Raw genomic sequence first — 56808 nt, forward strand, 5'->3', positions numbered from 1 at the left:
TCAACTGGATAGCGATAGCATTGAGCACCCCGAAGACCTGAGGCAGATTCCCCTATTCACGGACAATAACCGTCCCGTGCGCCTAGGGGAGGTTGCCCGCATTGAGGCCAGCCAAGCCCCCGGCGAAATCCGCCGCATTAACCAGCAGCAGGTCTTTATGATTGCCGGTAACTTGGTGGAAGGGGCACGTTTAAGCGCGGCTCTAGCCCAGGTACAGGAGATTCTCAATAGCCTTGAGTTTCCGGCGGGGGTGTCTCTCATGCCCAGTACGGCGGCAGCGGCTAATCAACAACTGCAACAGGCGCTGGTGGTGCTGGGCAGCTTAGCGGCATTTCTTGTCTTTGTGGTGATGGCTGTCCAGTACAATTCCCTGTTGGATCCGCTGGTGATTATGTTGACGATTCCCTTAGCGTTGGCCGGGGGGATCTGGGGGCTATACCTGACCCAGACCGCCATTGGTGCAACGGTGATTGTGGGTGCCATTTTGTTGGTGGGGATTGTGGTCAATAACGCCATCATCATGGTGGAATTAGCCAATGAGATTTATGTGCAAGAGGGCGGCAGCCGCACCCAAGCCATCCTCAAGGCAGCCCCTGCGCGCCTCCGACCCATTATGATGACCACCATTACCACCGTGGTAGGGATGTTTCCCTTGGCTTTGGGGTTAGGGGAAGGTTCAGAATTCCTACAACCCCTTGGCATTGTTGTATTTTCAGGATTGGCAGTGGCCACCGTGCTAACGCTCTTTTTAATTCCCTGCTTTTACGTGATTTTGCATAGCTTTGAGCGATCGCCAAGGGTTCCGGTACCGATTGACGGGATTCCCCCCGAAGAGCTGCGGGAACGATGATCGTGCTGGGGGCAGCAACAAACGCTAAGGTGGGTAGTAGCTCTCGCCAGGCAGCGCAAGGACTCTATGCGCTTTGATTATGATCTTGTCATGGTTGCGGCCAGCCCCGTCGCCCTCGAGGTTGCCTATCGGTATGCCCCTGTTGGCCGCATTGGCCTAGTACTGCCGCCCCCAGAGGCTCAGTGGCAGTGGCAATGGCAACGCTGGTGGTTGTCTGTGGCTCCACCCTCTCGTTTAGATGCGGCCAGTTGGCAACGATTTCAGGGCATGGTTCAGCAGGGACAGCGCCTCTATGCGCCAACGGTCTTGAACCTATCAGGGATAGATGTCCTCAGCGGCACCGGTAAGTTTGTCTGGCAGCCCCAGTGTCATTTCCAAATTGAACAGGATAGGCTGTACGCACGGGGCTATCTTTTGGTGGATGCGCCACCTGCTATGCTGCCCACCACGCCGGTTATGCAGGGCACGGGGGTCGAGATTGCTGAGGCTCTGGCTTGGCAATCGTGGTCTGGGGACTGTTCCCATCAAGCGTGGCACGTCGGTGGCGATCGCCTCGTTCCCACCGAAGACCCGTGGTTTAACGATCGCCTGCAGGCGGCCTTAGAAGCCCTAGGGATCACGGTTCAGCTGCAGTGTGGCAGATCTACACCACGGCTCCCCCCCGCCCTCGCTCCCCTCAACCTTGAGCCCCTCAACACCGATCGCCATGGCTGGTTGCTGCTAAATCGTTACGGGCGCACCAGTCACCCACAAATTTACGCCTGTGGTGCGTGGCACAAGGGGTACACCTTACCGTCGTTGACGGCCGCCGAAGCGGGGGCGATCGCCGCCAACCTGCTGTTGGGGCACCCGTCTCCCCTTGAGTACCGCTGTCAGCCGTGGTGGCTGCCGATTCCGACCCCCCTAGCACGGGTGGGATGGAACCACCGCCAAGCGCAGCGACAATGGGGGCCAACCGTACAGGTACAGACCATTCACTACCCCGCTGACGACCCCAATTGGGGAGAGATGATCCTAGGGAGCAACGGCAAACTTCTGGGGGTGACCCTCCAAGGCACCGCAGCGATTGCCGCCAGTCGCGTTTTTGGCCTGTGCCTCCAGCAGGGGTTAAGCGCCATGGCCAGCTTGGAGTATGCTGGCTGGAGTATCCCGTAAAATAGCCGCCAGCCCTTCGCGGTACGAGGGGTAGCGCAACCTGACGCCCAGCACTTGCTTGATTTTGTCATTGCGCACCCGCCGCGACTCCTGCCAAAAGGAGAGCGCCATCGGGCTAAGATCGGCTTGGTCGAGGGGAATTGCCGCAGGCGCAGGACGACCCAACAGACGGTAGGCCTCTAGCAGCACCGGCAGGGATTCCGACGGCTGATCATCGCTGAGGTTATAGATTGCGTGGGGAGTGGGGGACTCTAGCGATCGCTCTAGGGTTTGGACAATATCATCCACATGAATACGGCAAAAGTAGTGGCCGGGCTTATCAATGAGCTGCACCTTCCCCTCAAGGATGCGACTAATGGCATTACGGCCGGCGCCTGGGCCATAAATTCCGGGGAGCCGGAAAATATGCGTCGGCAGATCCGCGTTGAGAAATGCCTGCTCAATGGCGACCCGCTGGCGCGATCGCGGGTTCTGGGGGTTCACCGGCGTCGTTTCATCCACCCACTTCCCTTGGCGATCGCCATAGACCCCCGTTGTTGAGAGATAACCAAACCACACCAATCCCTGACGTTCTAAGCGTGGTAGCAGGCTCTTGACGACTGCATCCTCTCCTTGGCGATCGGGGGGAATACTAGACAGAACATGGGTCACCCCCTCTAACGCTGCCGGATCAAGGGGAGTTCGCTCACCATCGAAGGGGTAGCAGGGCACATCCGCCAGTTCCGGTGGCCTTACCCCAGTACGATTGGTCACAACCACCTCAACCCCCCTAGAGCGGAGCGATCGCCCCAGCCGCGCTCCCGTATAGCCACAGCCGAGAATCAGCAGCCGCATCCTTGCTTACTCCTGCGAGGGAGTCGCTGGTGCCTCCACCAAACGAACCTTGGTTGCCAAGCCCAACGCCTGCAATAGACGAATAGTTAACCACGTCAGATCAATTTCCCACCACTGCAAGCCATGGCGAGCAGAGTACTGGTAAGCGTGGTGATTATTGTGCCAGCCTTCGCCAAAGGTGAGCAAGGCAACCCACCAGCAGTTTGTGGAGTAATCAGAGGTCTCAAACGTGCGGTAACCAAAGGTATGGGTGGCACTATTCACCAACCATGTTGTGTGATACACCGTAACCAAACGCACAAAAATCCCCCACACCACAAACGGCCAGCCGCCCCATAGGTAGAGTACCACAGCCAGAACCAATTGAATTGGCAGGAAATATTTATCTAAGAACTGATACACTGGGTCGTCGGCAATATCCTTGGTGAAGCGAGGAATTTCTGCTTCTGCTGGCACTTGGTGAAACATCCACTCAATGTGGCTCCACCAAAAGCCTTTACGGGAATCGTGGTGATCGTTAGGCTGATCGGAGTAGAGGTGATGATGGCGGTGTAAGCCCACCCACCAGATGGGTCCCCCTTCCATTGAGAGCGTTCCGCAAAATACCAAGACGTACTCGAGCCATTTGGGAACTTGAAAGCTGCGGTGGGTTACCAACCGATGCCAACCAAGGGTAATACCAATCCCAGCGGTTAGCCAATGCAAAACAAAGGCCAGCAGCACCGCCGACCAACTAAACATCCCGGGCACAAAGGCCAGCAACGCACCCAGATGGACAAAAATGATAAAAGAGGCTGTAGGCCATGCAAAAGGCGGTTTAGCAACGGTTGCTTGGGTCATGAATTTTTCCGTAAACACTGTAGCCATTACACGTGTCACCCCCATCCAGCCCTAGGCACCAGAGAGGACACGACTACCATCAGACTTTAACATAGGCGGTTCCCACTAAGTATCTTTGCTTAGGAGGCGATGCGGACAGCTTGGGCAGGCGTTGCTAAATAGTTGCCAAATAGTTGCTAAATAGCCGTATAACTTTCGGGTTTGAGTCTTTTGCCGCCCTCACCCTAGCCCTCTCCCAACGGAGAGGGAACAAGACTCTTAGCTCCCTTCTCCCTGGGGAGAAGGGTTGGGGATGAGGGCAATTCATAGCCACATTCAGCAACACCCTTGGGCACTTGCTAACTCGACAAAATTAATTCCCATTCCTCAAGAAGCGTATCAATACTACTATCGGAGTGGCTGGCTGGCTCTGGCGGCGTGGAGTTGGTCTCTAGTTGCTCTGTAGTGTCTGGAAAGAGGGCGTCGCTCTCCTGTGCTGGCACAGATGAAGGTGGGGTCAAGTAAATCTCACGGACATCGCTGGGGAGGCGATCGCCCAGCATATCTAACCCCTGCTCTAGGTGCTGCTGAAGTTCTGCGAGGCTAACCGTTTCCCCTTGGACTTCCAGATACGCCCGTACTCGCTCTAAACTCCAATGGAAGGTTTGGGTAGTCACCAACACCAAGCGGGTGAGAGCAGGCAAATACGCAAGGCTGGCCTCAAGATAGCACCAGAGGGGGGGAGGGGCATCCTTCAGAGTATAGGTAATGTACTCGATACCCGGCAGATCTTCTTGAATCAGTGTGGCAGTACGATTGACAATCCAGTTGCGCAGCGATGCAGCTTCTTCGTCACCAACCCTAATTCCCGTCGGCGTGAATTCTACGAGATCAAGACTAAAAAAGAGGGTATGCCACATTTTGGCAAAGAGGTAATCAACCTGTACAGGCGATTTCCCATGGTGTTGCAAGACACTGTAAACCAAGGGAGCGTAGCGACAGTAGAGCGCAATGAAGTAGCAGCCGCGATCGCGCTCATCCTGAAACCCATGAATCAATGCCTCATCTGACCACTCTAAAAGAGGTTGAATGAGGGGGTGTTGCCGCTCCGTCATCATCGGGAAGGAAAGTACCTTGATCATCTCACTGCCCTTGAACCAGATAGTTCGCTCTACGGCGTTGGCAACTGTCCTATGCAGGTTCTCGCTAGCTGGTAGGGGGAGTGCCGACCTTAGTATTCTAGGTATTCTAGTCATTGACCGCCTGTGGTGAAACCCAGGGATTGGAACCCATGATATGACTGGCGATCGCCCCCGTTTTTCCCTCAACCCAACCCTCAAGTATGCGGGTGTGCTGCGGCAGGTGGCACCGGAAATGGCGCAGTTTTGGCTCTCACAACAGGAACCAACAATTATGGGGCGCGATCCGGAGACCTGTCACATTGTCCTTGACTCCCAACTCTACACATCGGTCTCTCGCCACCATGCTCAGTTTAACTGTGCTACGCCTGCCCCCAACAGAATTCCCCAATGGTCAATTGTGGATCTAGGCAGCGTGAACGGCACCTACGTCAACCAACAACGGATCGAGCAGGAGACGCTCCTGAAGGCGGGCGATCGCATTCAGTTAGGTCGCCAAGGCCCTGAATTTGTGTTGGAATACTTGCCCCTCACCGATGTGGTCAGCACCACCCCCGATCAGCAACTGACCCTCACCCAACTGCTACCCATTTTCGCCATTCATCCCGACTGGGTGCGCAAGGCCTACCTTGTCCCCGGAATTGTTACGGTCATTGCCGTCATCCTGCTCTTTGCAGCTGCGGGTAACCCCAATGCCTTTAAGGTGATTTTGGCGCTGTACCTAGGTAGTGCCGCCTATTACTTCATCTATCAACTATGTGGCAAACGCAAGCCGTGGTGGGTACTCTTAGCCAGTCTGACCCTTGAGATTCTGATCCTGCAAAGTCCAATCTTGCCCGCCATGATCTATGTGTTTCGCACCGTGCTGCCCGGCCAACTTCGCCCCCCTGATCCCTCCTTTTGGGTGTTGCTGGGGCATAATTTTATTGGTGCAGGACTCATGGAAGAATTGCTCAAAGCGATGCCCATTGCTGTGGCCTATGGCTTGGGGCGCTGGTTACCCAGTCCGTGGCAACAAAAGATTGGGGTCTGGGAGCCATTGGATGGCATTCTTTTGGGAGCCGCCTCAGGGCTGGGCTTTACCTGGATGGAAACCCTCGGACACTATGTGCCCGGGATTGCAGGGCAGTTTGGGGATCTAGCAGGCTTACAAGTCCTTATTCCGCGGGTGTTGGGATCCCTGACCGGCCACATGGCCTACACCGGCTACTTGGGCTACTGCATTGGCTTGAGTGTACTGCGCCCTCGCTATGCGCTGCTCATTGTGATCGTGGGGCTGGGGCTATCTGCGTTTTTGCACGCTCTCTGGAATGCCTCTGCGGCTAGTTTTGGCCCCATGGGGTTAGCCGTGGTTGGAATTTTGGCCTATCTATTTTTAACCGCAGCCATTCTCAAGGCACGACAACTCTCGCCGACGCGATCGCAAAACTTTGCTACCCGCTTCTACGGCCATCGCTGACCCAGCCTTGAGCCTAGATTGAGATATTCTAGACATATTCAGTGGTTGGCGTGCCAACTGCAGGGCTACCAAAAGCCCGCTCCGTACCGCTTAGCAGTCGGAGTCGGATAGTTTACACTAATTGCTGCCATCCCAACCCTGCGAGAGCTTGATTGCGCCGCAGGGGGCGGGTCACCAGCTCCAGAATATCGCGGGCATTGCCAAAGCCGTGGATCTGGGCAAAGGTAAACTCCACTGACCACTTGGTACTCATCCCCCGCGCTTCGAGGGGGTTAGCGTGCGCCATCCCCGTAATCACTAAATCCGGTTGCAGAGCCTTAATGCGTTGCAGTTGGTTATAGTTATCGGGCTTTTCAACGATGGTGGGCAGAGGATGATCCATCGCAGCACAGGTTTGGCTGAGCAGGTTCAACTCTGCCGCTTGGTAGCGCTTATCCATGTAGGGAATGCCAATTTCGTGCACCCGCATCCCACAGCGAATCAAAAACCGTGCTAGGGAAATTTCTAAGAGATTATCCCCCATGAAAAAGACTGACTTGCCGCGCACAAGTTCGAGATAATCTGCCAGTTTTTCCCAAGTTTGGGCTTCGCGCTCCGCCAGTCCTTGGGGTTCAATGCCAAAGGTGGTACAGAGGGCTTCCACCCATGCCCGCGTGCCATCGGGACCAATGGGGAAGGGGGCATTAATAAGGTTGCACTTGCGGCGGCGCATCAAGGTTGTGGCCGTACGGCTTAAAAAGGGATTCACCCCGGCCACGTAGTAGCCCTCATCCACCACAGGCAGCTCGGTGTAGCGTTTACTGGGGAGCCAGCCCGACACCTGAATCCCCTGTTTTTTTAGCTCTAGGGTCAGTTGGGTCACAACGGGATCCGGCAGCGAGCCGAAGAGAACCAAGGGAGGGTGATCGTGATACTGGCTTGCCTCCGCTTGCACCTCTTCTTTTTTCTTGCCAAAGTTCAACAAGCGTTGAATGGGGTTGCGCTCTTCGGTATTGGTGACGGCGGTGGGCGTGGGGCAGCGGGCAGCCATGGCGGCTAAAACGGTGTCTTCCCCTTGGGTAAAGGCATAGTCTAAACCGTTGGCTCGGGCAACCACAATGGGAATGCCAATTTCTGCCTCTAGTTTGGGAGCCAGTCCCTCTAGATCCATCTTGATAATTTCGGTGGTGCAGGTGCCAATCCAGACAATGACGCTGGGGTTGCGATCGCGCTTAATTTGCAAGCACAGTCGCTTTAGCTCTTCGTAATCGTTGAGCTGTGCTGAAATATCCCCTTCTTCCAGTTCCGCCATAGCATAACGCGGCTCGGCAAAAATCATCACCCCCATGGCATTTTGCAAGAAGTAGCCACAGGTTTTAGTACCAATTACTAAAAAGAAGCTATCTTCAATTTTTTGGTACAGCCACGCCACACAACTAATGGGGCAAAAGGTGTGGTAGTTTCCGGTTTCGCACTCAACGTTCAGAGCATTGGGAGCAGTGGTGGTCATGGCAGGGGTCTCCAGCGAGGTAATTAGGGTTGACGATGTTGCAGGGCACCCTCAGCGTGTTCTTCAGCACGATTACTGACAAAGGGCTTAGGGGGCAGTAATCGCGGTTCGGGCGTCACTGGCACAGAGTTGTCGCCATTGGCTAGTGCTTCATCGGGATTGAAGTTCAGGCCAAGGGCAGAAATAATGCGGTCGGGATCATTACTCAGTTCGACAATCACAGGCAAGGCATCCGACAGGCGTGGCTCTAGGGCACTTAAGACCCCCAAAATAAAGCTGGAGGACGGCCGCCGCTGACCACGGTAGTTACTCCAAATCGCGAGACGGACAATCCAAGGTCGATTTTCTTGGTAGTAGGCCAGCCACTTGCTGCGCACCGTTTGCCGTAATTGCTCAGGATTCATGATCACTCCATTGAATCGGGTTCCGTGGAGTATTCTAGGGGAGTTTTACACCGTTAGGAGTTGGCGATCGCCTGCCGGTGTGGCCGTTGTCGGATTCAAATAGAAATCTGACAGCAGCGCAAAGAGATCGCGATCAGGGGCATCCTTAGGTACAACCCCTTCTGGCTGTGCCAATACCTGATCCGCAATATTCAAGTAGTAATCGCACACTGGGTTAAGGCTAGGATCTTGTTCGGCCATCTCAAACAGGGTTTTGCCCTTGACCCGCGATACCCGGATATCCTCAATCAATGGCAGCACTTCGAGGATCGGCATCGGCACCGCTTCCACATACTTTTCAATGAGATCCCGCTTGCTGGTGCGGTTGCCAATCAGCCCCGCTAGGCGCAAGGGATGAGTCCGGGCTTTTTCCCGGACTGAGGCCGCAATACGATTGGCCGCAAACAGAGCATCGAAGCCATTATCAGTGACAATCAGGCAGTAGTCCGCATAGTTCAGGGGGGCAGCAAACCCACCACAGACAACATCCCCTAGCACATCAAAGAGAATGACATCGTACTCGTCAAAGGCATTCAGTTCCTTGAGCAACTTTACCGTTTCACCCACCACATAACCGCCACAGCCTGCCCCAGCGGGCGGCCCACCCGCTTCGACGCAGTCCACACCGCCGTAGCCTTTGTAGATCACATCTTCGGGCCAGACATCTTCGTAGTGATAGTCCTTGGCTTGAAGGGTGTCAATGATCGTGGGAATCAAAAACCCCGTAAGGGTAAAGGTACTGTCGTGCTTAGGATCACAGCCGATTTGCAGGACTTTTTTGCCCCGCCGAGCTAATGCTACCGAGATGTTGCAACTGGTCGTGGATTTGCCAATGCCACCTTTACCGTAAACTGCGAGCTTCAAGGTTTACCTCCCTGTGATGATTGGAGTAACGCGATGACCTATTGCTATTCTCAGGGGCATTGCTCGACATCGGGAGGGGGAGCATAAAATATTTTTTTCTGTAATAAATTTTGATTAATGCTTATAAACCTCTAGAAACTGCTATTGTCTATTAAAATTTTATTAAAATAACAGAAAGTTTATAAAGCTTGAAAAAGCTATTTTTTTGTTTGTTTTATACATAAAAGGTTTAAAAATATAAAAAGCCGGTTGGCAAGCGCAAATGCTCACTTTCCACCTTAGGAGCAGTGTTCATTTCTTCCCTACGGGGCGATCGCCAAGGATGTCGTACCCAAAAAAATAGGGGGGCGATCGCCCCCAAGATCTGGATCGCCTAGAAACGGTCGTGAACCCCTAAAGGGCAGACGTATTGTAAAAAATAATTACAGTTACTGAAAGTAAAATTTTTGTTACGATTAGGGGTGACTGTAGTGGTTTCATTGGGGGAAGAATACCCATGGAAACGCTTGCCCGATAACAACTTGCTAGAATTTGAGGGCAGGCCATGATGCTAAGGTGGCCTTAGACTTACTGTTGACACTGCTCCAAGTGAATGGCCAATGGACAACTCCGCCATGAGTGACAACCCTTACGAAAAGCTCCAAGTTTCAGAAGATGCTTCCTTTGAGCAAATCAAGGAAGCACGGGATGCGTTAATCGCCACCCATCCGGGGGACGAGCGGCAGCGCACAGAAATTGAAGCTGCCTATGATGCCATTTTGATGGATCGCTTGCGCCAGCGACAGGAAGGCAAAATCAAAGTACCAGAGCGGATCCGCTATGCCGAGCGACTGGCTGAGTCAGCACCAGCCAAAATCAATCGTATTGGCACTCACCCTGCACTGAAGTGGTGGCAGCAACAGTTGGATATGCCATCCTTGCGCGGCATCGTAATTACATCGGCAGTCTACGCTGCTCTGATGGCGATCGGCATCTCTCAAGCGAATCCAGATACGATCGCCCTGGTGCTCTCCCTAGGCGTTGGCTTTAACCTTGTGTGGTTACAGCGCAAAGAACAGCGGCTGGGTCGCGCCTTTTTACTCACATTGATTGCCCTCATCCTTGGTGCCGTGGTAGCCGTTGCTATCTATCACCTCTTCCCAGGAATGCTCTTGAGCGTCGATCAAACCGTTGGGTTAGGCGTATTTATGACCTTTTGGCTCACCAGCAATTTTTTGCGCTAATTGCGAATTTGGATCGGCATGACAAGGTAAGTCATCTGGGTCTCGCCAAGGGGACGCAGAATGGCAGGTTGGGTGCTGCTGTTCAGTTGCAGTTGCACCTCGGTGCTGTCCATCACTTTTAGCCCATCAAGCAAGTACTTAACGTTGAAGGCAATATCAATGGAGTCCCCAGAAATTTGCGCAGGTAGATCCTCTTTGCCTTCTCCGAGCTGGGGGGCTTCGGCAGACAGATTCAGTTGTTGCTCGCTGGCATTAATACTGATTTTGACGACATTATTTTTTTGAGCCGCGAGAATGGCGATGCGCTCAAGGGCATTGCTCAGGGCGAGGCGATCCACTGTCACTTGTCGCTCAAAGGTTTTGGGGATGAGTTGGCGATAGTTGGGATATTGGCCTTCAAGGAGGCGACTGGTAATGCGGGCATCGGTACCAATATCAAAGACCACTTGGGTGGGGTCACAGCGGAGCATAATCTCGCTATCTTGCTTAGACATGAGTCTCTCTAGGTCTTTGAGAGATTTGGCAGGGATAGTGATGGGGGAAAGAGCGGTGGGGATGGGCTGCTCGGTGAGGGTAACCGCAAGACGATGACCATCGGTGGCGGCAAATTCAAGGCGATCGATTTCAAAGGTGACGTGCAACCCAGTGAGGATTTGTTTGCTTTCATCCGCACTGGCAGCAAAGAGGGTGCTGTGCAACCCTTCCCGGAGGGTGTTAGCAGGGAGAGTAATGGGGGGGATGTCGTCCAGATTGGGCAGAGCGGGAAATTCTTCGGCACTCATACCTTGAATTTCAAAGTGACCGGTGCCATAGTCGAGAATGACGCGGGTGTCTTCGGCGGTGATTTCAATATCCCGATTGGGCATCCGAGACACCATCTCGCTAAACAGTTTGGCGGAGACGGTGATAGCGCCACTCACTTTAACCTCAGCATCTAGCCAAATCTGCATACCAAGGCTAAGGTCAAAGACGGAAAGACCAAGACGACCACCTTCAGCTTGGAGCAGAATGTTGGCCAGTATGGGGTGGGAAGGATTGCTGGGGGCAACTCGACTCAGGGGAGCCAGTTTACTACTGAGGGCAGTCTGTGAACAAACAACTTTCATCTAAATCTCCAAGGTACCCCAAGATAGGGCGGGACAGGATTGGTACGGTAGCATGAGTCACTAATACATTTCAACATAGTCGCTGGATTCTATCCTTGGGAACGAGGGTGTTTGGGCAACGTTCACCACGGCCATTTGGGGTTAGTTCTCTGCCAGTAAACGCATAAGAACAAGTGGGTAGGCAGACAGTAAAACGACACTTGCGCCCCTATGCAGATAGCCCTTGTAGGATGCGAGGGCGATGACTAATGCGAACGCCCCCAGCATGACGATGAGCGGCACGTGCAATAGGCTAGCATCCACAATGTTTAAGGGTCGGGCGATCGCCGCTACCCCTAGCGTCATTGTTACGTTGTAAGTAAAAGACCCGACAACCCCGGCAACAGCGGCTTCTGTTACACCTCGCCGTGCGGTTGACCAAGCTAGAATCACCAATTCAAAGGCGGTTGCAAACCCAACGAGAGAGAGTGCTAATTTGATTTGGGTCGTTTCAATTTGGCTGATTTGGCGTACAGCCTCCACAATGAGGATCGAGCCTGCAACCATGGCAAGCACCCCAGCCACCACAACCCATACCTCTTGGCTGACTCGCTGCCGCATACCGTTTGCCTGCTCAGTTGCAAATTCCTCTAACGCTTCTTCTAGCTCTGCAGTTTCGCCCAACGCGGGTGGCCTACGTTCAACCCACCAGATGATGGCAACATAAAGAATGTACAGCCCAATTAAGAACAGCCCCTCAAGACGACTAATCTCTCCGTTCCAAATAAACCCAGTTGCAATGACAGCAATGGGTACCCCTACCAAGGCGTAGGCCATCACCCGCTTGCTAAATGGTAGCGGTGCAATCCACGCCCCGACTCCCAACGCTACTAAACAGATAGCGATATTCGCCCCTACTACATCGCCAAATGCGATCGCCGGCACCTCCTTGAGGGAGGCCGCAACTGCCGTAGCAAGCTCTTCAGGTTCTGCACCAGCTAACAGTAACGCCAAGGCAAAGGAACTCACGCGCAATCGCACAGCAGCAGCACCCAAGTGTTCAGCGAAAGCTTCGGCTCCCCAAACAATTAAAGCAACACCAAGGATGATCAGCAGTCCCCAGAGGATAGTCACAGAAAACCTCCGAGAAGCCCCGCACCTTCAGGTCGGGGAGGGACAGGAGCGGCAATTGAGAGAGGTTCAATACCCCCGAAATTGCCAGGTTTAGTACGCTTGTTTTTCATAGTCACGGGTGAGAATATAAGAGGATGAAACAAACTCTGACACTAGTTTGCAAACTTGCAACCACACCCGAACAAAATGCCAAGATTGAGGCAGTGCTTCAGGCGTTTGCTGCTGCTTGCAACTATGCCAATGAGCGAGTCAAACCCAAAACAACCAGCAAAACAACGATTCAGTCGTTGGTCTATAACGACCTGCGAGAACAGTTTGGGTTGAGTGCTAATCAGGCAGTCAGGGTTTGTGCCAGGGTTGGGGCGAATCGAAAAACAGCCAAAGTGAAGGGCAAACCTGTCAAAGCGTTTCGTCCAACTTCGGCAGACTACGATGCCCGAATCTTCTCTTTTCGGGAGAAGGATTGGACAGTCAGCCTGACCCTGCTGGGATGTAGAGAACACATCAAACTGGAAATAGGACACTACCAGCGCGGCCAGCTGAAGGGGTGTAAACCCACTTCGGCTCAACTGTGCAAGCACAGAGATGGAAGATACTACATCCACATTCAACTGAGCGACGAAGCTCCTGAACCCATTCAGTCGGACAAGGGGATTGGCGTTGATTTCGGTCGGCGTGAAATCGCTAAAACTAGTACCGATCAAGGTTGGGATGCTAAGCAGTTGAATCAAGTCCGAGATCATTTCGCCAAAGTGAGAGCATCGCTCCAGCAAAAAGCCTCGAAGGGCACACGGTCGAGTCGGCGTAGATGCCGACAAGTCCTGCAACGGCTGTCGGGGAGGGAGAGACGTTTTCAGCGATGGCTCAATCATTCCATCAGTGCATCCATCATTCGTGAAGCAAAACAACTCCATGCCATTGTTGCTATCGAGGATTTGACAGGCATTCGAGATAGAATCAACCAGCAACCGAGAAACGCGACCGAGCGGAGACGGTCTAACAGTTGGGCGTTCTATCAGTTGCGACAATTCCTAGAATACAAGGGTATCAAGGAAGGAGTTGAGGTGGTTGCTGTACCACCTGCCTATACCAGTCAAACCTGCCATTGTTGCTTGCATATTGGGCTGAGGACTGAAAAAAAGTTCAAGTGTGGGCATTGCGGATGGATTGGTGATGCAGACCTAAATGGAGCAATCAATATTGCGCTTTTGGGGCAGTCCGTAACGCTGCCTGGAGGCTCCTGGCTAGCTTGCGAGATAGCCGGAGGGCTACAGAAAGCCTCGCCCTTCTAGGGCGGGGAAGTTTACAAGCACCCCTAAATTCACCACGTCTTGCCTCAAGCCTATCTATTGTTTTGCGCTAAATCCCCAAGCCATGGCTGCTGCCACGACTGCAGCGCCGGGAACCGTCAAGACCCATGCCACTAGAATATGCCGCCACGTTTGCCAGTTCACCCCTCGCTCAGGATGGTGTTGATAGCCTGCGCCTGTAATGGCACCGACGACAACTTGGGTGGTACTGACGGGAAACCCTACAAGACTTGCGGCTGTAACCGTCAGGGCAGCACTGAGGTTGGCCATGCATCCACTAAGGGGGTCAAGGGTGGTAATTTTTTCGCCGGTAGTACGAATAATTCGCTCCCCACCGCCGTAGGTACCTATGGCGATCGCCACGGCACAGAGCGCAATGACCCACAGGGGAATACCGGCCTCTGGAGACAACTGACCAACACTCACTAAGGCTAGCGTAATCACCCCCATGGTTTTCTGGGCATCATTGGCACCGTGGGCAAAGGCCATTAGGGTACCGCTGAGAATTTGGAGGTGTTGCCAGCGCGGCTCAGGTACCTCTCCCACCCATTGCAGGAGATGCTCTACCAGTGCCATCAGGGTCATTCCCACCGCCACTGCTAGCAACGGCGAGAGCACCATGGGTATCACGACTGCCTGCACAATTCCCTGCCAGCGCACAGCGTTTGCCGCCCCTTGAGCCACTGCCGCCCCCACCAACCCCCCAATGAGTGCGTGGGAGGAACTGCTGGGCAGTCCCCAATACCACGTCAGCAGGTTCCAAAGCACTGCCCCCACCAAGGCAGCAGCAATGACCCCGAGCCAATGACCGCCCAGTTGGCTGCGCTCGAGAATCCCCTGCTCAATGGTCAGTGCCACGCGAGTACTTAAAAAGGCTCCCGCAAAGTTGGCGATCGCCGCCACAATCAGAGCTGAACGCAACGAGAGGGCGCGGGTGGCCACCACCGTTGCAATAGCATTGGCTGCATCATGAAAGCCGTTGGTGACATCAAAAAGGAGGGCGATCGCCACCAAGAGGATCACCCCCCATCAACCCCGAGCAGGGAGATCATGACTGACGCCCGCAGTCCCTTAAACGCTGACGGTATCTTTATCTTTGGCCAAGAACTGCTCCAGCTCCGCTAGTGCCTCAGCATCCACTTTGGTTTGCATGGGGCAGAACTTCGGCCCACACATCGAGCAAAACTCAGCGGTCTTGTAAATATCGGCGGGGAGGGTTTCATCGTGGTACTCCCGCGCCCGGTCTGGGTCTAAGGCCAACTCAAACTGCTTATTCCAGTCAAAGTTATAGCGAGCATGGGAGAGTTGATCATCGCGATCGCGTGCTCCCGGACGGTGGCGAGCAATATCCGCCGCATGGGCTGCAATCTTATAGGCAATTAAGCCATTGCGGACATCTTCAGCATTGGGTAAGCCTAGGTGTTCCTTAGGCGTGACGTAGCACAGCATTGCGGTGCCGTACCATCCAGCCATCGCCGCGCCAATGGCACTGGTAATGTGGTCATAGCCGGGGGCAATATCCGTCACCAACGGCCCAAGCACATAGAAGGGGGCTTCAGAGCACTCCTCCATTTGTTTACGCACATTGAATTCAATTTGATCCATCGGCACATGGCCGGGGCCTTCTACCATCACCTGCACATCGTGCTCCCACGCCTTGCGGGTGAGTTCCCCAAGGGTTTTTAGCTCCGCCAATTGCGCTTCGTCAGAGGCATCATGAAGACAGCCCGGGCGGAGGGAATCCCCCAGCGAGAACGAGACATCGTATTTTTTAAAAATCTCGATAATGTCGCGGAAGTGGGTATAAAGGGGGTTTTGTTTATGGTGGTGCAGCATCCACTTCGCCAAAATACCGCCCCCCCGAGAGACAATACCCGTAATGCGGTTTTTCACCAAGGGCAAGTATTCAATGAGAATACCCGCATGGATGGTCATGTAGTCCACCCCTTGTTGGGCGTGCTTTTCAATGACGTGAAGGAAATCGTCCGCCGTGAGCCGATCCATATTGCCATGGACACTTTCAAGGGCTTGATAAATCGGTACGGTGCCAATGGGCACCGGCGAGGCATTAATAATGGCGGTGCGAATGGCATCGAGATCACCGCCGCCCGTCGAGAGATCCATCACCGTATCTGCACCGTACTTCACCGCCAGATGCAGTTTGGCCAGTTCTTCCTCCAAGTTAGAGGAGTTGGGAGAGGCACCAATGTTGGCATTAACCTTGCATTTGGAGGCAATGCCAATGGCCATCGGTTCAAGATTGGGGTGATTAATATTGGCGGGGATAATCATCCGCCCCCGCGCCACTTCATCGCGGATGAGTTCTGGGGGTAGGTTCTCGCGCCGCGCCACATAGTGCATTTCCTCGGTGATGATCCCTTGGCGGGCATAATGCATCTGAGTAACATTATCCTGCCCCTTACGAGCAGCAATCCATTCGCTACGCACCATTGATAGAATCCTCTCTAGACAGCTTCCCTGCGCCAGCATGATCCGGTTCAGGTTCTAAGGGTTTACTCTCAGCCTGCTGTGATCACAGACACCCCTAGCATGTGGTTCATTCTATCATTTTGCCCTTGGAGGATGGCGATGTACCGCAGCACCCCTTCCCCCTAGGATTACTGCAATACTACTGCAATACGTCAATGCGTACTGGCCCGACCCCAGCCCCAATGAGGCCAATGGCAGCAGCCGCACCGCGAGAGAGGTCAATTTCCCGTCCCGGCGTAAATGGGCCACGGTCGTTAATCCGCACAATCACCGATCGCCCATTATGGAGGTTGGTAACCCGTACCCGGGTGCCAAAGGGCAGTGTTTTGTGGGCGGCGGTCATGGCATCTTGGTTAAACCGCTCACCATTGGCGGTGCGCGCACCGTGGAAGCCGGGGCCATACCATGAGGCCATACCAGTAACCTGCATACGAATCGGGCCGACGGCCACTACAGTATTGTCAGAGCCGTCAACACTGGTGAGGGCAGGTGCATTCCCTAACTGCCGCCGAATGAGGTTGGCAATGCGCAGGGCATGTTCATCGCTGCGCTGCTGGTTTTGGGGTAGCAAAATCTGGTTATTGAGGGTGAGGAGGTGCTCTTTGTCGGCGTAGATGCGATAGCGCTGTTGCTGCCCATCCCAGCGTACCCGTATTAAGTTGGCATCAAAACCTTGCTCGTGGAGTTGGTTGAGGCGGGCAGTTAAAATCGTTGCCTGCTGCGCGGCATCCGAAAGGGTGGTTTGCTCAGGGGAGGCCCCACCACTGGCGGTGGCAACTTTCACCCCTGCTGGCTGGGCGGCATTGGTGCCCATGAAGGTGAGAATGGGAATCCCTCGCAAATAGACCGTAATGGCTTCCCGACCCTGCTTTTCGTAGCGATGCAGGGTGGCGATCGCCCGGGTGGCAATGGGCGCAGTGGCTTGGCGTTCCCCCACTTTGCTGGCAACAACCGCGGCCTCAGGAGCAGGAGCCGAGGCGGTTGCGGGTGTGGGCGTATTTGCACGGCTGTCGGAGAAAACTCCGAACACCGCCAGCGCAGTTGTCGTCAAACCAATGTAAAGCGTTTTCTTCATAAGCGTCCGTTAAAAAGGGCATCCATACGGCAGGACAGCGGGGCACCAAGGTCACAGGCTAACCCGTACTGGTGCCGTGTTCGCTCTCATAGCGGAACTGTTTCAACCTACCACGAACCCCAAAACTCAAGCATCTGTACCCTTTTGTTCATGACGAACATTCGCAGAGAGAATAAAAAAAGTGAACACTGTTAAAACTCACACAGACTGGCACGTTGACGGAATTTGCAGTCGTCGATCAAAAATAAGTAAAAATTATAAAGATTTGCTAATTAATTTTTAATTTCTGAAGTTTTTTGTGATTTAGATCACGCAAAAGCTAGATTCTTTTTCTAGAGAAAATTTGCCTTTTACTCCCTTTTCTGGGTGGCATAGGACGATTTACGGGGAGCGTTGGGGATGGTATCCCAAGGTCATCAGACGGGGGTCAAGCCAGTTAAGAAAGTGTATTGCCAGTGTTTTGAGGTGGCACGGTAGTGCATAAAACAGAAGTATGTCTCGCAGATGAGTAATTTATGGCCAACATCGATGATCTGCGCCAGCGTTTAGAGGTACTCGAAGCAACGGTTGCGGGCTTGGCGCGATCGCTGCGGATCCTCCAAGAAGCAGTGTTACGCGAGGATCTGGCACCCGAGCCAGAACAACCTCCAATTTCACCTACTCCTGCCTCAGACCAGCCGACAACTGTCCCGGATCGCCCGTCACAGCAGCCTGCCCCTGTTTCTGCACCTGAAACACCCCCACCTCTACGGCCTGTGAGTGCACCTAAAACCGATTGGTTGCAAAACTGGGAATTGTGGCTCAACCGCCTAGGGATTGGGTTACTGTTGCTGGGGATTGCTTTCCTGTTTAAATACGCAATTGATCTTGGCTGGCTCACCGATGGGGTACTGGTGGCGATCGGGCTATTGATGGCAACGGGGCTGATTGCGCTGGGGTGGCGGTTGCAGCAGCGCGCGATCTTTAGTCAGTTTCTGCAAGGGGGAGGGCTGGCCACCTATTACATTACGGGGTTTGCCGCCTATCAGCTTTTAGAGATAGTCTCGATGGCGATCGCCTTTCCCTTGATGGTGGCGGTGACCTTGGCAGCCTTCTTCCTTGCCCTGCGGCAGAATCGGGCGATCTTTTCAGTGATTGGCACCCTTGGCGGCCTAGCAACGCCCTTCCTGCTGTACGAGGGATCCGGTAGCCCCCTTGCCTTAGCCGCCTATACCTTTGTGATTGTGGCGGGCAGTTGGGGGATCTACGCCTATAAAGGGTGGCGATCGCTCCTGTGGTCTAGCTTTTGGCTCGGCTGGCTGGTGCTCAGTATTGCCGTTAATGCCTTTAATGCAACCGGTCTAGCACCGTGGTTCCTGCAAGCCATTCTAGGGCTGACGTGGTTGGGCTTTACCGTCTTGCCACCGTGGTACCAGTGGGGCGATCGTGACCGTGCATCCCTTCCCCATGGTCAAGCCTTAGCACTCTTTAATCCACTCATTACTCTCAGTTTGTCGGCGGTTGTTTGGAACTGGTCTGCCACGACCGTTGGGGCTATCTTTATTGCCTTTGGTGCCCTGTACTTAGTCACGAGTCTGCTATGGCGGCGGATTCCCCCCTCTTGGCGCTGGGTTTATAGCCTAACAGGATTGTTGCTCATCTTGGCAGGCATTATCTATCGCTACCACAGCAACCCCTTAATTTTGGCACCCCTTGCCATTGAAGGGTTAATTTTGCACTACCTTGCCCAGTACTACCGCTCCGCCGCGTTGCAAACCATTGCCCATGTCTGGTGGGGGATCCTCACCGTAGTGATGGCCGCTCGCTTTTTAATTCTGGCGGCAGGCACCCCACCACTACTCAATCGCGAATTCATCACCGACCTAATTGTGATGGCCGCAGGGCTAGGGAGTACTCGCTTTTTGGCCGCCACAACCCGCCCCGTCTATTGGGTGTTTGGCTACGCCCTAACCTTGGGCTGGATTCAACACGAATTGGCAAGCTTCGGCACAGGAGCTGCCACCCTGCTGTGGGGACTGTTTGGGGTGGGGTTGCTCGTCTATGGGCTACGGCGGGATGTCTCAGGGGTGCGGATTGTTGCCCTTATTACCCTCGTTATTACAATTATCCGCCTCTTTATTATCGACCTCATCAACCTTGCCCCTGCTTGGCGGGTACTGCTGTTTATGGGGTTTGGCCTTATTTTCTTGGTTCTCAGCTACTTTTTCCGTGCGCTGTGGCGACATCCCCCCGCAGAATCCTCTAGGATTAGTGAAAACACTGCACCTGTTGAACCCGAAAAGGAATCATGACCCGCATTGCTGATCTACGCCGCGACTATCGTCGTCAACGCCTCCTCGAAACCGAAGTGGCGGCGAACCCCCTCCATCAATTTCAAGTGTGGTTTACAGACGCCGTTAATGCTGAGTTGCCTGAACCGAATGCCATGACTTTGGCCACCATTGGCTTAGATGGGATGCCTGCGGCTCGCGTAGTGCTGCTTAAAGAACTCGATGAACGGGGGTTTGTCTTTTTCACCAACTACCGCAGCCGCAAAGGCCAAGAGCTAGCGCACACTCCAAAGGCCGCCTTAGTCTTTTGGTGGGCAGAACTAGAGCGCCAAGTACGTATTGAGGGAACGGTGGAGCGCATTAGCGCGGCGGAGTCGGATCACTATTTTTGCGACGCGCCCCCTAGGGAGCCGTTGGGGAGCGTGGGCCTCACAGCAGAGTGAGGTCTTAGAGTCTTACGCAGAGTTAGAGGCAAAATTAGCGCAAATTGAGGCACGCTATGGGGAGGACGTTCCCCGCCCAGAGCATTGGGGGGGTACCGGGTACTACCCACCCTGATTGAATTTTGGCAAGGTCGCCCGAACCGCCTCCACGATCGCCTCTGCTATCGGCGCACGGAAGGCGGCTGGCAGATGGTACGGCTTTACCCCTAGTTGACATCTCGCATTCGGTAAAATGCGATGGCAGAACATTTTAGGGGTGTGCCACCAGTTGGGCTTGACGCAACTGACCACAGGCCGCTTCCCGATCCAGTCCCCGCGATCGCCGGATGCTGGCTGCCACGCCTAAGTCTTGGAGCTGCATTAAAAAGTCTTGCAGATGCCTGCTGCTGGGGCGTTGATAATGGGCTTCGGTGATTGGATTGTAGGGAATTAAGTTGACATGGCTCTGAAATCCGCGTAGGAGTGCAGCCAATTCGTGGGCATGGTGAGGGCGATCGTTGACCCCTGAGAGCACCGTATATTCAAAGGTGATGCGACGGCCGGTTTGCTGAACATAGGTACGACAGTCGGCAATCAGTTGAGGTAAAGGGTAATGCCGCGCACTAGGGATAAGCTGCTGCCGCAACTCTTGGTTCGGAGCATGGAGGCTGACGGCTAAGGTAATTTGCAGTTCATAGCTGGCTAGGCGCTGAAGTTGCTGGGGAATGCCAACGGTGGACAGGGTGATGTGCCGCTGCCCAATACCAATATCGCGATTGAGGCAGGTGATGGCTTTGAGGACGGCCTCTAGGTTCAAAAGGGGTTCCCCCATCCCCATAAACACCACATGGCTCACCCGCCGTTGCATTTCGCTTTGAATTGTGAGCACCTGATCTAGAATTTCGTGGGGTGCCAAGTTGCGTCGATACCCCCCTTTCCCCGTTGCGCAGAAATCGCAGGCCATGGGACAGCCTACTTGGGAGGATACACACACAGTGAGGCGATCGCCGGTGGGAATACCAACGGTTTCAATGGTTTCGCCATCGGCTAAACCAAGGAGCAGTTTCAAGGTGCCGTCGCTCGACCAATGGTGATGACGAATCTGAGAGCGACCTACCTCAACCCCTTCAAGGTGCTCCCGCCAGCGTTTGGGAAACACCGTAATCTCTGCGAGCGATCGCACCCCCTTTTGATACAGCCATTGATAGAGTTGTTGGCCACGATAGCTGGGCTGCCCTTGGGCGCTGACCCATGCCGTTAATTCATCGACCGACTGTCCTAGGAGTGCCATAATGCATAGGCTGAGGGGTGTTCTGCATGGATCCTAGCAGACCCCCACGTTGGTGGATGTCACCGTTGCCCCTCAATGCCGTAGGGCATCCTGCCGAAGAGGCTAAAATGGGTTAGAAAAATGGGCGTATGGGAGATAGCACCGTGGGACTTTTTGATCGCATCAGTCGGGTGATCCGAAGCTGGATGAACGCTATTGTTGGGGCGGCTGAGGATCCCGAAAAGATGCTTGAGCAAAGCATGATTGAAATGCAGGACAACCTTGTCTCCCTGCGACAAGCGGTGGCTCAGGCGATCGCCTCCCAAAAACGGCTCGAGCAGCAGTTTAACCAACATCAACAGCAGGCAACGGAGTGGGAGCGGCGCGCCAAAATTGCCCTACAACACGGCGATGAACCACTGGCCTTAGAAGCCCTGAATCGCAAAAAAGCAGCGACCAATGCAGCGATGGCGCTAAAGGCGCAACTCGAGCAGTCGATTAGCCAAGTCGATGTCCTCAAAAAACAAATGCAACAGCTTGAGAGCAAAATTGCTGAGGCCAAGACCCGCAAGGAAATGCTGGTGGCACGGGCGCGGGCAGCCAAGGCCTCGGAACAAATTCAGCAAACCTTTAGCAAGGTCAACACCAATGCGCCCATGGCCGCCTTTGAGCGCATGGAAGAGAAGGTGATGGAAATGGAAGCCCGCTCCCAAGCTGTAGCGGAGCTAAACACCGATACCCTTGAAGCGAAATTTGCTGCCCTTGAGTCCAGCAGTGTTAATGAGGATCTCGCCCGCCTCAAAGCAGAGTTGGCCAGTCCGCAGCAACTCCCCAGTGCCAGCGCTCCCGCTTACGATCCAGAACTAGAAGCCCTGCGGCGGCAACTAGAGCAGAGCTAGCGGTTATTCATGGATCTGTTGCGATCGCTCCCTCTGGGACTTTACCTAGAACACCCCATCACTTGGTTGCACCGCTTGGATCCACGGGTCAAACTGGGCTGGTTAATGACCTTTTTGCTGGCACCGGTGCTGGCGGATACCTCGTGGCGATTAGTGTTAGTCCTCTGCTTAATTGGCTTGACCTTTGTGGGTGGCATTCCCCGCCGGGTGTGGCAACGACAACTACTGTGGCTATTACTGCTGGGGGGTCTTATTTTTCTGATTACTGCCCTAATGCCCGATGGCATGGCGGTCAGCTACCAACCCCGCCGCCCCCTTGAGGCAACAGCACCAATCACCAGCTATCACTACATTCTCTGGCAGTGGCACGCTCAGATGGGGCAGTGGCCCATTCATCTGCAAATCTCCCAGCGCTCCTTTGATCTGGGCTTACGCTTGAGTACCCTTCTATTTACCTTGCTCTACAGCACGCATTTGTTTCTGCTCACCACCGCACCTGAGGAGGTAACTGCTGGCCTCGAATGCCTGATGCAACCCCTGAAACGCTTTAAGTTACCTGTTGCCGAACTTGCCCTGACCCTAACCCTCTCACTGCGCTTCATTCCCTTAGTGCTTGAAGAGGTGCAAAACCTCAGCCGTTCGGTGCGCACTCGTGCCATCAACTGGCGATTAGTGGGGATCAAAGGCAGTATTAAGCTGTGGCTGACCCTGGCAGTACGGCTGTTAGAGAACCTACTCCTGCGGGCGGAACAGGTGGCCTGTGCTATGCAGGTGCGGGGGTTCCAAGAGGCTGGAACCTACGATAACCCATGGCACCACTTGCGCTTGCAACGGCGAGATTGGCTGGCCTTAGCAGCCATGGGGCTGTTCTGGCTCCTGCGGATACAACTCCCAGCTTGGGGGGCGCTATTCCCATGATCTCACCCTGTGCGCCATGGGTCTGGGCGTGCCTACCCTTGGGGGACGCAGCGGCCGAGCCGTGTTTAGCCAGTTATTTTTAGCCGAGCCGGTGGCGGTACTCCTCGAAAGCCCTGCCAGCCATCTCACCCCCCAAGCTCGCTATTCCATTTGTGCCGGTAGGCCGCGCCGCCAGTGGGTACGCTCCTTGGGTCAGGTGCTCCCCACCTTGGGGCAGTTTCCCCAAGTGGCCACCGTGCCCCCTGAGGTTGCCCATCTACCCTTTACGGGGGGTGGCTCGGTTGGCTCGGCTATGAATTGGCATGGGAAATTGAGGTGCTGCCGCCCCTGCGTCCAGATCCACTGCCGTTTCCCCTAGCCTTTTGGTACGAACCCCAGAGCTTTGCGGTGTTAGATCACCAGAGCGATCGCCTCTATTTGGCGGCCTCTGCCGCCGCAGACCTTGCTGCCCTGCAAAAACAGCTAGAGGCATTACCGCCGCCCCCGAAGTTCCGATTTCCAATAGAGCAGGATCTGTGGAATTGGCTGCTGGCTGGCAACCCCAAACCTATCAGGCGGCGGTGGGTAAGATCCTAAATCATATTCGCGCTGGCGATATTTTTCAGGCCAACCTCTCGGCTCGGTTTAGCTATCACGGCACCGTGAACCCGTGGCAGCAATACCTACGACTGCAACAGATTAATCCCTCGCCCTTTGCCAGCTATTGGCAGACTCCCTGGGGATATATCGTGAGTTGTTCGCCGGAGCGGTTGGTGCACTTTCAGGGCGAGAGGGTGCAAACCCGCCCCATTGCGGGCACCCGCCCGCGAGGGCATACCGCCACTGACGATCGCGCCCAAGCAGCTGATCTGCTCAGCAACACGAAAGAACAGGCAGAGCACATTATGCTGGTGGATCTAGAGCGCAACGATCTGGGGCGCATCTGCCGCTGGGGAAGTGTTGTGGTTGATGAACTCCTGACGCTGGAATACTACAGCCACGTTATCCACCTCGTGAGTAATGTGCGGGGCACGGTCAAGCCCGGCACCACCCCGGTAGAGGTTATTCGCGCCCTATTTCCCGGTGGCACCATTACCGGCTGCCCAAAAGTGCGCTGTATGGAAATTTTGGCGGCGCTTGAACCCGTCCCACGGAATTTGTTTTACGGCTCCTGTGGCTACTGGGATCAGCGAGGGCACTTGGATCTCAATATCCTGATTCGAACCCTGCTGGTTGCTGGCGATCGCCAAACCACTTGGGGACAGGTGGGGGCGGGAATTGTCGCCGACAGCGATCCCGAGCGGGAGTGGCAGGAATCGCTTAATAAGGCGCAAGCGCTACTGTTGGCACTGGGAACCCCAGCAACGGTAGGGATGCTCTGCTAAGTAAGCGTTGCTATAGCGGTGATCGTTAGTGACCTCAGCACCAATCCACGGCGGTACGCTTAAGGGATAGTCGGCACGGGGCAGTTCGATCTCGGCGAGGATCAGCCCTGCCGATTCACCCTTGAATTCATCAATCTCCCAGCAGAGGTCTCCCCACGGAACGCGGTAGCGGTCTTTCTCAATGATGGGTTGGATACAGAGTGCTGTCAGCAACTCCATAGCCTCATCCACGGGAATCGGATACTCGTACTCCCGCCGGTGGGCACCACTGGCCTTGCCCTTAATTGTTAACCACGCCTGAGTCCCTGCACGGCGCACCCGCACAGTACGCTCTGGGGTAGTTGAAAGATACCCTTGGGCAATGTGGGTGACATGGATGGCCAGCGATCGCCACAACTCAGCCGTCACCAAAAACTTGCGTTCAATCTCGATTCCCATCCCAACCCCCTCCCCCACGGGACTGATCCGTATCACAACCTACCTTCAAGACACATCACTGCCACAGGCGTGTCAATTGCCGACAATACCCATTATCGAGAATAAGGTTGACCCAAGACTCGACCGTGTCATTTCTGAGGACTTCTGAGTTGCCCTATGGTGGTTACCCCAATTGAACCCGCCCCCCGACGCCCCTTGACCACCGATCTGGTGGGTCAGTATTTACGAGAAATTGGCCGCGTCCCGCTCCTCAGCCCCGCCCAAGAGGTGACGCTGGCACAGCAGGTGCAGCAATACCAGAGTCTTTTAGAGGTCTGCAAGCAGTCCTCAGATCCAGACCTTCAAGCTTATACCGCTGCTTTGGCCGAGCGCGATCGCCAACATCGTCAATTGGGGCACATGCCCAATCGTCAGCAGTGGGCTGCCGCCCTCAAGCTGAGCGTTGAGGAACTGCAAGTGGTAATTCAGCGCGGTTGCCAAGCCTGGGCGAAGGCCGCACAGATCTCCGTTGCTGAACTAGAACAGATCGAATACCATGGCACCCACGCCAAAGCCCAACTGCTGCAAGCCAACCTCCGCTTAGTGGTCAACATTGCCAAAAAATATCAACATCGCGGCGTTGAGTTCCTTGATCTGATCCAAGAAGGCACCCTAGGTTTGGAGCGTGCCGTTGAAAAATTTGACCCTGCCAAAGGCTTTCGCTTTAGCACCTACGCCTACTGGTGGATTCGCCAGAGTGTCACTCGTGCGGTTGCCAACCAAAGTCGCACAATCCGTCTGCCCATTCACATGGTTGAAAAACTCAATAAAATCAAGCGGGCGCAGCGCCGGTTAGCCATACAGCAGGGAGCTATGCCCAGTGTGGCTGAAATTGCCGCGGAACTGAATCTAGACGCAACCCAAGTGCGGGAGGTGTTACTAGCAATTCCCCGTGCCATTGCCCTTGAACAGCGGGTGGGGCCAGAGCAAGAGACCGAGTTGCAGGAGTTGATTGAGGCCACCACCCCTACCCCCAACGACGTGCTCATGCGGGACTCCTTGCGCATGACACTGCAGCAGATGCTCGGTGATCTGTCCCCCCGCGAACGGCAGGTGATCGAGCTACGCTATGGCCTAGGGGATCTTCCGCCACTGGAGATGTCGGAAATTGCTACCCTGCTCGGCCTTAGCCGTGAACGGATTCGCCAGATTGAGCACCGCGCCCTGCAGAAGCTGCGACAGCCACAACGACGACGGCAGATCCAAGACTACCTTGACGAGTTGGACTAGGATGACCAATTGTTCAGTATTTGGGGCTTGACCCGCTCTAAAAAATTTAACAGAGCAGCAGTAAACACGCCTTCGAGGAGGGCAAGGGGGACATGGCTTGCGATAATGACCCAAATGGCCGTAATTTCCCGTTGGCGATCCATGGTGGGTGGCAAGCCGAGAATGACAATGCCACTAAAGCAGCTAACGGCCAATAGCACACTGCCACAACCAAGGCTAAAGCCAAGGAGCGATCGCCCCCAGCCCCGACAGCGGTGCCAAAGGCCGTGAAATAGGCCAGCCGCCAGCAGCGCGGGCACACCCATAATCAGCGCATTTAGCCCTAAGGTGGTTAAGCCCCCATGGCCAAACATGACTGCCTGCAAAAACAAGCCCACCACCACCGCCATCATGGCACCATAGCCCAACAGGGCACCAAGGCTCCCCAACAGCAGTAAGTGAACACTGGCAAAGGGCAGGGGAATATACACCGCTGAAGCGGCAAAAAATCCTGCGGTTAATAGTGCTAAACGGGGTACCGTTGCCAGCGGATCCGGTTGCTGGCGTTGCAATTGTCGGAACGACCACCACAGCAGCCCGCCGGTGCCTGCATAGCCAACCCCGCACAACAATGGTGGCATTAAACCATCGGGAATGTGCATTACTCGACCTGTACGCGACGGCGTGACCACGCAAAGCAGGCGGTGCCGATCGCCCCCCAAAGAACTGCCAGCACCATAATACTCACCTGTAGGGGGGTGTACTGACTGAGGGACACAGGACTGGCAGCGGCTGTAACCTGTACCGCTGTGCTCACTGGGGTGGCATCGAGTCTTACGGGAACCGTAAGGTTACCACCATGCCCTGCCTGCCGTACCTGTACCTGCCAAGAACCGGCCTGATCCGGTGTAAATTGAAACTCCCCTGCGGCATTGGTGGCGCCTTGGATGACGGCCTGCTGCGGCTGATTGGGGGCAAACACCTTCACTGTGGCATTGGCCATGGGTTGGCCACTATCGTAGCGCGCCGTAATTTTCACCACCTGCTGTGCTTGATAGTTGAGGGCAACCCCGTGGGCGATCGCCTGCGGTGCGACCAAAAGGGCAGAACTCAGGGGTAAAAGAGACAGTAGCACCTTCATGAAGAGACCTCGCGACAATGACCTTCCCCAACGTGACCCACGCTTTTCAGCGCCTGCAATAAACGGTTATAGTCGGCTGGCGATAGCCGCTCTTGGAGGGTGGCCTGATCCACACTGAGACGGTTACCAGTACTGAGCGCCGCCAACGGATCAAAGCCAACCGCCGCTTGGTTAATCTCTGCGGTTGGAGGTTCTGCGCCATCCCCAAACAAATGGTCGAAATGCAGTGTAATTTCCAGCGCCGCTGTTTGGTCGGCTGCCACAATTCCTTTGCGCTCATCGCCAATATAGTCGCCGCAAACGTACTGCAACGGCTGATTCAAGGTAATTTCAAAGGGTAGGGTGACACTGCCGCGGCGAGCAGTGCCCACCAATTGCAACGTGGGATCCAAGGTCTGCCAAGCAATCGCATTGAAGTGACCGACCGGTGCAGGTGCGCTACCCACGAGGGGCGGCTGATCGGCCACCAAATCCACCGTCATCGCATCGGGAAACGCAACGGTGGCGATCGCCTGCGGTAATTCTCCAGATTCGGGATCAAAGGGTGGATTGGTTTGGTAAGCGGTAATGGCACCAAGGGTGAGATAGGCATGATCTAGGCGCAATTCCCAACCATCTTTGGTCGTCCACCCCTGAGTTAGGCGCTCTTCGCCATTGGCGTAAATCATCAGGGTACCGTTTTGTGCGGCTGGGCCACAGGCGGATAAAACCGCTATGACCACAGCACTCGCCAAATAACGTTGCAGCATACATTTCCTAGCACAAAGACGGAAAGCCACTGATACCAGACCATGATGGCTAGCGGCTAATGGTGAACAGGTTCAACACTTCCCCAGTGAACCGCAGCTGGCTTGGAAAAAACAATGCAGGGGAGGGGGATTCAGCGCACTTTGGCAAGAAGACCGTGCTTGGGGGCAAACAGCATCGCCACAATAAAAATCACCGTTTGCAGCACCACAATACACCCCCCCGTTGACGCATCGAGGTAATAACTAAGGTATGTGCCAAGGACACTGCCTAGCCCCCCACGGCAATAGCAATGGCGACCATCCATTCAAAGCGATCGCTCAGCAAATAGGCCGTTGCCCCCGGCGTAATCAGCATGGCCACCACCAGAATAATCCCCACGGTTTGCAGGGCAGCCACGGCAGTTAAGGACACGAGCGCCAGCAACACATAGTAGAGCAACGTTGTGTTCAGACCAATGGTGCGGGCGTGGGTGGGGTCAAAACAAAACAAAATGAGATCCCGGTGCCATAGGGCAATAGTGATGAGGGTAAGGGCACTAATCACGATCGTCTGCCAAAGGTCGCGATCGCTCATGCCAAGAACATTCCCAAACAAAATATGCATTAGATCAAGACTGCTAGTCGTTTTAGAGAGCAACACCAACCCCAAGGCAAAAAACCCCGTAAACACTAAGCCAATCACGGTATCTTCTTTAATGCGCGTTTGCTGCTGCACAAAGCCAATGAGAGTCACTGCGGCCAGACCAAACACAAACGCACCGATCGCCAAAGGAAGATGCAACCAATAGGCCAACACCACCCCGGGCAACACCGCATGGGACACCGCATCCCCCATTAACGCCCAACCCTTGAGGGTCATAAAGCAGGAGAGCACCGCACAGACACAACCGACTAAGGCACTTACGCCAAGGGCTTTGACCATAAAAGCGTGTTGCAGGGGGTCTAGTAACCAATCCCAGAGCATGGGGCAACTCCAGTGCTAGGTAACCAAATGTTTTTGTAGATACAGTTCTGCTTGGTTGGCACTCAGCGGTGGCGAAAAAAGATACCCTTGACCGTGGGGACAGCGCAGCGATCGCAGCTGTTGTAATTGATTGGTGGTTTCCACCCCTTCGGCAACGCAGTCGAGCCGCAGGTTTTGCGCCAACAGCAAGATAGTGTGCACGACCTCAAGATCCTCACGGCTGGAGTCCATGGTGGAAATAAAGGAGCGGTCAATTTTAATGCAGTCGAGGGGCAAACTGCGTAAATAGCTGAGGGAGGAATACCCCGTGCCAAAGTCATCAATGGCAACGCGAATCCCCATAGACTTTATACACAGCAGCAGTTCCCGTGCTGACTCCAGATGCTTCATGAGCGCACTTTCAGTAATTTCCAGCTTGAGAAATTGTCCCCAGAGGTGATAGCTATTTAGAGCCTGCTCAATGTCCGTGACCAAGGTTGGTAGCGAAAAGTGACTCCCCGATAGGTTAACGCTCAGGGTTAAACCAGCCGCCATCATTTTGGGATAGCGCTGTTGCCAGTCTCGCAGTTGCCTACAGGCCGCATGCAAAACCCAGCGGGAAATCTCAAAAATTAGCCCCGTTTCTTCTGCCACTGGGATAAATTCATCCGGTGGCAACATCTGGCCGTCTTTTTGCCAGCGAATCAGGGTTTCAAACCCCACCAGTGCCTGAGTGCGCAGGTTGACAATGGGTTGATAGTACAATTCAAAGTCACCGTGTTCAACCGCTTGTCGCAGTTCCACCTCTAGCCGCAGGCGATGGCGCACTTTTTGCAGCATTGGCTGGTCAAAAATGGCAATGCGATTCCTGCCTTTGGCCTTGGCATGGTACATAGCGGTATCGGCATCTCGCAGTAACTCTTCAGGATGGCTGTAGCTGCTGTTTCCCATCACCAAACCAATACTGACGGAACCGTGAAGGGTATAGTGGCTAATGGCAAAGGTTGAGGCAAGGCGATCGCGCAATTGACTGCTAATGGTGTAGGCATGATCGACATCCCGTAGATCATTGAGCAACACGCCAAATTCATCCCCCCCGAGCCGCGCCACAATATCTTGGGGGCTAAGGTGGCGGCTCAGCCGTTGTGCCACTTCCTGCAGGTATAGGTCCCCCACCGAGTGCCCTAAGCTATCGTTCACTGTCTTAAAGTGGTCTAAGTCAAGACACAACACCGCGTACTGATAGTTTGGCTGGCGCGCCGCTCGCTGCAGCGTGGTATGCAGATGCTCCTCAAAAAGCCAACGGTTGGGTAAATGGGTGAGGGGGTCGTGGCGGGCTTGGTAAAGCAGTTGAGCTTCCACCACTTTTCGTTCCTGTAGCTCAGTTTGGGCTTTTTGGTACAGTTCCGCCTGCAGGATGGCGATCGCCAATTGGGTGGAAATTTGCTTGAGCAACTCTACTTCGCTATCGTGCCACTCCCGTGGCTGGGCGCACTGATGACAAATCAGCAAGCCCCAGAGACGACCATCAACGGTGATGGGCACAACTAAGTTGGCTCTGACTTGATAGTGCTGCAACAATTCGCGGTAGCAAGTCTCGAGCGCCATGGTTTCAACATTGTTAACGATGTGAACCCGTCCCCGCCGGTAAGCCTCAATGTAGCGTTCTGTGAAGCAACTATCCCCGACAATATCCCCAAGAGCAGGCTGCCACGGCGGCACCACCGCTTCCACATCCATGATGCCGCGCCAATCGGGCAAAAAGCGATACACTAAAACGCGATCGCACCCTAAAAGCTGCCGCACATCTTGCACCGTACTTTCAAGGATGGCGGACAGATCAAGGGACTGGTGAATGTGCTGCGTTAGCTGCACCAAGAGGCGATCGTACTGCGCTTGGCGTACCAACCGCTGCTCAACATGGTGGCGATGAATGGCATTACGCAAACTCCGCGCCACTAAGTGCGGTGTTAACTCCGCCACACTCAGATAGTCTTGGGCGCCACTGTGAAGGGCTTGGGTGGCCACATCAGGGCAGTCGCTCTCGCCAATGACTACTAAAGGCACCTGCGGAAACCGCTGATGCAGTGTTTCTACTTGAGTGATCCCCTGCTCGTCATGGCACATCAGCACCAATACATCAGGACGGGCTTGGGCTACAAGACCAGGCGTTAACTGACCAAATAGGCAGGATTGAACGCGATAGGACACACATTCAATGGTCTGTAGATAAGGCTGTAAAATTTCACCCGATGGGGGGATGTTTTCGATGATTAATACCTGAATAGAAAACACTGGAATCCGACATTGAGCTAGCGATGATCCCCACTCCTTCAGTGAATTTTGGGAGCAGTCATCAACAGCGGGTAAAATGGCGGATTCATCAGTCATGAGGTCAGCTATTATTATCAGAAAACTTGTTAATCGTTGTTAGATCATTTTTAATAGTTTGCCTCTCTCACTCCATCATAGCCTTTAGGGGGGATCGCAGGGCAATGTTGCCAGGCTGCCTCAATCCGAAGCAAAACTGCTAGGTTAGGGGAAAGGTTTTTTCAAGGCATATGGCCATTGCAAAGGTTGCCATCACACAACAGTGCTGCCGTTGGGTCACCGCTATGGTCGTGGCGATCGCCACCGTCAGCACCCCAACCGCCAGTGTGGCGCAGCGAGATTTAATTCCCATTGATGGATCTGATGAAAAGATTCAGTTTCTTTTTGATATTGTTTATCACCCCCAGCGGGATCCGGCGCCGTTTCGCCTGCAAAATAGCGCTGAAGTAGAAGCTTATCAGCTTATCCGTACCATTCTACGCACCGGCACCACGATCTATGTGCGCCGCCAGCAGGATGGCAACTATGGCTCCTATAGCTTTAGCCAAGATCGCCTTGTGCTGCGCCCCCGTGCCCTTGCCCATTGGCCTATTTTTATAGAAACCCTGCGCCATGAAGGCTGGCACGTCGTACAAGCCTGCTTTGCCGCCAAGCAAGACCTCGACTCCCTTGTGCCCGTGGGGATGCGGGTCAACCCCCGCACGGTTGCCGACCTCTATAACAAGAGCGGCTATCACCCTGCCGATATTCCCATTGAAGCAGAAGCCTTTGAAGCAGAGCGGCTGCCTAACATGACCCTAGAGGGATTGCAGCGAGAGTGTGCCGACTGGCTCAACCGTCCCAGCAAGGATTAGGTACCGCCCAGATCATCTCAATCGTCGTAAACGCTGGTGAGTGAACAGTTGAACGTTGCACTCAGCAAGACGATAAGGTGTAGGTGAACGACGAGTGTATGGTTTTGTAAACGTCAACAATTTTCGGGACAGGTTGTTAGCTTGCTTCTCTAATTAGAAAAAACTGTTTAGTAAAAATTATCAACGCACTAACGGGAGAGCCGGAGAACATAATCTATACCTATAGTTTGACATACTCCCTAGTCTGACGTCACAGAAATTCCAACAGTCTTATGGTATTTGTTTGTTGACAACTGATCGGCGATCCCCCTAGCTCAGTGCCGACCTCTGTTAGTGTTCCTGCGCCTGAGGAGCCACCGCATATATCCTACATTATTTCAATGTAGATGGATTACATATACAATCTTATCAAATTCATGACCTGACAGTACATTAGTATTTCTTATTGCTAACGACGACCAGCGATCGCGTAAAGGTCAGGATTTAGCAGTGGTTGACTCTCAGAGAGCTGGGTTGGAAATTGATTTAGAAATTCTATAACATCTTGTTAAATCAGATCCTAAATGCTTCAACCACGATGTTAAGGTGTCAATAGCCAGCAAATTAGTGCATAGGCTTGTTTCGCTGCGATCGCCGCGAGTACGTTGTGTGTTTCCCTAGTTTTTGACACCATAAATTTTCTAATGGTGATATTGCCAGTGTGTTATTTACGATGAGTTCTGGTGAAAGGATTATAGACGGAATGGAAAAACCCAAGCCCCTAACCGGTAAGGCACTGCTACAGCGGCTTAATGAGATAGGCTACGTGACACGCAAAGAAGCAGCACGGCTGTGTGGTTACTATCGTATTACTGCCTCCGGTGAGGTAAAAACTGATTTATCGAAATTTTATAGCGCAATTTTGCAAGCCCGGGGTCTTGAACTAGAACCTCAGAAAGGGGCTGATCATCGTGATGGACGTGGGCGATCGCCCTCCTATCGGGTAACAGTTCATCAAAATGGACAAATTGTGATTGGGGCAGCCTACACCAAAGCAATGAATCTCAAACCAGGGGATACCTTTTTAATTAAGCGGGGGTATAAGCATATCCACCTCTACCAACTGGAGGATGCGGCGCTGGATGGAGTTAAACCCGACACCGCCAACCCAGAGCGATGATTGGGTAGCAGTAATTGTTGGCAACAGTCGCCACCACTGGGCACTATTTCACGGGGTAGAGCTTGTGCAGTGCTGGCATCTGACCCCCAGGGAATCGCCGCCAGCCGTACTGCGTTTAGTCAGCGATCGCGAGTGTTGGGGGGGCAGTGTTGGCCGGGTGCCGCTTCAGGAACTCTGCCCCAATGCCTTTCGCCTCAGCTTGATGGATATTCCCATTCCTGGCCTCTACCCCACCTTGGGACTCGACCGCGCCCTTGGGCTGTGGGGGGCACTGCAGGTCTATGGGGCACCGGTTTGCGTGGTGGATGCTGGCACAGCCCTTACCTTTACCCTTGCCAATGCTGCGGGAGAATTTGCGGGGGGGGCAATTCTGCCGGGGGTGGGGGCCATGGGGCAGTGCTTGGCCGACTATACGGCAGCGCTGCCTAGGGTGGCCATTCCTGAAGGCGTGCCACCCCGTTGGGCGATGTCCACCCCAGAGGCGCTGCAAAGCGGTGTGTACTTTGGCGTGGCGGCGATCCTCCAAAGTTATCTGGGTGCTTTTTACGCTGCCTATCCTACAGGTAAGGTGCTGGTCACTGGTGGCGATCGCGCCTTTATCAGCCAGCTCTTGGCAACCGATTTTCCGCAGCACCACTGGCAGGAAGACGAGCATCTGTGTTTTTGGGGTATTCGTGCCGTCCGCAACCAGCGGTTAAGATAGAAAAGCACCGTGCACTACAGAGCCGATACTCCCATGGAGCGTGGCCGTGACTTTACTGATTTAGCCCTAGGGCTAGTCTCTGCCCAGAGCTTTCCGGCAATTGTCGGCATTGCGGATCACATGCTGAAGTCCTCCGATGTGCTGCTAGTGGGCTACGAAAAAATTGGCAGTGGCCATTGCACGGCCATTGTGCGCGGTCGTATTGCCGATGTGCGCTTGGCCATTGAAGAAGGCGCAGAGCGAGCACAGCAGTTTGGCCAAGAACTAAGTACCCTAGTGATTCCCCGCCCTGACCCTAACCTAGAGAAGATTTTGCCCATTGGTAGCTTGCTAGCACAGTTGACAACAGGCACCCGCGGCCACCGCCTGAGTGGTCATGCCGTCGGCCTGCTCGAAACTCGCGGCTTTCCGGCGATGGTAGGGGCTGCCGATGCCATGCTGAAGGCCGCAGATGTGATGTTGACAGCCTACGAAACCATTGGAGCGGGTTTGTGTACGGCCATTGTTCGGGGCACCGCATCCAACACAGCGATCGCCCTCGAAGCAGGGATGGCCGAAGCCGATCGCATCGGAGAACTCCACGCCGTAATGCTGGTACCACGGCCTCTTGAAGATTTAGATCAATCTCTCCCCCTTGCGCCAGCCCTGCAGAAAGAACTGCGCCCCTTACAACTGCCCCTCAACCTCAAACAAAAAGAGACCGAGCCACTCGTGCTCAATGCTGCCACCGAAGATGCTGTGACCGTTGAAGCCTCACCAGAGGCACTACCGCTAGAGCCACCCTCTCCCTAGGCGCTAGCGTTCTCTTGTCTCGGGCGGTTCTAGAGGTTGTAACACCGTGGCTGCGTCCTTGAGCCACTCTAACAGTTGGCGATCCTCGTGCATGGCAGTATCCTCCAGAAGGGTGTGCAGTAGGGCAGGGGTTTGGCCGGTCACGCTTTGCCATGCCTGCATTAGTTCAGAATCCTCAGGCAGATGGTGAGGGTTGCTGCGATCGGCGATTAACCCTAAGCGTGCGGCTAAGTTGTGGCGGAGTTGCCCTTGGAGTTGCTGGCGGACAAAGCCTCTCTGCTGGGCGCGTTGCAGCACACCGGCTAAGGCGGCAATGTAGGTGGCACTATTACTGAGGGTGGCGACTTGCTCTTGCAGGGGTGGTCCAAAGCGCTGGCTCTGCTGCCACAGCAAAAAGATTAGAATCACCCCCAGTTGCAAACTAATGCCTAGCCATTGGGTACGACTGAGGTAGTCCAGCACACTGCGAGGCTGCAAGCCGGTGTCCACGTCTTCCGGGGTGCGTTGTCGATAGCCGTGCAGCCACTCGTCAAAGTAAATGGTAGTAATGGTAGTCGTGCTGGGTAAGCCCTGCAGGAGAGCGGCCACCGTAGCAAAGTTGGCCAGTTGGGTATGGCTGCCGTAAGCGTTGGCCACCAGCCACGGATAAACGCTCTGGAGTTGCTGCCCAGTTCTTTCACCGATGAGGGTGGTTTGGAGGTAGGCAATGAGACCATAGTCATCACTGAGGAGGGGGCGATAGCGGGGTGCTATATCGCGGGGTTGCAGCCGCCGTCGTGTTTCCACAAGGACAGACCCTTGAGAGGTCTGCAAGCGATAGCTAAAGGGCGCAGCGGTGGGTTCGCCGTGCCAATAAAAGCGGACTAAGGTGTTGCCATCTGCCATCCACTGGGCTAAATCCGCTGATGGGTCTCGGAGCCGACCACTGATTTGCAGGAGTACGTGCCCTTGGCCGGAGAGGTTGGGGTAGTCTCGCTGCCAGCGCTCCACCTTGAATCCTTGCTGTTCGAGGTACTCGTAAAACTGACGGCTGCCCCAAGGGGAATTGTCGTAGGAGGAACCCGCTTTTGCCGAGGGAGCAAGCGTCATGAGCAACACTCCGACCACCACTAGGACTAAAACGGAAAGCAACAGCAAAAGCCAGCGCCAGCGGGAGGGGGTCTTCATCGCGAGGGTGACTGGAGTTGAGGTTCAATGTCGAAGTAGGCGGCCTGACAGGTGGCAAGGGTCTGCGCATCTAGCGCTTCACCGCCGTAGTAACTGCGGCTGTGAACGTGGAACAGGTGTTGGATGCTGCGGCGCACGGTAGGCGATCGCTCCCCCAACTGAAACAGGCGTTCTAACTCCTGTAGATACTCCCGGTTCGTCCAATGGCTTTGTACCCGTAGCCACCCCGCCTCTTGTAAACGGTATAAAAGCGCCATATAGAGTGCACGACACGCACCACTGTAGTCCCCAGCGAGTTGCCGAGCTTGGGCAAGCTCTAGCCACTCATGCACTAGCTTAGGTCGCTCTCTTGGGGTGGTTACTGGCATCGTCTGCAAGGGGCGCGATCGCCGCTGCCACCATCGCCACAGCCAACGTCCTAGTAAGTAAAGACTCAGGCCAAGAACCAACAGTAACAACCAGCGGAACAGCCATTGCACCCATGCTTCAAAGGTTGCACTCTCCTGCCACAGCGGTGAAGCTTCCGTGCGGAACAATTCTAGGAAGAAGTATTCTAGGGCTTCACTCAGTTGCCGCCACAGGCGATCGCCTTGCCAGCGGAGGGTTTCCAAAAAGGTCACGGGGGAGTCAGTAGATCAGAAGAGATCAGAACTTATGCCTCCGATTGTCGCACAAATAACACTGGGCACTCCGCATAGACCCGCACATAGTCCGACAACGACGTCCCTAAGAGTCGATCTAAATCCGGCAAGCTGCGGGCAATGGAGGGGCGGCGATCCGGAGACCCCAGTACCAGTAGATCTGCATTGGTATCGGCGGCAATTCGGCAGATCTCTTCTGCGGGTTTACCGGTAGCGAGGACGCACTGGCAATCAATCCCCCGCTGTTTGGCAAGCCGCGCTGCCTCTGCAAGCACTGGATCCGTTTCTGCTGAACCCGTTTGAATATCAGAATGGCCTTTGAGATCTGGGTTGACATGGGCAACGATTAACTTCCCCCCCTTTAAGCCATCCATTAATCGCACTGCTAACTCCAAGGATGCCTTGGCGGCAGGCTGGGCATTGAGAGCCACCATAATGCGGTTAATTTTTTTCACGAACAGATCATCGCGCACCAAGAGCATGGGCCGTGAGGACAGCTGAAAGACGTACTGACTCACGGAGTTCGCTAGGATAGACTGCAACCGTTTGAGGCCACGGGAGCCCATGATAATCAAATCCGCATTGATCTCATCGGCAACTTGCAGCACGGTGTCTTTCGGGTCGCCTTCCCGCAACAGGGTATTGACGCTAATTACCGGATCGAGGTGCAGACGTGCCACTGCCTCCGCCAGCAGCTTCGCCCCCGCTTGGCGTTGTTCCGCCATGTCTTCGGCAGTAATTTTCGGGGGAATCACATGGAGCACGGTCACCGCCGCTCGCTGAATCGCTGGCAGTTCCATCAGCGACTTGAGCATTTGTTCGGATTGTCCTGTTCCCGAGTCTGCCAATAGAATATTTTCAATCATAGGTATCAAACTCCCAGAGGTTGGTGATCATCACGGCACGGATGGCCACTATTGACGATCTTAGGTCTGGGTGCCGGCGTTCTAGCAGAACTCCACAAATCTTAGAACCAACGGATTTGCGCTCCCGGTTCCTTGGCGGCGGCGGCTAAGGTCTCTACTGCGGTGGCCACGCTCACCGAGCCGATGTCGCCGTCGGCACGGCTGCGGATACTCAGGGTGTTGCTCTCCACTTCTTTTGCACCCACAATGGCCATGACTGGAATTTTCTGGGTTTCAGCATTGCGAATCTGTTTGCCGAGGCGATCGCCACTGCTATCTACACTGCTGCGTACCCCAACCGCTGCCAACTGCGCCGCTACCCCTGCAGCAAAAGGACGCTGCTCATCGCTAACGGGCAACAGACGCACCTGCTCCGGTGCCAGCCAGAAGGGAAAATCGCCAGCGTACTCCTCAATTAAAATGCCAATCAGCCGCTCTAGGGAGCCAAAGGGAGCACGATGAATCATCACTGGGCGGCGGCGGGTATTATCCTCGGCAATGTACTCTAAGTCAAAGCGCTCTGGCAGGTTATAGTCCACCTGAACCGTCCCCAGTTGCCACTCGCGGCCAAGGGCATCTTCAAAAATAAAGTCTAGCTTGGGGCCATAGAAGGCTGCTTCCCCAATGCCTAAAAAATAATCCATCCCCAGTTGCTCGACGGCCCGTTGGATGGCACCTTCGGCTTTCGACCATGCCTCCTCAGAGCCAATATACTTATCAGAACTCGGATCGCGGAAACTAAGGCGGGCTTTGAATTTATTGAGGTGCAAGCAGCGAAACACCGCCAGAATTAAATCCACAACATTCAAAAATTCGCTATCCAGTTGCTCTGGGGTAACAAACAGGTGCGAGTCATCCACCGTAAAGCCCCGCACCCGCGTCAGCCCCCCTAGCTCCCCGGACTGTTCGTAACGATACACCGTGCCAAACTCCGCAAGGCGCAGGGGTAAATCGCGGTAAGAGCGTAGCTCGCTTTTGTAGATCTGAATATGAAACGGGCAGTTCATGGGCTTGAGGACGAACCCCTGTTCCTGCGCAGCAGCAGCCTCATCCTCAGCCATGAGGGGGAACATATCCTCTTTATACTTTTGCCAATGGCCTGAGGTCTTGAACAAATCGACGCGGGCAATGTGGGGGGTCACAACGGGAAGGTACCCTCGCCGCAATTGCTCCTGCTTAAGGAAGTCTTCGAGGGTGGAGCGCAGAATGGTGCCTTTGGGCGTCCACAGGGGTAACCCTGGCCCGACGGGGTCAGCAAAGATAAACAGCCCCAGTTCTTTTCCCAGTTTGCGGTGATCGCGGCGGAGGGCTTCGGCTTTGCGGCGTTTGTATTCCGCGAGTTGTTCGGGGGTTTCCCAAGCGGTGCCGTAGATGCGTTGCAGTTGTGCCTTGGTTTCGTCACCGCGCCAGTAAGCACCGGCAACACTTTCAAGGGCGATCGCCTTCGGGTTAATGTCGCCCGTATTTTCGACGTGAGGCCCCGCACACAAATCCCACCATTCATCGCCAAGATGGTAAATGGTAATTGGCTCTTGCAGATCTTCAAGAATTTCTAGCTTATAGGGTTCACCCAGTGCCTTGATCCGCCGCCGTGCTTCCTCACGACTCACTTCCTCGCGAATCACCGGCAGGTTGCGTTTGATAATTTTGACCATTTCCTTCTCGATCTGTTTTAGATCTTTTTCACTGAAGGGGTCAGGGTTATCAAAGTCGTAGTAAAACCCATTCTCAATCCACGGCCCAATGGTTACCTGTGCCTTCGGGAAAAGTTTTTGCACTGCCATCGCCAGTATGTGGGAGGTCGTATGGCGAATGCGCTTAATCTGCTCTGATTCACTCGTTTTCGGAAGATGGATAGGCTCAGGGGAAACGTCGTTGGACATAGAAAAGCCGCAGGTGAAGCTTAAGGTAAGACTTCTATTGTATCTTGGGTTTGATAATTTTGACCATTTCCTTCTCGATCTGTTTTAGATCTTTTTCACTGAAGGGGTCAGGGTTATCAAAGTCGTAGTAAAACCCATTCTCAATCCACGGCCCAATGGTTACCTGTGCCTTCGGGAAAAGTTTTTGCACTGCCATCGCCAGTATGTGGGAGGTCGTATGGCGAATGCGCTTAATCTGCTCTGATTCACTCGTTTTCGGAAGATGGATAGGCTCAGGGGAAACGTCGTTGGACATAGAAAAGCCGCAGGTGAAGCTTAAGGTAAGACTTCTATTGTATCTTGGGGGTGCGCGGCACAGCCTTCACGCCTCCCTAGGCGTTGGCACATAATGAATACTCCTGCACCTGCTAAGCGAGGTGGCGGTGTCTTAATTAGTAAGGATTTATAGGATTGATGTGGGCGGGCTAAAACCCCTCCGCTTTAGCGAGGGGATACAGCCAACTCAGGGGGCTTTAGCCCTCTCTATGTGTTAAACTAGAGACGTGGAAAGTAGGCGTATCAACTACGCGAGGAAACATCCTAGTACGGAGAAATCCCGGCAAGTAAGTCACTACCGCTTTGGCGGCAAGCCTAAACCACTGCAAGCAATGGCAGGATGTTGAGCGTATCGAATTGGCTAGTGTTGAAAAGCGCGAAACCACGAACCGAAACATAAACGTAGTCCCAATAGCAGAAATGCTTGAGGTGAGTAGGGGGTCTTTGACTGCCCCCACCCGCATTAAGTTGTGGGTGACAGCTCAAGGGAAAAGCGAAGCAACGCGGCTTCAGCCCGTTGCGTAGCATCCTTTGGGAATCCCCTCTCTTTCAAGGAGGGGAGAAGTCAAAGGGTGCTTCTCCATCACTTGAGAGGTCGTGTCTCCGAAGTGTTCGGAGCTCTCAGTTCCGCCCTTTACCGTACCGCTCAAGATGTATAGCCTCATACCATAGAAACCGCCACTCTTTGACCTCCACCTGTTCCGAGGTGGGGGAATGCGTCGCTAATTTTGTTCAATTAACTCATCAGGCTCGCCGGGAAACCGCTTTCTGCAGCACAATGCTCAGGGTCGTTAGGGCGTAGCTGTTCATCTCTGGCAAGGGGCGTTCTAAGCTATAGTCAATGCGTGAGGGGCAGCTAACCGCTGTTTTGCTTGAACGTCATCAGGGTGCGGGAGTACTATGCTCAAGTGGTTTGACCGCCTAGAAAATCGCCGCTTACTACGCTTTCTACTCCTGTTTGCCCTCGGTTGGATTGGGGTGCAACTCCTCAAATTCTTTGCCACTGTTGTACTGATTTTTCTATTTTCAGCAATTTTGGCCTTTTTGCTCAATTATCCGGTGCGCTGGGTTGAGCGGTATCTCCCCCATACGGCAGCAGTAACACTTGTTTTTTTGGGAGCACTGGCGATCGTTATTGGGGTTGGGTTGACCCTTGGCTTTGGTATTATTGGCCAACTCCAAGAACTTCTGAGTACATTGCCGGATCAGGTGGATACATGGATTAATCTCCTCAACGATATTCAACGCTGGCTAGAGCGTTGGAACCTAGAGATTGACTTTCGCCAAATTGAGTCAGAATTACGCAACTATGCTTTTGCTGGCCTAGAGTTTGGGTTTGGTAAGCTGCAATTTGTCTTTTCACTACTGCTAGAGAGCATTATTGTTGCAGTGATTACGTTTTTTATGCTGCTGGATGGGCAGCGATTGTGGCAGTACCTCCTGAGTTTTTTGCCAGAGCCATGGCAGGAACGGGTGCCCCGCGATTTGCAACGGAACTTCCTCGGCTTCTTTTGGGGGCGTTTTTTGCTCTCTCTGTTTTTTGGTGTATCGGTTTTTATTATCCTTTTACTGCTGCGCGCCCCCTATGCCCTTGCCCTTGCTGCCATTGCCGGAGCCTTTGATCTGATTCCGGGAATTGGCGCCACCCTTGGTATTGCGATTGTGTCTTTGATTTTGCTGCCTAAGGGTCTTGCTCTCAGTTTTAAGGTGCTCGTTGGCTGCATTTTGCTCCAACAGGTGGAAGAAAACATTCTGATGCCCCGTATTATGCGAAACTCGGTGAATTTGAATCCGGTCATCTTGTTTTTAGCCCTGCTTGTCGGGGCAACCCTAGCGGGCTTTGTCGGGGTCTTTCTGGCGATTCCGATTACCGGAACACTTGTCAGCCTATTTAAGTTAGAAGCCTTGCAGGCAGGGCACCAGACACTGCGGCCAAAAACTGCCGCAGATCAGCCGCCAGCCAATTGATCCGCAGATGGTGGTTGCGATCGCCCCCAGACTATTGATATGCTAGGAAAGCTGATCTAATCGCCCCTTGCGACATAGATCGCGCTCACGTATGAACTCGTCTGGTTGGACACCGTCATCATTGTAGGTTGGGTATAGTTGCATGGCTCGATATCGTGGCCCTCGTTTAAGAATTGTTCGTCGTCTGGGTGAATTAGCCGGTTTAACCCGTAAAGCCCCTAAGCGCAGTTATCCTCCTGGTCAGCACGGTCAAGCCCGTAAAAAGCGCTCGGAGTACGCGCTGCGTCTTGATGAAAAGCAAAAACTGCGGTTTAACTACGGCGTGTCTGAGCGGCAGTTGGTGCGGTATGTGCGCAAAGCCCGGCGAGTCAGCGGCTCCACTGGCCAGACGCTCTTGCAATTATTAGAGATGCGCTTAGACAACACCGTTTTTCGCCTTGGCATGGCACCTACCATTCCGGCAGCCCGCCAATTGGTGAGTCATGGGCATATTATGGTGAATGGTCGCAGTGTATCCATCCCCAGCTATCAATGTCGCCCTGGTGACGTGATTACGGTGCGCGATAACGATCGCTCACGACAGCTTGTACAAACCAACTTACAGAATCCTGGCCTTGCCAACTTACCCAGCCACTTGGAACTAGATAAAAACACCCTCACAGGCAAGGTGAATGGCCTTGTAGAGCGGGAATGGGTGGCTCTACAAGTGAATGAACTCTTGGTGGTTGAATACTACTCGCGTAAAGTCTAAGGCGGCGGTCAGCAGCTATGGCGGAAGCCTATCTTCTGGAAAAACTGCGTACCGTTGAGCAAACCTTTACGGAGTTGACGCGGCGTTTGGCAGATCCAGACGTTGCCGTCAACCCCTCTGAGTTCCAAAAAGTGGCTCGCTCACGAGCAGCCCTCGAGGAAACAGTGAATGCCTACCACGAATGGCAAGCCTTGCATCAACAGTTGGCAGATACGCGGCAACTCCTCAAGGACGCTAGCGATGAACCAGAGCTACGGCAACTGGCGGAAGAAGAGATAGCAAACCTGACAGCTCGTATTGCCGAGCTGGAGGAGCGGCTCAAGGTACTACTGCTACCGCGAGATCCCAATGATGACAAGAACATCATGCTGGAAATTCGGGCAGGAGCTGGAGGGGACGAAGCAGGAATTTGGGCGGGAGATTTAGTGCGCATGTACTCCCGCTATGCCAAATCGCAAGGGTGGCAAGTCAACCTTGTCAGCGAATCGCTGGCAGAAATGGGCGGCTTTAAGGAAGCAATTTTGGAGATCAAGGGCGATCGCGTCTATAGCAAACTGAAGTTTGAATCCGGAGTGCATCGGGTGCAGCGGGTGCCCGTTACAGAGGCGGGAGGGCGCGTGCATACCTCTACGGCAACGGTGGCGGTGATGCCAGAAGTGGATGAGGTGGAGGTTGAGATTGACCCCAAGGATATTGAATTGACCACTGCGCGATCGGGCGGCGCCGGCGGCCAAAACGTCAACAAGGTGGAAACAGCGGTTGATCTGTTCCATAAACCAACGGGGATCCGCATTTTTTGTACCGAAGAGCGCAGCCAACTGAAAAATAAAGAGCGGGCTTTTCAGATTTTGCGCGCCAAGCTTTACGAAATGAAACTGCGGGAGCAACAGGAAGCCATTACCTCCATGCGACGATCGCAAGTGGGCACTGGCGATCGCTCCGAAAAAATTCGCACCTATAACTACAAAGACGATCGCGTCACCGATCACCGCTTAGGGCAAAACTTTACCCTGAGCACCGTCCTCGAAGGGGATCTAGAAACGATTATTCAATCGTGCATTAGCCGCGATCAGCAGGAGCAGTTAGCGCGCTTAGCGGCAGAGCAAGCCTAAGGAGAGCTTAGTATGGCTAAATTTGTTGTCTGGGGGCGCTACTGCGAGGATGTCCTTGAGCGCCGTGCCCCCCATCGCCAGGACCACCTAGATGGCCTTGCCCGCCAAAAAGACCAAGGCAGCCTAGTGACCATTGGCCCCACCAAAGATTTACGCTACTTTTTTGCCATCTACACTGCCGAAAGTGAAGAGGCGGTGCGCCAACTCATCGAAGCCGATCCCTATTGGCAGCACCACATCTGGACAGACTATACCATCCACGAATGGATTCAAGCCCTCTAGCGGTTGCGGTAGCGTTGCAGTTCGGTACGCAAGGCCGCAGTTTCTGCCCGCAGATCATCCACAAGGGCTTGCCAGTCCACAGGTTCACTGGCGTGGGGGGAAACAGCTTGGGCTTCCTGCTGCGCCCGCTCCTGAACCTCTTGCATAAACTGATGCAGCCGCTGCTGTTGCTCGGCATCAAACCGCCCAATCTGACTAAGTAGTTCAACAAACAGATGTTGCGCTTGGTCGCGTAGCAGCGTCGCTGTGGCTCGACCTAAGAAAAAAGCATCTAGCGGCGATTGACTCATGGCAGGTTCATTCCTTGGATTCATTACTTCCAACCCCTGAGTGTAACAAAGTTTGCCAATTGCCGACGCTGCGCCCCTACCCTCGCATCCGTCCCTTCATAAGAAAAACTTTCCTCGTTTGATAAGAAAAACTTTCCTCCCCATCTAGACAGATTGTCCCCATCAAAGCATAGGATTATTTCAATTAAATATTTGATTATCATAGCCATAAGTTATGAAAAATTGTCGGACACTCCAGAGTGGTCACGAGGTTGGTTCATAATCCCACAGCTATGAAAAATCTCTACATTAGCGAGTCAACATCTAGTCAACAAAAGGGACAGGAATGCTAGCAAATGTGATTAATCGAGTGCATTTCAGATATTGGCGGGGCGATCTGTTTGGTGGCCTTACCGCTGCCATTGTGGCACTGCCAATGGCTCTGGCCTTTGGGGTGACCTCTGGGGCAGGGGCAACAGCCGGTCTGTACTGTGTCGTATTTCTGGGATTCTTTGCCGCTTTATTTGGCGGTACTCCCACCCTGATCTCAAACCCAACGGGACCAATGACGGTCGTGATTACAGCGGTGATTACCCGCCTGACGAGTGAGTACCCGGAGCAAGGGTTGGCCATGGCCTTTACGGTGGTGATGCTGGCTGGGGGGTTTCAAATTTTATTTGGCCTGCTCCGCCTTGGTAAATACATCACCATGATGCCCTACACTGTCATTTCCGGCTTCATGTCCGGAATTGGCCTGATCATGATTTTGTTGCAAATTGGGCCGCTGCTAGGGCACACGAGTAAAGGGGGCGTGCTAGGAGCCGTGCAGAACCTGCCGGACTTTATTCAGACCATGAACCCAGCAGCGTTCACTCTCGGCCTCTTCACCCTAGCGCTGATTTACTTTACACCACAGTGGCTACGGCGCTTGGTGCCCCCTCAACTGCTGGCGTTAGTGTTGGGGACGCTGCTATCGATGCTGTTCTTTGCCGATGCTGGTTTGGCGCGCATTGGCAAGATTCCCACGGGCTTACCGGAGTTTGTGGTTCCCACGTTTTCTTTGCCTATGCTGAAAACCATGCTGGTGGATGCTGCCATGCTGGGGATGCTCGGCTGTATTGACTCGCTGTTAACCTCAGTGATTGCCGATAGCATTACCCGCACGCAGCATGATTCCGATAAGGAACTCATTGGCCAAGGCATCGGCAACCTCATTTCAGGGCTGTTTGGTGGGTTACCCGGAGCTGGGGCAACCATGGGAACCGTGGTGAATATTCAAGCGGGTGGCCGCACCTGTCTCTCAGGCATGATCCACGCTGTGATTTTGTTGATGGTGGTTCTGTGGGCAGCCCCCTTGACCGCTCCTATTCCTAATGCGGTGCTGGCTGGGATTTTGATCAAGGTGGGGATTGACATCATTGATTGGAATTTCCTCAAACGGGCACACGTCCTCTCGCTGCGAGCCGCCTTCATTATGTATGGTGTGATGCTCCTAACGGTCTTTGTGGATTTGATTGTGGCGGTGGGTGTAGGGGTGTTTATTGCCAATATGTTGACCATCAAGCGGCTGGCGGATCTGCAGTCGGAAGAGGTGAAAGCCATTACCCATGCGGATGATCAAACGCCCCTGACCCCTGAGGAGAAGGAGCTTTTTCGCCGAGGCAAGGGGCAATTGCTGCTATTGCATTTAGGGGGGCCGATGAGCTTTGGGTCGGCGTGGGCGATCGCCCAACGTCAGGCGATTATGGCGGACTATAAGGTGCTCATCCTTGACGTGAGTAGTGTGCCCCTGTTGGGGGTCACCGCCACCCTTGCCATTGAATCCCTCATCGAAGAGGCGCAAAAACATCGGTTAGCTATTTTTGTAGTGAGTGGTTCGGCAAAAGTTCAACAGCGCCTTGAGCGATTCCGAATTTTAGATCGCTTGCCTGCGGATCACGTGGTGAGCGATCGCCAGCAAGCCCTAGAGAAAGCCATTCTGTTCTTGGAGCAACCGGAGCAGTTGCTGGAGGTCTCCACCGGTAGCTACGAGTAGCGAGAAACCGCTGCATTCCCTTGCAAATACCACCGCCATGGAATCTCTTGTCCTTGGGAAATGCCAATACGGCGGGTTTGTACAACGGTGCCCACCACCGCTTGGGGAGGTGGCTCAATCCACAGGCCAGTAGCCTCCCCAAGTACGGTGCCAGACAACTGCCGATCGATGGCTAACAGATGACACAGCTTGCCGGGGCCAGCCGCACTGCGCGCGGGTAAGGTGGGGGTGATCATCTCAAGGGCGCGAATCAGTACCGCACTGGCCACCTGGGGGCGATCGCTCACAATATTGAGGCAGTGATGAATCCCGTAGATTTGGTAAACGTAGATCGTACCCGCGGCAGCAAACATGGGGGCATTGCGAGGGGTTTGGCGATGATAGCCATGGCAAGCGGGATCTCCCGCCATATAGGCTTCTGTTTCTACAATGCGCCCACGGTACATCTGGCCATTGGGGTGCCGCCGTACTAACAGGCAACCAATGAGATCAGGGGCTACCTCTGGGGCTGGCCGGGCAAACCACTCCGGATCAAGGGCGATCGCCACCTTTGGAAACTCCCGTTTACAAACAACGCTCCTCCACAAGTAACTCCGCCAGCAACGCATCGCGCAGGTTGTTGTTTAAGCCCGTCACCATGTAAAGCATGGCTTCGCGGTACAATCGCTGCACCGTATGGTTCAGCAGCACGGCACTTCCCCCAGTCGTAATCATGGCCGCTTGGGCAGCACGAACCGCCAATTGTACCGCCTTTGCCCGCAGTTTGGCATGGTAAGGCGGGTTCAGTTGCCCTAACTCCTGCTGAATGGTGGTGTAAAGGAATTGCCAGCGATCCCACAGGCAAGCATACAACTCCGCAGACTGCGGAAAGGTAGCGAGAACCTGCAAACTGGCGCGGGCACAACCGAGGGGGGCGGCACTGCCTCTGAGCAGTTTTTGGCTGTCTCGCTGCTCAATCCAGTTAGGGTCACCGATGCCGACTACATCCTCAGGCGGAACGAACCAGTCAATAACCTCTGCTTGTACGGTTTGGGTTGAGGGCACGGCTGCTAGGGGTAACGGCAGGGTTAAATGCAAAATGCCGCCGCTGGACTGTTGAGCATTCATCAGGGGCAACAGAGCAAATAACGTCTGCTCACCGGGAAGTTCCGCTGCAACGACCACCATCGTCATGTGCTGAAAGCCGCTTAGCCAAGGAATGTTGCCTTTCAAAAGGTAGCCCTGTGGCAGCGATCGGGCTTTCAAGTCCACATGGTTGTAGCGCAGGTGAGAAAAGCCTACGCCAATCAAGGTTTTGCCCAACATCAAATCACTGAAGTAGGCTTGGGCAACGCTGCTATTCGGGTGCTCCAGAATAATACTGAGGGCAGTTTGGTGCTGCGAAACTAAAAAGGCAAGGGCACCGGAGGCCTCGCCAAGCTTGAGTGCTAAATGCCAAAGAATGGAGGGAGGGCATCCCAATCCACCAACGGCTTCTGGGGGAGCTAACCGGAAAATTCCTAACTCTGCTAGGGCTTGCAAGGCACTGGAGAGCAACGATTTTTGCTGATCTATCCGATTGGCATTGGGGGCAACCTCTGTCTCCAGATAGGTGAGAATCTCCTGTAGAAGAGGCTGGGCGGCCTCTGGAGCCGTATCAACAAAAACCGGTTCGTCCATTGGTCGAGCTAGGGATAGGCCAAATGGGCACGGGGATTGTACGATTCTATCGCGTGAAGCTGACGGTACAGTTCTCGCTCAGCATCACTCAATTGGGGAGGCAGAGTAATGATAATTTCTACCAGTTGGTCACCGCGATCGCCATCGGGGCGGGGATAGCCTTTGCCCGCCAGCCGCAAGCGTTGGCCATTGCGCACCCCTGCCGGGATAGACATTTTCACCCAGCCATCGAGGGTCGGGGCTTCTACCTGACCTCCCAAGGCCGCTTCACTGGGGGTCACCGGCAAGTCACACACAATGTCGTAGCCCTCAAGGCGAAACAACGGATGCGGGGTGACATTAATTTTGAGGTAGAGGTCACCGCCGCCGGTCCCCTGTCCGCGCAGCCGCACCCGCTGGCCTGTGATCATTGCCCGCGGCAGGGTCACTTCTAGGGAGCGGCCATCCCCCAGCCGAATGCGCTCTCGTCCCCCTTCGTAGGCTTTTTCTAGGGGAATTTCTAGGGTGGCTTCAGCGTCGCGGCGGCTCACAGCAGTATAGGCAGTTTTCACTGTCCCAGGTCGAAAATAATCTGTTTCTATAGTAGGGGAACGACGTGGGGGATCCGCAGGGATGGTCGTGGTGCGCGATCGCCGTCCCAAGAGTTGATCTAAAAATTCCTGAAAGTTATCTTCACTCAGGTCAGGATCATCCCTGAGGCTCGTGCCATTACGGCGGTTTGTCGTCCGTTGGGGGCTACGGCTGCGAAACCCCGGCTGTGACCAATATTCGCCGTAGCGATCGTAGTGCTCGCGGCGAGCTGGGTCGCTGAGCACTTGGTAGGCTTCGCTAATGTCTTTGAATTTTTCTTCGGCAGCGCGATCGCCCGGGTTCATGTCTGGATGGTACCGCCGTGCAAGGCGACGGTAAGCCCGCTTAATTTCATCGCTACTGGCGCTCCGATCCACTCCCAAAAGCTGGTAGTAATCTCGAAAATTACGCATTTAAGTTCCTACTTGTCTCTTTCTACCAGTCGTCATCATCCCAATCATCCCATGCCGCTGAGTCACCCCGCTGTTCGTAGCTGCGGCGACGGCTGCTGCGGCTCGGTTGATTCCAGTCCTCATCGGTGTCGTCCAGTTCACGGCGGCGATCGCGCCCACGCACAGCCTCTAAGCCTTTGTTCACAGCCTCTTTGAGGTTCGGCAGCTTAAACAGGTCTTCCTCGTCTTCAGCCTCCTCTTCACTGAGGCGCAGTTCGCGGACAAAGTCGTACAAGCGCTCCTCAAGTGCCGCATAGGTGAGATCAATCTGGCGATCGTCATCATTGCGGATCCCCTCTTGCAGTTGCCGCACCAAGGCTTCAATGGTGCGCCGCTGATTGGCCGCAAACTGATACCCAAACTCTTGGGCGGCTTCGCGAAGCTGACGCTCGGCACGGTTAATGAGATCCTGAGCACGGTTGCGCTTCTGCACGCGATCGCGGCGTTGGCGATCGCCAGCGGCATTGGCTTCCGCATCCAAAAGCATTTGCTGAACCTCGTCCTCTGCCAAGGTCGACGCCCCCTGAATCACCACGCTCTGCTCGCGGCCACTAAAGCGATCCAACGCCACCACCTGCAACAGACCATTGGCATCGAGGTCAAAAGACACCTGAATTTGTGGCACACCGCGCGGCGCAGGGGGAATCCCGGTCAACTTAAAGCGCCCCAGAGACTTATTGTGCTCTGCCAGTTCGCGCTCGCCCTGAACCACATGAATTTCTACTTGGCTTTGATTATTTTCAGAGGTCGAGAAAATATCGGAACGGCGCACCGGAATCGTTGTATTACGCGGAATCAACACCTTGGTGACACCGCCAATGGTTTCCACCCCTAACGAGAGCGGAGTCACATCCAACAGCAGAATATCCTTCATATCCCCGGCCAAAATCCCCGCCTGAATGGCGGCTCCCACCGCCACGACCTCGTCAGGGTTGACATTCTGGCTGGGTTCACGGCCAATCATCTGGCGAACCAGCTCCTGTACCATGGGCATCCGCGTTGCCCCGCCCACCAGTACCACCGCATCAATCTGAGAGGGGGTGAGGAGCGCATCCCGCAGGGCTTGCTCTACAGGAAAGCGCAGGCGCTTGAGCAACTCTTGGCTCAAGCTTTCAAACTGGCGGCGACTCAGGGTTGTTTCAATATGTTTAGGCCCCTCAGCAGTAGCGGTGACAAAGGGAAGATCGATACTCGTTTCTTGCAGCCCCGATAGCTCAATTTTTTGCTTTTTCAGCAGCATCGGTGAGCCGTTGCAACGACTGGCGATCGCGCCGCAGATCAATCCCTTCCTGAGCTAAGAACTCCTCCGCGAGCCAATCCACAATTAACTTATCAAAATCGTTCCCCCCCAGTTGGGAATCACCACTGGTGGCCTTAACTTCAAACACCCCATCGCCAACATCCAGAATGGACACATCAAAGGTGCCACCCCCGAGGTCAAACACTAAAATGGTTTGCTCCTTCTGGCGATCTAACCCGTAGGCCAGTGCTGCTGCCGTGGGTTCATTGATAATGCGGCGCACATTCAAGCCCGCAATTCGCCCCGCATCGCGGGTGGCTTGGCGCTGCGAATCATTAAAATAGGCCGGTACCGTAATCACCGCATCGGTAACTGGCTCGCCTAGGTAGCGACTGGCATCCTCCACGAGCTTGCGCAGCACCATAGCAGAAATTTCCTCCGGTGCAAACTCTTTTTGCAGCCGCGGACACTTGATGCGCACTTTACCCGATTCATCCCGCCGGATAGTGTAGGGCACCCGCTTCAATTCTTGGCTCAGTTCAGCATAGTCACGGCCAATGAATCGCTTCACCCCATAAAACGTGTTTTGGGGGTTGAGCACCGCCTGTCGCCGCGCTAATTGCCCCACCAGACGCTCATTATCCTTAGCAAAGGCGACCACGGAGGGAGTGGTACGGGATCCTTCCGCATTGGCAATCACAACGGGTTTTCCCCCTTCCAGTACAGCAACGACGGAATTGGTTGTTCCCAGATCAATGCCAACAATTTTGCCCATGCCGTTTGAACGACTCCGCACTGGTTAGAATAAATGAATAGCGTTATGGTAGCGGATTATTTACCCTTTGTTACGCTTCTTCGATTGTACGAGATCTACTCAAGAGGGTCAGAATCGCCCCTTACCCCCGCTTTGCATTCTGCCACCGCTACACCTGAGTGTCCCTCGTGGTCAAAATTCGTTAGCCTATTGCTGTTTGCTGCCAACTCTGAGGTTAAGATGGCAGGCAAGAGGTTTAAGCGCAAGCATACCGAACTGTTGCTAAGCCTAATTCCGAGAAGGAGATCACCCTATGCTACACCGCAAGCTTTATCAACTCTACACCGATGGCCAAGAAGTCTGGATTTACTTGCGGGATCAACAGCGCCTCATTGATCGGGCGCGGATTGTCGATATTGAGGGCAATGTCGTAACCATTCGCTACGAAACCGATGAAGACGATGAAGTATGTGCATGGGAGGAAATTGTCAATATCGAGAGTATTGGTTCTATTTCCCGTCGCTTAGCGGCGGTTCCACGGGGGTATGCTGACCTGCCGGTGGCGGAGGAGTGCCCGGAGGCGGAGCAATTGCCCAAGCAGTCGTCGGAAACAGAACACGAACGCTAGCGTGTCCCAAGGCTGCCCTTGATCTATGCGCTGCGATTCTGTCCCCTTGGCTGATGCCACTGCTACCGATGCCCTCTACATGGAGCGGTGTCTGCAACTGGCTGAGCAGGCGCGGGGGCACACCTCCCCCAATCCGTTGGTGGGCTGTGTAATTGTGGCAGCGCAGCGCATTATTGGTGAAGGATTTCACCCCAAAGCAGGGGAACCCCATGCTGAGGTGTTTGCACTGCGGAGTGTGGCAACCGGCGATCGCCCCTTACTCACGGATGCCACCCTCTACGTGAACCTAGAGCCGTGCAATCATTATGGCCGCACCCCTCCCTGCACCGAGGCGATTATTGCCGCAGGCATTCCCCGGGTGGTGGTGGGGATGATTGACCCCGATCCACGGGTGGCCGGCTCCGGGATTGAACGCCTACGGGCTGCGGGGATTGCGGTGACAGTGGGGGTATGTGAAGCGGCCTGTCAACGGCTCAATGAAGCCTTTGTGCATCGGGTGCGTAACGCGCGCCCCTTTGGTATTCTCAAGTACGCCATGACCCTTGACGGCAAAATTGCCTCCAGTGCTGGCCATAGTACTTGGATTAGTGGGGAAGCCGCGCGAGCCATGGTGCACCAACTGCGTGCTGAATGTGATGCCATCATCGTTGGCGGCAATACCGTACGGCGGGATAACCCCCACCTCACCTCCCGCCATCCCCATACGCCGCTGCGGGTGGTGATGAGCCGTCATCTGGATTTGCCCCTAGATGCCTACCTGTGGCAAACGGATGCTGCGCCTACCCTAGTTGTTACTACGGCTCCAGCGGATCATCCCCTAGTGCCGCACTTACAGGCTTGTGGGGTTGAGGTGGTTTGCCGGCCAGTGCTCACCCCAACAACGCTGATGAAGGAGCTGTACAACCGCGGGATCATGACTGTGCTGTGGGAGTGCGGTGGTTCCTTAGCCGCAGCAGCGATCGCCGAGGGGATGGTGCAAAAAATCTGGGCGTTTATTGCTCCGAAAATCATTGGGGGTACCAGTGCCCCCGTTCCTGTGGCAGATTTGGGTCTCCAGAAAATGAGTGAGGCACTCTGCCTTGAGGAAGTAACATGGCAAACAGTGGGGCAAGATATTCTGGTGAGTGGCTACCTCCCAAAATCTGCTGCGCCATAGCCATTGATCACGCCTGCTCATGCAATCATCACTGCAACCTAGGCTCAAAAGATGATTGCGAGCGTCCATCAAGTATCATCGATTCTGTCAGGACTTGCCTATGACACCCAAACCTAGTGCCCAAGAATTGGCCACTGCCTTGCTCGAGGTGCTCAAAATTACTCCCGAAGACTGGCACCGTTTGAAAAACAACCGCCGTGCCCGTGCCCTAGAACAGGTGGCAGCGGGGCTGGTCTATTTGCTCAAGGACGAGGAGACCGAAGCGATCGCCCACTTGCAGCAGGCAGTGGGTTGGCTGGATCGGTCGATTAGCGCACCGCCGTGCCCCACCCATCATCGCTAAGCTAGCGTTGCCACCGCCGCCACTGGGAGACCACCGTGTCACTGCCGATATGCAGCAGAGCAGAGAGTTCTAAACCGAGGGCGATCGCCCCAAAGAGGCGCCAGTCTTGGCCTGCGATCCCTGCCAGCAGCGGCTTCACCAGAGTTAAACAATTGGCAAGGTGACCCGTTACATAGATTCCCAACGCCAAGAGGGTGATTCCTAGCCCGAACCATAGCCCTAAGTAAACCAAACGAATTAGGGTGCCAAGGATGGGGCCGTGGGTCCAGACGGAACGGTGGCGAAACAGCCTTTGGTAGGGGTGCCATATTCCCCGTAGGATACCCCAGCGATAGTAGGGTAAAGAGGCGGTATCTAGGTCTGGGCTAAGTAAAAAGCCCCCCACCCCAAAACTACTGCTGGCGATCGCCCCCCAGCGCCAATCCTTGGCGAGTGCACTCACTCCAAACCCAATCACAGGCATGGCTATCCAAGTCAGGCGATCGTGGGTGCGGCCACTGGGCATGGGAATTCCTACAGCATCAATCATAAGGGAACTACGGAGACCAGAGGCGGTCAATGCAGTTGACGAACTCATCGCTCGCGGAATACGTCTAAGTCAACCTAGAGGAACTGCGCTGAAATTTGAATCTGCAAAGGGGCAACTGCGCAAATCTAATCGCAGGGTGTGCCAGTTTACAGGCCTGTCCCTATTCGAGTACGCTAAGCAGGTTTAATCTAGTAGCGCAGTCAGTCAAGTAAGCGTGTTGTCGTGCCTCGTTGGTGGAGTGATGTGAATGGAGAAACAGTGGCGTTTCTGGCAATCTCAAACCGTGTGGAGCACATTGTGCGGTACCGCAGCCGCTGTTGTGATCTGCCAACCCGCCATGGCCAGCCGCTTATACCTATGGCGACTCAACCCCACCACTAACCAACTGGAGATTCGCACAGAGCAAGGGGTGCAGCCGCGGGCGGAGCTAGTTTATAACCCGACTCGTTTGGTGATTGATTTGCCCGGGGTGGTGCTCGGCAGCCCCCAGGTCAGCCAAAACTATAGCGGTGCCATCCGTCAGGTTCGCGTGGCGCAGTTTGACCCCCAAACGACCCGCATCGTTGTGGAGTACGCCGCAGGCTATACGATCGATCCGCAGCAGGTGCGCTTTCGTGGGGTAGCTGCCAATAACTGGTTAGTCCAACTCCCCCAACCCCAACAGCAAGCCAGCACACCCCCAGCACCCACCCCTGCGCCTGCGCCGACGGCACCCTCACCAAGGACGGCAACCCCCCTACAGGTACGCAGTTGGCAAAGCGATGCCACTGGCTTTATGGTCATGACCGATCGCCCCCTGCCGGATGGCAGCTATACACTCCGCCGTCCTCGCCGTAATCGCATTGAAATTTTGCTCAGCAATAGTGAACTGATCCGCAACTTTAACCCGCGCCGCTTAGAACTGCGCCGCTTTGGTCGCGATCGCGTCCGTGCCGAAATTCGCCCCCAGGGTCGGCAAGTCCTGATCACTCTGGAGATTAACCCTCAGGACGGGGACTGGCAAATCACCTCCCGCAACGATGGGTTTGTCATTAGCCCCACCACCACCGCCATTAGCCCGCCAACCTCCTCCCGCCCTAGCGCAATACCCGCCGCCACTGCCCAAACACCCCTTACAACGATTCAACGGATTGATTTGGGGGGACGAGAGTTACTGATCCAAGGCGATCGCACCGTCTTCTATAGTGTCGGCTGGGAGGGCAACAGCTATCGCATTCGCCTGCGCCAAGCACAGTTAGGCAATATCCGCGAACCACGCTTAGTGCCTGGCAGCCCCCTGAGTGACATTCAGGTACGCCAAGAAGACAACCAGACCGTTACGATTTTGCTGACCCCCGCGCCCAACTTCCGTATCCTTGGCCCGCGGGCACTCTCTGCCGAATCCTTTATCGTCCAACTTCAGGGGGCAGGGGAACCACCGCCCAGTGCCACCACGCCCATTCAAGTGCCCCCACCCCCACGAGCCAATTTCCCAGCCAGCCTGTTCCTCGGGGTCGCTACGTGGTCGTGATTGATCCTGGCCATGGCGGTAGCGATGCCGGTGCTATTGGGATTGGCGGCATTCGCGAGAAAGATATTGTCATAGACATTAGCCAACAGGTGGCTCAATTCCTACAACAACAGGGAGTTCAGGTGATCCTCACCCGCACCAGTGACATTGACCTAGAGCTTGCCCCCCGCGTGAGTATGGCGGAGCGGGCACGGGCAAACGCCTTTGTCAGTATCCATGCCAATGCCATCAGCATGGCGCGCCCCGATGTGAATGGTGTGGAGACCTACTACGCCCCCGGGAAGTCGAGTCGCTTAGCCGCCGCGATTCAAAACAGTATCCTCAGTTCTCTCAATGTGCGCGATCGCGGCGTCAGGGCTGCCCGCTTTTACGTGATTCGCAATACCTCCATGGATGCAGCTCTTGTGGAAACGGGCTTTGTGACTGGTGCTGAAGATGCCGCTAACCTCAGTAATCCCGCATGGCGTACCCAAATGGCGCAGGCGATCGCCCGCGGGATTCTTAACTTTCTCCAAGGACGTTAAACTAGCAGCAAGGAACCCATTGACTGTGGACAAAAATTGATCAATTCAGGTTTATAAAATAACTGGTGGGGGTTCTCAATCTATCCGTTCATAGGGTGAAGATTCAGCCGACTAGTAGAGTGCGCGCACCGGTGGTGCTGGCATCGGCGGGGGTGGTGCAAAGAAGATAGGCTGTGGCGGTGGTAATGGCGTTTCTACCGCTAAATTACAGGGATAGGGAGTGCCATACATCGATGTACAGAAAGGACTATCCAAGTCACGGGTACGAATTGCAGGGGCATTAGACTGCTGATACCACGCATCATTAGAGACATAGTGAATGCGGCGACCCCGATTGATGATGTCATTATCGCGGTAGGTTGGCGTGCCAAACACAAACATGGCATCCCCAGCGATCGACTCATCCACCCAATAGTTTTGAGTTCCATCAATGCGCTCAAAAGCTTGGGGAAGCGTAGGACGGGTCACCGGATACATCTGCGGGTTCACAGGTTGGCGACGGCTTTGGGCAGTGGCCGGAGCTACAACTGCCGCCAACATCACCACGGCCACCAGCGGGGCAAATCTCATTCTCATCGGTTACTCTCCAGACAGGTCTAACTTCGGCAACAGTGAGGACTCCTAGACGGGCTGCTAGGCTTTAATCATTTTTGCTTAGGTTTATTCTAAAGTTGCCACTATGGGAAACGCGGTAGTACTGTGCCGCTTTCTTAGCATCTTGGGAAGATGCACCACTGCTCATATCGTTACACTTTGATCGTTGCACTTTGAGTGCAGGTAGAGTCAAAAAAAGCTGGGGGATACCTAATCTCCCAGCCTGCGGATTGTGCCGATGATCGGTAGCAACTACAGCTATCGCCAACCAGCGCGATCCATGATCCGTAGTGCTTCGGCATTATTTCGCCCGAACACGGCGGCGTTCACATTTTGGCCACGGAAATTACCGAACCGTTGAATTATGGGGTGGAGCGGTACCCCAGAACGTACCGGATACTCATAGTTAGCCATCGCAAACATTTCTTGGACTTTAGGGCTAACCAAGTATTCTAGAAATTGAATGGCTGCTTGACGGTTGGGGGCACCAGCCACTACCCCGGCTCCACAGATATTGACGTGGGCGCCACGATCCCGCTGATTTGGGAAAAATAGGGCAACTTTATTGGCGACTTCTTGATCTTCTGGTTTATTAGAGGCTATTAAGCGAGCCAAATAGTAGTGGTTTGCAATTGCCACACTGCCCACTCC

50 protein-coding genes, 6 pseudogenes and 1 riboswitch (2 of these 57 cut by a window edge) are annotated in these 56808 nt (G+C 54.4%); of the genes and pseudogenes, 25 read left to right on the forward strand and 31 right to left on the reverse strand.

All coding sequences use genetic code 11. The features are described from left to right. A pseudogene (locus BRW62_RS15165) lies at window positions 1-850 on the forward strand (efflux RND transporter permease subunit) (it extends 2314 nt beyond the left edge of the window). Between the two features lie 66 nt (window positions 851-916). Next, window positions 917-2005, forward strand: a complete 1089-nt coding sequence (locus BRW62_RS06335; protein WP_099798742.1) for a hypothetical protein — start codon at window positions 917-919, stop codon at window positions 2003-2005. Here BRW62_RS06335 and BRW62_RS06340 read toward each other — a convergent pair. From BRW62_RS06340 to BRW62_RS06350, 3 genes are all read right to left on the reverse strand, one after another. After that, window positions 1958-2839: an SDR family oxidoreductase gene (locus BRW62_RS06340; protein WP_099798743.1), complete on the reverse strand. Its 882-nt coding sequence runs from the start codon at window positions 2837-2839 to the stop codon at window positions 1958-1960. The two genes, BRW62_RS06335 and BRW62_RS06340, sit on opposite strands and share 48 nt — an antisense overlap. Before the next feature lie 6 nt (window positions 2840-2845). Continuing rightward, window positions 2846-3679 (reverse strand): acyl-CoA desaturase, encoded by an 834-nt coding sequence (locus tag BRW62_RS06345; RefSeq protein WP_198406232.1) that lies wholly within the window; start codon window positions 3677-3679, stop codon window positions 2846-2848. A gap of 338 nt (window positions 3680-4017) precedes the next feature. Continuing rightward, window positions 4018-4800: a hypothetical protein gene (locus BRW62_RS06350; RefSeq protein ID WP_099798745.1), complete on the reverse strand. Its 783-nt coding sequence runs from the start codon at window positions 4798-4800 to the stop codon at window positions 4018-4020. A gap of 154 nt (window positions 4801-4954) precedes the next feature. Here BRW62_RS06350 and BRW62_RS06355 point away from each other — a divergent pair, with 154 nt between their 5' ends. Continuing rightward, a complete protein-coding gene (locus BRW62_RS06355) occupies window positions 4955-6256 on the forward strand; it encodes a PrsW family glutamic-type intramembrane protease (protein ID WP_099798746.1) in 1302 nt (433 codons plus the stop codon). A 112-nt stretch (window positions 6257-6368) separates the two neighbouring features. Here BRW62_RS06355 and BRW62_RS06360 read toward each other — a convergent pair whose 3' ends face one another. Genes BRW62_RS06360 through bchL form a run of 3 tightly spaced genes read right to left on the reverse strand, consistent with a single transcriptional unit; the run spans window position 6369 to window position 9052 of the window. Further along, window positions 6369-7745 (reverse strand): ferredoxin:protochlorophyllide reductase (ATP-dependent) subunit N, encoded by a 1377-nt coding sequence (locus BRW62_RS06360; protein WP_099798747.1) that lies wholly within the window; start codon window positions 7743-7745, stop codon window positions 6369-6371. Between the two features lie 23 nt (window positions 7746-7768). Next, entirely contained in the window at window positions 7769-8149 is a 381-nt protein-coding gene (locus BRW62_RS06365) for a DUF5331 domain-containing protein (protein WP_099798748.1), read from the reverse strand. A gap of 45 nt (window positions 8150-8194) precedes the next feature. Continuing rightward, a complete protein-coding gene (bchL, locus tag BRW62_RS06370) occupies window positions 8195-9052 on the reverse strand; it encodes a ferredoxin:protochlorophyllide reductase (ATP-dependent) iron-sulfur ATP-binding protein (RefSeq protein ID WP_099798749.1) in 858 nt (285 codons plus the stop codon). Between the two features lie 614 nt (window positions 9053-9666). Here bchL and BRW62_RS06375 point away from each other — a divergent pair. Further along, on the forward strand, window positions 9667-10275 hold the full coding sequence (locus tag BRW62_RS06375) for a CPP1-like family protein (protein WP_198406197.1): 609 nt from the start codon (window positions 9667-9669) through the stop codon (window positions 10273-10275). Here the strand turns inward: BRW62_RS06375 and dnaN are convergent. Both dnaN and BRW62_RS06385 read right to left on the reverse strand, forming a co-directional pair. Then, window positions 10272-11381, reverse strand: coding sequence for a DNA polymerase III subunit beta (dnaN, locus tag BRW62_RS06380; protein ID WP_099798751.1), 1110 nt, complete (start codon window positions 11379-11381; stop codon window positions 10272-10274). The genes BRW62_RS06375 and dnaN overlap by 4 nt on opposite strands. 141 nt (window positions 11382-11522) lie before the next feature. Continuing rightward, window positions 11523-12494 (reverse strand): sodium:calcium antiporter, encoded by a 972-nt coding sequence (locus BRW62_RS06385; RefSeq protein ID WP_099798752.1) that lies wholly within the window; start codon window positions 12492-12494, stop codon window positions 11523-11525. Between the two features lie 134 nt (window positions 12495-12628). On the opposite strand from BRW62_RS06385, the gene BRW62_RS06390 reads away from it, so the two are divergent. Next, a complete protein-coding gene (locus BRW62_RS06390; protein WP_099798753.1) occupies window positions 12629-13786 on the forward strand; it encodes an RNA-guided endonuclease InsQ/TnpB family protein in 1158 nt (385 codons plus the stop codon). A 54-nt stretch (window positions 13787-13840) separates the two neighbouring features. Here BRW62_RS06390 and BRW62_RS06395 read toward each other — a convergent pair whose 3' ends face one another. The 3 genes from BRW62_RS06395 to BRW62_RS14790 form a co-directional block, all read right to left on the reverse strand. Continuing rightward, window positions 13841-14827 carry an inorganic phosphate transporter gene (locus BRW62_RS06395; RefSeq protein WP_099798754.1) on the reverse strand — a complete coding sequence of 329 codons (987 nt, stop codon included), beginning with the start codon at window positions 14825-14827 and terminating at the stop codon, window positions 13841-13843. A gap of 48 nt (window positions 14828-14875) precedes the next feature. Then, the gene (thiC, locus tag BRW62_RS06400; protein WP_198406233.1) at window positions 14876-16252 is read right to left on the reverse strand and encodes a phosphomethylpyrimidine synthase; all 1377 of its coding nucleotides are present in this window, start codon (window positions 16250-16252) and stop codon (window positions 14876-14878) included. A gap of 10 nt (window positions 16253-16262) precedes the next feature. Beyond that, a riboswitch (TPP riboswitch) is annotated at window positions 16263-16361 on the reverse strand. A 72-nt stretch (window positions 16362-16433) separates the two neighbouring features. Next, window positions 16434-17369, reverse strand: a complete 936-nt coding sequence (locus BRW62_RS14790; RefSeq protein ID WP_099798756.1) for a septal ring lytic transglycosylase RlpA family protein — start codon at window positions 17367-17369, stop codon at window positions 16434-16436. A 515-nt stretch (window positions 17370-17884) separates the two neighbouring features. Between BRW62_RS14790 and BRW62_RS06410 the strand changes: the two genes are divergently transcribed. Beyond that, the gene (locus BRW62_RS06410) at window positions 17885-19660 is read left to right on the forward strand and encodes a DUF2339 domain-containing protein (RefSeq protein WP_099798757.1); all 1776 of its coding nucleotides are present in this window, start codon (window positions 17885-17887) and stop codon (window positions 19658-19660) included. Then, window positions 19657-20292: pseudogene (gene pdxH / locus BRW62_RS06415) on the forward strand (pyridoxamine 5'-phosphate oxidase). Before BRW62_RS06410 ends, pdxH begins: the two are co-directional and overlap by 4 nt. A 40-nt stretch (window positions 20293-20332) precedes the next feature. Here pdxH and rlmN read toward each other — a convergent pair. After that, on the reverse strand, window positions 20333-21352 hold the full coding sequence (gene rlmN, locus BRW62_RS06420) for a 23S rRNA (adenine(2503)-C(2))-methyltransferase RlmN (protein WP_099798758.1): 1020 nt from the start codon (window positions 21350-21352) through the stop codon (window positions 20333-20335). Window positions 21353-21495: 143 nt separating this feature from the next. Between rlmN and BRW62_RS06425 the strand changes: the two genes are divergently transcribed. The 3 genes and pseudogenes from BRW62_RS06425 to BRW62_RS15170 all read left to right on the forward strand — a co-directional run bounded on the left by BRW62_RS06425 (window position 21496) and on the right by BRW62_RS15170 (window position 24512). After that, the gene (locus BRW62_RS06425; RefSeq protein WP_099799863.1) at window positions 21496-22230 is read left to right on the forward strand and encodes a PspA/IM30 family protein; all 735 of its coding nucleotides are present in this window, start codon (window positions 21496-21498) and stop codon (window positions 22228-22230) included. A gap of 9 nt (window positions 22231-22239) precedes the next feature. After that, entirely contained in the window at window positions 22240-23148 is a 909-nt protein-coding gene (locus BRW62_RS06430) for an energy-coupling factor transporter transmembrane component T family protein (RefSeq protein ID WP_099798759.1), read from the forward strand. Continuing rightward, a pseudogene (locus tag BRW62_RS15170) lies at window positions 23040-24512 on the forward strand (anthranilate synthase component I). Before BRW62_RS06430 ends, BRW62_RS15170 begins: the two are co-directional and overlap by 109 nt. Here the strand turns inward: BRW62_RS15170 and BRW62_RS06440 are convergent. Then, on the reverse strand, window positions 24465-24950 hold the full coding sequence (locus BRW62_RS06440; RefSeq protein ID WP_099799864.1) for a CYTH domain-containing protein: 486 nt from the start codon (window positions 24948-24950) through the stop codon (window positions 24465-24467). The pseudogene BRW62_RS15170 and the gene BRW62_RS06440 sit on opposite strands and share 48 nt — an antisense overlap. A gap of 156 nt (window positions 24951-25106) precedes the next feature. On the opposite strand from BRW62_RS06440, the gene BRW62_RS06445 reads away from it, so the two are divergent. Beyond that, window positions 25107-26219, forward strand: coding sequence for an RNA polymerase sigma factor, RpoD/SigA family (locus BRW62_RS06445; protein WP_099798760.1), 1113 nt, complete (start codon window positions 25107-25109; stop codon window positions 26217-26219). Here BRW62_RS06445 and cbiM read toward each other — a convergent pair. The 5 genes and pseudogenes from cbiM to BRW62_RS06470 form a co-directional block, all read right to left on the reverse strand. Beyond that, entirely contained in the window at window positions 26216-26860 is a 645-nt protein-coding gene (cbiM, locus tag BRW62_RS06450) for a cobalt transporter CbiM (RefSeq protein ID WP_099798761.1), read from the reverse strand. The two genes, BRW62_RS06445 and cbiM, sit on opposite strands and share 4 nt — an antisense overlap. Further along, entirely contained in the window at window positions 26860-27339 is a 480-nt protein-coding gene (locus BRW62_RS06455) for a carboxypeptidase-like regulatory domain-containing protein (protein WP_198406198.1), read from the reverse strand. The genes cbiM and BRW62_RS06455 overlap by 1 nt, the downstream gene beginning before the upstream one ends. Beyond that, on the reverse strand, window positions 27336-28088 hold the full coding sequence (locus tag BRW62_RS06460) for a DUF4382 domain-containing protein (protein WP_099798762.1): 753 nt from the start codon (window positions 28086-28088) through the stop codon (window positions 27336-27338). The genes BRW62_RS06455 and BRW62_RS06460 overlap by 4 nt, the downstream gene beginning before the upstream one ends. Before the next feature lie 131 nt (window positions 28089-28219). Beyond that, window positions 28220-29052: pseudogene (locus BRW62_RS06465) on the reverse strand (metal ABC transporter permease). A gap of 15 nt (window positions 29053-29067) precedes the next feature. After that, window positions 29068-31422: an EAL domain-containing response regulator gene (locus BRW62_RS06470; RefSeq protein ID WP_099798763.1), complete on the reverse strand. Its 2355-nt coding sequence runs from the start codon at window positions 31420-31422 to the stop codon at window positions 29068-29070. A 170-nt stretch (window positions 31423-31592) separates the two neighbouring features. Between BRW62_RS06470 and BRW62_RS13345 the strand changes: the two genes are divergently transcribed. From BRW62_RS13345 to BRW62_RS06490, 4 genes are all read left to right on the forward strand, one after another. Continuing rightward, window positions 31593-32216 (forward strand): hypothetical protein, encoded by a 624-nt coding sequence (locus BRW62_RS13345; RefSeq protein WP_198406199.1) that lies wholly within the window; start codon window positions 31593-31595, stop codon window positions 32214-32216. Window positions 32217-32958: 742 nt separating this feature from the next. Then, window positions 32959-33375: an AbrB family transcriptional regulator gene (locus tag BRW62_RS06480; protein WP_099798764.1), complete on the forward strand. Its 417-nt coding sequence runs from the start codon at window positions 32959-32961 to the stop codon at window positions 33373-33375. Beyond that, window positions 33338-34078: a pantothenate kinase gene (locus BRW62_RS06485; protein WP_099798765.1), complete on the forward strand. Its 741-nt coding sequence runs from the start codon at window positions 33338-33340 to the stop codon at window positions 34076-34078. The genes BRW62_RS06480 and BRW62_RS06485 overlap by 38 nt, the downstream gene beginning before the upstream one ends. 33 nt (window positions 34079-34111) lie before the next feature. Further along, window positions 34112-34870, forward strand: coding sequence for a carbon dioxide-concentrating mechanism protein (locus BRW62_RS06490; RefSeq protein ID WP_099798766.1), 759 nt, complete (start codon window positions 34112-34114; stop codon window positions 34868-34870). Window positions 34871-34873: 3 nt separating this feature from the next. Here the strand turns inward: BRW62_RS06490 and BRW62_RS06495 are convergent, their stop codons facing one another. The 5 genes and pseudogenes from BRW62_RS06495 to BRW62_RS06515 all read right to left on the reverse strand — a co-directional run. Then, on the reverse strand, window positions 34874-36037 hold the full coding sequence (locus BRW62_RS06495) for a DUF4350 domain-containing protein (protein ID WP_099798767.1): 1164 nt from the start codon (window positions 36035-36037) through the stop codon (window positions 34874-34876). Continuing rightward, window positions 36034-36657 carry a DUF4129 domain-containing protein gene (locus BRW62_RS06500; RefSeq protein WP_099798768.1) on the reverse strand — a complete coding sequence of 208 codons (624 nt, stop codon included), beginning with the start codon at window positions 36655-36657 and terminating at the stop codon, window positions 36034-36036. Before BRW62_RS06500 ends, BRW62_RS06495 begins: the two co-directional genes overlap by 4 nt. Window positions 36658-36689: 32 nt before the next feature. Further along, complete coding sequence (locus tag BRW62_RS06505; RefSeq protein WP_099798769.1) at window positions 36690-37544, reverse strand: universal stress protein; 855 nt, start codon at window positions 37542-37544, stop codon at window positions 36690-36692. Window positions 37545-37645: 101 nt separating this feature from the next. Then, window positions 37646-39466, reverse strand: a complete 1821-nt coding sequence (gene thrS / locus BRW62_RS06510) for a threonine--tRNA ligase (RefSeq protein ID WP_099798770.1) — start codon at window positions 39464-39466, stop codon at window positions 37646-37648. A 40-nt stretch (window positions 39467-39506) separates the two neighbouring features. Further along, window positions 39507-39761 (reverse strand): annotated as a pseudogene (locus BRW62_RS06515) (threonine--tRNA ligase); the annotation flags it as partial. A gap of 920 nt (window positions 39762-40681) precedes the next feature. On the opposite strand from BRW62_RS06515, the gene BRW62_RS06520 reads away from it, so the two are divergent. From BRW62_RS06520 to BRW62_RS06535, 4 genes are all read left to right on the forward strand, one after another. Next, the gene (locus BRW62_RS06520; RefSeq protein ID WP_099798771.1) at window positions 40682-41749 is read left to right on the forward strand and encodes an AI-2E family transporter; all 1068 of its coding nucleotides are present in this window, start codon (window positions 40682-40684) and stop codon (window positions 41747-41749) included. Between the two features lie 142 nt (window positions 41750-41891). Then, window positions 41892-42500 carry a 30S ribosomal protein S4 gene (gene rpsD / locus BRW62_RS06525; protein WP_099798772.1) on the forward strand — a complete coding sequence of 203 codons (609 nt, stop codon included), beginning with the start codon at window positions 41892-41894 and terminating at the stop codon, window positions 42498-42500. Between the two features lie 17 nt (window positions 42501-42517). Further along, window positions 42518-43612: a peptide chain release factor 1 gene (prfA, locus tag BRW62_RS06530; RefSeq protein WP_099798773.1), complete on the forward strand. Its 1095-nt coding sequence runs from the start codon at window positions 42518-42520 to the stop codon at window positions 43610-43612. Window positions 43613-43624: 12 nt separating this feature from the next. Beyond that, window positions 43625-43894 (forward strand): YciI family protein, encoded by a 270-nt coding sequence (locus BRW62_RS06535; RefSeq protein ID WP_099798774.1) that lies wholly within the window; start codon window positions 43625-43627, stop codon window positions 43892-43894. Here the strand turns inward: BRW62_RS06535 and BRW62_RS06540 are convergent. Further along, the gene (locus BRW62_RS06540) at window positions 43891-44184 is read right to left on the reverse strand and encodes a DUF6825 family protein (RefSeq protein ID WP_198406200.1); all 294 of its coding nucleotides are present in this window, start codon (window positions 44182-44184) and stop codon (window positions 43891-43893) included. The genes BRW62_RS06535 and BRW62_RS06540 overlap by 4 nt on opposite strands. 325 nt (window positions 44185-44509) lie before the next feature. On the opposite strand from BRW62_RS06540, the gene BRW62_RS06550 reads away from it, so the two are divergent. Continuing rightward, window positions 44510-46198: a SulP family inorganic anion transporter gene (locus BRW62_RS06550; RefSeq protein ID WP_099798777.1), complete on the forward strand. Its 1689-nt coding sequence runs from the start codon at window positions 44510-44512 to the stop codon at window positions 46196-46198. On the opposite strand, the gene BRW62_RS06555 is transcribed toward BRW62_RS06550, so the two are convergent. The 4 genes and pseudogenes from BRW62_RS06555 to dnaK all read right to left on the reverse strand — a co-directional run bounded on the left by BRW62_RS06555 (window position 46189) and on the right by dnaK (window position 50894). Continuing rightward, window positions 46189-46746 carry a DNA-3-methyladenine glycosylase gene (locus BRW62_RS06555; protein ID WP_227517633.1) on the reverse strand — a complete coding sequence of 186 codons (558 nt, stop codon included), beginning with the start codon at window positions 46744-46746 and terminating at the stop codon, window positions 46189-46191. The two genes, BRW62_RS06550 and BRW62_RS06555, sit on opposite strands and share 10 nt — an antisense overlap. A gap of 16 nt (window positions 46747-46762) precedes the next feature. After that, window positions 46763-47857, reverse strand: coding sequence for an acyl-CoA dehydrogenase family protein (locus BRW62_RS06560; RefSeq protein ID WP_099798779.1), 1095 nt, complete (start codon window positions 47855-47857; stop codon window positions 46763-46765). Window positions 47858-47865: 8 nt separating this feature from the next. Continuing rightward, window positions 47866-48840, reverse strand: coding sequence for a J domain-containing protein (locus BRW62_RS06565; RefSeq protein ID WP_099798780.1), 975 nt, complete (start codon window positions 48838-48840; stop codon window positions 47866-47868). 22 nt (window positions 48841-48862) lie between these two features. Continuing rightward, a pseudogene (gene dnaK, locus BRW62_RS15175) lies at window positions 48863-50894 on the reverse strand (molecular chaperone DnaK). A 292-nt stretch (window positions 50895-51186) separates the two neighbouring features. Between dnaK and BRW62_RS06575 the strand changes: the two are divergent. From BRW62_RS06575 to BRW62_RS06585, 3 genes are all read left to right on the forward strand, one after another. Next, the gene (locus BRW62_RS06575; protein ID WP_099798781.1) at window positions 51187-51501 is read left to right on the forward strand and encodes a DUF6679 family protein; all 315 of its coding nucleotides are present in this window, start codon (window positions 51187-51189) and stop codon (window positions 51499-51501) included. A 25-nt stretch (window positions 51502-51526) separates the two neighbouring features. Then, entirely contained in the window at window positions 51527-52657 is a 1131-nt protein-coding gene (gene ribD / locus BRW62_RS06580) for a bifunctional diaminohydroxyphosphoribosylaminopyrimidine deaminase/5-amino-6-(5-phosphoribosylamino)uracil reductase RibD (protein WP_099798782.1), read from the forward strand. Window positions 52658-52757: 100 nt separating this feature from the next. Further along, complete coding sequence (locus tag BRW62_RS06585; protein WP_099798783.1) at window positions 52758-53000, forward strand: DUF6439 family protein; 243 nt, start codon at window positions 52758-52760, stop codon at window positions 52998-53000. 1 nt (window position 53001) lies between these two features. Here BRW62_RS06585 and BRW62_RS06590 read toward each other — a convergent pair whose 3' ends face one another. Continuing rightward, window positions 53002-53529: a metal-binding protein gene (locus BRW62_RS06590; RefSeq protein ID WP_198406201.1), complete on the reverse strand. Its 528-nt coding sequence runs from the start codon at window positions 53527-53529 to the stop codon at window positions 53002-53004. A gap of 247 nt (window positions 53530-53776) precedes the next feature. Between BRW62_RS06590 and BRW62_RS13895 the strand changes: the two genes are divergently transcribed. Then, window positions 53777-55039, forward strand: a complete 1263-nt coding sequence (locus tag BRW62_RS13895) for an AMIN domain-containing protein (protein ID WP_099798785.1) — start codon at window positions 53777-53779, stop codon at window positions 55037-55039. Then, complete coding sequence (locus tag BRW62_RS06600) at window positions 55036-55563, forward strand: N-acetylmuramoyl-L-alanine amidase family protein (protein WP_227517634.1); 528 nt, start codon at window positions 55036-55038, stop codon at window positions 55561-55563. The genes BRW62_RS13895 and BRW62_RS06600 overlap by 4 nt, the downstream gene beginning before the upstream one ends. Before the next feature lie 111 nt (window positions 55564-55674). Here the strand turns inward: BRW62_RS06600 and BRW62_RS06605 are convergent, their stop codons facing one another. Next, window positions 55675-56133: a hypothetical protein gene (locus tag BRW62_RS06605; protein ID WP_198406202.1), complete on the reverse strand. Its 459-nt coding sequence runs from the start codon at window positions 56131-56133 to the stop codon at window positions 55675-55677. Between the two features lie 282 nt (window positions 56134-56415). Beyond that, window positions 56416-56808, reverse strand: the end of a protein-coding gene (locus tag BRW62_RS06610) for a Fe(3+) ABC transporter substrate-binding protein (RefSeq protein ID WP_099798788.1). It continues 684 nt past the right edge of the window; only the last 393 of its 1077 coding nucleotides appear in the window; the start codon falls outside the window, past its right edge; it ends in the stop codon at window positions 56416-56418.

Origin of the sequence: Thermostichus lividus PCC 6715 (genome assembly GCF_002754935.1) — a bacterium.
GTDB lineage: Bacteria > Cyanobacteriota > Cyanobacteriia > Thermosynechococcales > Thermosynechococcaceae > Thermosynechococcus > Thermosynechococcus lividus.

What these genes read in the sequence shown, in the direction of transcription:
- BRW62_RS06335 (WP_099798742.1), top strand. Translation starts at nt 917, where the DNA reads ATGCGCTTTGATTATGATCTTGTCATGGTTGCGGCCAGCCCCGTCGCC.
- BRW62_RS06340 (WP_099798743.1), bottom strand. Translation starts at nt 2,839, where the DNA reads ATGCGGCTGCTGATTCTCGGCTGTGGCTATACGGGAGCGCGGCTGGGG.
- BRW62_RS06345 (WP_198406232.1), bottom strand. Translation starts at nt 3,679, where the DNA reads ATGACCCAAGCAACCGTTGCTAAACCGCCTTTTGCATGGCCTACAGCC.
- BRW62_RS06350 (WP_099798745.1), bottom strand. Translation starts at nt 4,800, where the DNA reads ATGATCAAGGTACTTTCCTTCCCGATGATGACGGAGCGGCAACACCCC.
- BRW62_RS06355 (WP_099798746.1), top strand. Translation starts at nt 4,955, where the DNA reads ATGACTGGCGATCGCCCCCGTTTTTCCCTCAACCCAACCCTCAAGTAT.
- BRW62_RS06360 (WP_099798747.1), bottom strand. Translation starts at nt 7,745, where the DNA reads ATGACCACCACTGCTCCCAATGCTCTGAACGTTGAGTGCGAAACCGGA.
- BRW62_RS06365 (WP_099798748.1), bottom strand. Translation starts at nt 8,149, where the DNA reads ATGAATCCTGAGCAATTACGGCAAACGGTGCGCAGCAAGTGGCTGGCC.
- BRW62_RS06375 (WP_198406197.1), top strand. Translation starts at nt 9,667, where the DNA reads ATGAGTGACAACCCTTACGAAAAGCTCCAAGTTTCAGAAGATGCTTCC.
- dnaN (WP_099798751.1), bottom strand. Translation starts at nt 11,381, where the DNA reads ATGAAAGTTGTTTGTTCACAGACTGCCCTCAGTAGTAAACTGGCTCCC.
- BRW62_RS06390 (WP_099798753.1), top strand. Translation starts at nt 12,629, where the DNA reads ATGAAACAAACTCTGACACTAGTTTGCAAACTTGCAACCACACCCGAA.
- BRW62_RS14790 (WP_099798756.1), bottom strand. Translation starts at nt 17,369, where the DNA reads ATGAAGAAAACGCTTTACATTGGTTTGACGACAACTGCGCTGGCGGTG.
- BRW62_RS06410 (WP_099798757.1), top strand. Translation starts at nt 17,885, where the DNA reads ATGGCCAACATCGATGATCTGCGCCAGCGTTTAGAGGTACTCGAAGCA.
- rlmN (WP_099798758.1), bottom strand. Translation starts at nt 21,352, where the DNA reads ATGGCACTCCTAGGACAGTCGGTCGATGAATTAACGGCATGGGTCAGC.
- BRW62_RS06430 (WP_099798759.1), top strand. Translation starts at nt 22,240, where the DNA reads ATGGATCTGTTGCGATCGCTCCCTCTGGGACTTTACCTAGAACACCCC.
- BRW62_RS06440 (WP_099799864.1), bottom strand. Translation starts at nt 24,950, where the DNA reads ATGGGAATCGAGATTGAACGCAAGTTTTTGGTGACGGCTGAGTTGTGG.
- BRW62_RS06445 (WP_099798760.1), top strand. Translation starts at nt 25,107, where the DNA reads ATGGTGGTTACCCCAATTGAACCCGCCCCCCGACGCCCCTTGACCACC.
- cbiM (WP_099798761.1), bottom strand. Translation starts at nt 26,860, where the DNA reads ATGCACATTCCCGATGGTTTAATGCCACCATTGTTGTGCGGGGTTGGC.
- BRW62_RS06455 (WP_198406198.1), bottom strand. Translation starts at nt 27,339, where the DNA reads ATGAAGGTGCTACTGTCTCTTTTACCCCTGAGTTCTGCCCTTTTGGTC.
- BRW62_RS06460 (WP_099798762.1), bottom strand. Translation starts at nt 28,088, where the DNA reads ATGCTGCAACGTTATTTGGCGAGTGCTGTGGTCATAGCGGTTTTATCC.
- BRW62_RS06470 (WP_099798763.1), bottom strand. Translation starts at nt 31,422, where the DNA reads ATGACTGATGAATCCGCCATTTTACCCGCTGTTGATGACTGCTCCCAA.
- BRW62_RS13345 (WP_198406199.1), top strand. Translation starts at nt 31,593, where the DNA reads ATGGCCATTGCAAAGGTTGCCATCACACAACAGTGCTGCCGTTGGGTC.
- BRW62_RS06480 (WP_099798764.1), top strand. Translation starts at nt 32,959, where the DNA reads ATGGAAAAACCCAAGCCCCTAACCGGTAAGGCACTGCTACAGCGGCTT.
- BRW62_RS06485 (WP_099798765.1), top strand. Translation starts at nt 33,338, where the DNA reads ATGGAGTTAAACCCGACACCGCCAACCCAGAGCGATGATTGGGTAGCA.
- BRW62_RS06490 (WP_099798766.1), top strand. Translation starts at nt 34,112, where the DNA reads ATGGAGCGTGGCCGTGACTTTACTGATTTAGCCCTAGGGCTAGTCTCT.
- BRW62_RS06495 (WP_099798767.1), bottom strand. Translation starts at nt 36,037, where the DNA reads ATGAAGACCCCCTCCCGCTGGCGCTGGCTTTTGCTGTTGCTTTCCGTT.
- BRW62_RS06505 (WP_099798769.1), bottom strand. Translation starts at nt 37,544, where the DNA reads ATGATTGAAAATATTCTATTGGCAGACTCGGGAACAGGACAATCCGAA.
- thrS (WP_099798770.1), bottom strand. Translation starts at nt 39,466, where the DNA reads ATGTCCAACGACGTTTCCCCTGAGCCTATCCATCTTCCGAAAACGAGT.
- BRW62_RS06520 (WP_099798771.1), top strand. Translation starts at nt 40,682, where the DNA reads ATGCTCAAGTGGTTTGACCGCCTAGAAAATCGCCGCTTACTACGCTTT.
- rpsD (WP_099798772.1), top strand. Translation starts at nt 41,892, where the DNA reads ATGGCTCGATATCGTGGCCCTCGTTTAAGAATTGTTCGTCGTCTGGGT.
- prfA (WP_099798773.1), top strand. Translation starts at nt 42,518, where the DNA reads ATGGCGGAAGCCTATCTTCTGGAAAAACTGCGTACCGTTGAGCAAACC.
- BRW62_RS06535 (WP_099798774.1), top strand. Translation starts at nt 43,625, where the DNA reads ATGGCTAAATTTGTTGTCTGGGGGCGCTACTGCGAGGATGTCCTTGAG.
- BRW62_RS06540 (WP_198406200.1), bottom strand. Translation starts at nt 44,184, where the DNA reads ATGAGTCAATCGCCGCTAGATGCTTTTTTCTTAGGTCGAGCCACAGCG.
- BRW62_RS06550 (WP_099798777.1), top strand. Translation starts at nt 44,510, where the DNA reads ATGCTAGCAAATGTGATTAATCGAGTGCATTTCAGATATTGGCGGGGC.
- BRW62_RS06560 (WP_099798779.1), bottom strand. Translation starts at nt 47,857, where the DNA reads ATGGACGAACCGGTTTTTGTTGATACGGCTCCAGAGGCCGCCCAGCCT.
- BRW62_RS06565 (WP_099798780.1), bottom strand. Translation starts at nt 48,840, where the DNA reads ATGCGTAATTTTCGAGATTACTACCAGCTTTTGGGAGTGGATCGGAGC.
- BRW62_RS06575 (WP_099798781.1), top strand. Translation starts at nt 51,187, where the DNA reads ATGCTACACCGCAAGCTTTATCAACTCTACACCGATGGCCAAGAAGTC.
- ribD (WP_099798782.1), top strand. Translation starts at nt 51,527, where the DNA reads ATGCGCTGCGATTCTGTCCCCTTGGCTGATGCCACTGCTACCGATGCC.
- BRW62_RS06585 (WP_099798783.1), top strand. Translation starts at nt 52,758, where the DNA reads ATGACACCCAAACCTAGTGCCCAAGAATTGGCCACTGCCTTGCTCGAG.
- BRW62_RS06590 (WP_198406201.1), bottom strand. Translation starts at nt 53,529, where the DNA reads ATGATTGATGCTGTAGGAATTCCCATGCCCAGTGGCCGCACCCACGAT.
- BRW62_RS13895 (WP_099798785.1), top strand. Translation starts at nt 53,777, where the DNA reads ATGGAGAAACAGTGGCGTTTCTGGCAATCTCAAACCGTGTGGAGCACA.
- BRW62_RS06605 (WP_198406202.1), bottom strand. Translation starts at nt 56,133, where the DNA reads ATGAGATTTGCCCCGCTGGTGGCCGTGGTGATGTTGGCGGCAGTTGTA.